This is a genomic window from Pedobacter humicola (assembly GCF_056490705.1).
Genome location: NZ_JBWJIG010000015.1, coordinates 57,672 through 115,342, shown reverse-complemented (window position 1 = coordinate 115,342; position 57,671 = coordinate 57,672). Strand labels below are relative to the sequence as shown.

Here is a 57,671-nt window from a genome sequence, read left to right as displayed (position 1 = left end):
GATCAACCCGATTGCCGTAATTACACCGTTTGATGTTAAAACCCAGAATTACACCATGTCTGGCGTTCATGATGAAGGCAATAAACAAACTGACGATGCCTTACGCGTGTTATCTGCCGATGGATTGGAGGTTATTATCGACCTTTCGGTATTATTCAGGGTAAAAGGAAGTGCAGCACCTAACATTTTAAGGGAGATAGGAACCGATTACCTGGAAAAGATTGTCCGCCCGGTTTCGCGCACAGCCATAAGAGATAATGCAGTAGCTTATGATGCGGTTGCATTATACTCCAGTAAAAGGGATGAATTTCAGGCGAAAATATTTAATACCATAGAAAAAAGTTTTGCCAAAAGAGGCCTAGAGCTGGAGCAGCTTTTAGTACGGAACATCACGCTACCAGCATCGGTAAAAGCCAGTATCGAATCTAAAATAAATGCAGAGCAGGATGCACAAAAAATGACTTTTGTACTCCAAAAGGAACGTCAGGAAGCCGAACGTAAAAGAGTGGAAGCACAAGGTATTGCCGATTACCAGCGCATTCTTTCTACAGGCTTGAGCGATCGCCAGCTCCAATACGAATCGATATTGGCACAAAAGGAAATTGCTAAATCAGCAAATACGAAAGTTATTATCATGGGCAATGGTAAAAGTGCCCCGATTATTTTAGGTGGAAATTAATGATTCAGATACCCGAAGTATGATAACTAAAATCTTAACCATCATATTACTGGGCATGGCCTGCTTATGTAATGCACAAAACACAACGCCAGTTAAAAGAAAGGCGAATGTAGACTTTGATGCTTATGAGAAATTACTTCCAAAGGTAAAAGCCCATCGAAAAAACAGGTTGGCAGACCTGCCCACTTTTTTAAAAATGGCAAAAGAAAAAGGCACTATCATCTTAGACACACGCTCGGATAGCTTATATAAACGGAAACATGTTAAAGGTGCCATACATTTAAATTTCTCTGATTTTACACAACAAAACCTCTTAAAGATTATCCCAAATGCCGATACCAGAATATTAATCTATTGCAATAATAATTTTATAAACGATCAGGCAAATTTTGCAAGCAAAACGGTTATCCCTGGCCTGATCAACAAAAAGATAGCCCCTATTTCATTGGCTTTAAATATCCCTACCTACATTAACCTTTACGGGTATGGGTATAGAAATGTTTACGAACTTTCTGAACTGGTAAGCACATTGGATAAAAGAATAATCTTTGAAGGAACCGATATCGGAGATAATAAGATTAAAGCCCGATAATAATCGGTAAAACAATTAATTCAATGTGGTCTAATCATTAGAAACATGACAATGAAACGTTATAAATAATTAACCGTTAGGATGTAATACCTACAGATTTGCTTCGGACTTTATTCTGATACAATTGTCACAGCTCCGCCCAGGATCCGTCTCAACGCTTATGTTTAAGGGTCCTATACAAACAGTTTGTCTTCGGTTTTTAGCTAAAAAAATTTAAGAACCAGTAATGCTTAATTACAGTCCTTAAAACTATCCTTCAGTACTCTCAACCGTGCAGCTGCAGCTTCCAGTTCTTTTGGGGCCTTACCGTATTCGTAGGTAATTTTATATTGTTTACCATCCGCATTGATCGCGATCCACTCTGCACCGCCATCCGCACAATCAGGGCAGCCGATTACTTCGGGCATGGCCGAAATTTTGTCGATATTCAATTCTTTTTTAATGGCATCGATATCAGCTTCAGAAATTGTTTTGCTACAGGTTTTGGTATCGGTACTTTGCCCGTTTTTAGATTTTGAAAAAGTGAGCTTTAAATCGCTGATGAGGAGGTTACTGGAACAATAACCAACGCACATCCCAAAGGATGAACCATAACCAATACTGTTCAGGTTTTTAATATCACCTTTTTTACATCCCCAAAAGGATAGGCTGATTACAATTGTAAAAATGAGGGGTAAAGTTTTTTTCATAGATTAAGGCTTTAAAAAAGGACTTAGCTGATCCGAAGTTACGAATATCCCCCTATATGCAGGCACGGAAGCTTCCAGCGTCCACAACAATACACCTTTTCTATCGGTAAGTACCACAATATGCCTTTTGGAACTGCAACACAATACATGATCTTTATTGATCATGTAGGCACTCCCCATACGGTCGTTATAGATCTGTGGAGGCAATTGGATATGCAGATCTAAACTTGCACTTTGTGTTTGCTCATTTAGTTTAAATGCATAAGCACCAGACTGATGTTTTTCTATTCCATTATCAAAAAACATTAGATTTCCTTCAGCATTGATGTGTACAGCGTGTGCCTGCGAAAAACCGGTATTGGCTGGCATTTTAATGGTCCCGCCTTTACCAAATTTCCAGATTACTTTACCGGTTTTGGCATCTATTTTCCAAATCTGCCCGTTGTTATAAAAGGAAATGATGTAGTTTCCATCTCTATCGTAGTTTAAACTATTGGCATGCATCCAATCTTTTTTTGTTTTAAGTAAAGCTTTGTCACTGAAAGGATCTAGGCTATCAAACACACTCCATTTCCAGATCTGTTTACCTTTTTTATCCATCACCAGGATACCGTCTCCATTGATCGTATCTTGTTTGCTTCCGCCAATATGGCTCAAATCGGTTATCTTCCGATCAACAAAAAGGGTAACCAGTTCTCCTTTTTGATTTTTTAAAATTTCGTGATGAATGGTCTGTTTAAAATCGCCCTGCCCTTTTTTCAACAGTAAAACAGTATCGCCTTCCAAGTTAAGCTCCAATATCTGGCTACCATAACTTGTTGGCTCATCATTACCGCCCAAAATAGAAAGCAGGGTTTTATCTTTTGTAAAATTGATCACTTTAAAACCCACATTATCTACCATGTGGTACCACCTCAACCTGCCTTTATAATCAACCAGATAGGCCATTCCTGGTGCGTACCTTTTGTTAACCAATATTAATCCGTTTTTTAATTCTTTAGGTATTAGTTTTTCATCGGCACTTTTCGCTTTAAACTGGTCCTTAAGCCATTCCGGCAGCTCATTAGAAACAAAGGTGTAAATTTTGCTTACCTTTTTTGCTCCGTTTTTTATGGTAATAACCTGATACGCATAGCTGGTTTTAGGAATGATATTGCAGAGCACAAATTTATGGATGCTTTTATCTTTCGATAGTGCTGTACTTTCCTTATGTGCATTTGCAATTTTGTTTGGCCAGTATTCTACGTAGGCATCAACAGCGGCATTTGCAGTGACATCAATCTGTATCTTTAGCACATTGTTATTGTGTAAGCCTAGCTTGATCTCTTTGATGCCTTCGCCCCGGTAACAACCGTAAAAAGTAAACACTGCCAGTAAAACAATAAGTTTGAAAAAGTACTTCATAGCATTGAAAATGGTTAACACGTAGGGATGCCCGTTTTTAAATAAAAAAGAATATGCAGTAAAAACTGCATATTCTTTTTAAACATTATAAAATTAAGAAATTATTGTCTGCCAGCGTTATTTAAATTCGGGTTGATGTTCACCTGATTTAAAGGGTATGGGAAAAATTGATCCCGCGGCATTACCACAGTTGGGGTTTGATTGATACGTTTTAAATATCCGTTTACGATGGTATCATACTTACCAAATCTGATTAAATCTGATCGTCTTTTCCCTTCATAAAACAATTCCCAGCCACGTTCTTGCAAAAGGGCGTCTTTTAAGGTTGTCTGGTTATAATTAGCGGCGACTAAAAGTTTAGCGTGCGACCTTCCTTTTACCTGATTGATCAGATCGATACACTCGGCATTTGGTCCACTCAATTCGTTTATCGCTTCGGCCCTGCTCAAAAGCACATCCGCATAACGGAGTATATTTACACTATGTCCATCATAATACGTATTGGCTCCATTCGCATCTGCATATTTCGCAGTGGCCACATCCTGCATATAAAATACTCCTGCAGGTGGCGTTGCGCCCAATGTAGGTGCTTGTTTGTGCACCAGTTTATCAACACCTACATATTCAGGAAAGAAAAGTTTTTTCCGGTCATCGGCATTATCAAAACTGTTGTAAAAATCCCAGGTAACGGCGTAGTATTGCCATCTATCAGTTAAAACCGGATGCTGTTGTGGACCAAAGTGATTTAACAACTCTGTTCCATTCACATTTGCATCACTTAATACCGAGAAAATATTTTCCGAGCACCATTGATTGCTTTCAGCAAAAAGTCCTTCATAACTTGGAAAAAGCGAATAAACCTTTAAATCCATTACCTGCTTGGTTACATCTACTACTTTTTGCCATTGGTGCTGGCGCAGATATAATTTCGCCAATAAGGTAAGCGCGGCACCCTTTGTAGCACGACCCACATCATTGGTAGAATAGATTTTATTATTGGCATAATTAACAGGTAAAACTGAAGCCACACTTTGTAGATCGTTGATTAAAAAAGTTTCTATCTGATCGAGCGGGGTTAATGGTTTATTGGCAAAGTAGTTAGGCGATTTACTGGCTTCTTCCACATCTTTTTCAGTTGCTAAAATCACAGGCCCCCAGGCATCGGTTAAATCCATGTAAGCTACCGCCCTTAAAAATTTCATTTCAGAAAGAAACTGACTTTTCTCTTCAGCCGTGATGGCGGTCATATTGGAAAGGTTAAAGATTGCATTGTTTGCATTTGCAATAAGTTTATATATCTGTCTCCAATCTTCAGCAATTAAGCCATTCTCCGAATTCCACTGAATGTTTGACAGTTGTCCCGGATCTCCTCCATAGCTACAGTGCCCAACATCGGTTGTTAAATCGGTCAGAGCAAAATGTCTTACCGTCCAATAATCAAAATTATCGCCAACCGACGGCCCTTTTAAACGCGCATAAACAGCATTCACAGCAGCAATAGCATCAGATTTCGTTTTAAAAGCATTGCCTAGTGTTAAACTACTATACACCACGGGATCTAAATCTTTTTTACATGAAAACTGCAAAAGTACAACCGCAGTAATCGCAAGAATAATCTTATATTTTTTCATCTTTTTATCTTTATTGATCCTGTAAAGCAGGAAATTATATTGTTAGTTGATGGTTAGCTTTACTCCGGCCGAAAATGTTCTGAACGCCGGGAAGGCATTAAAATCAATCCCTCCTCCAAAGTTACTGGTGGAGTGTGAGTTTACCTCAGGGTCGGTTCCACTGTAATTGGTGATCGTAAATAGGTTTTGTGCTTCAGCATAAACCCTAAAACCTTTAATCACCTTAATGTGGTCTAACCATTTGGTTGGCACACTGTATCCTAAAGAAACAGATTTTAATCGCAGGTAAGATGCATCTTCTACAAAACGGGAATTAACATAACTGCCATAAGTACTTAGAAAATATCCTTCGCGCGGAACGTCTGTGTTTTCATTCACTCCAGCAACAAATCTATTCAATGCATCTGCCCCTGTTGTGGATTCCAATACCAATCTGTTCATGTTATACAATGAATAGCCGAATGAGCTTTGGAAGAAAATATTTAAATCAAATCCTTTGTAATGGAAGTCGTTTCCAAAACCTAAAGTAAAACGAGGGGTCGAATTACCTAAAAAGGTCATGTCATCTGGTGTAATTTTACCATCGCCATTTACATCCTGATATTTTGGATCGCCAGCTTTCGAACCCGGTTGAGGAGCATAGGTTTCTCCTGTTTTAATCACACCTGTATATACATATCCAAAAAGTTCACCAAGTTCGCGCCCTGCAATAACTCTCGAAAACTCGCGGCCTGATACCGTACCACTGGGATTTGCCGTATTAACTGAAATCTGGTTAACCGGACCTAACGATAATACTTTTTGACGGTTTAATGAAATATTAAAATTGGTATTCCAGGTAAAGTTATCATTACGAACATTTACTGTATTTAATAAAAATTCGATTCCTCTGTTTTGGATGGATCCAGCATTTACGGTTATGTTATTAAAACCCCAATATTGTTCTAAAGGAATGTTAACCAATAAATTAGTTGTTTTCTTCGCATAAAGATCGATTGTTGCATTAATACGTCCGTTTAAGAAACCCATGTCGATACCAAAATTGTACTGTGTAGTACTTTCCCACTTTAAATCAGGGTTAGGCAGTGTTTTAGGTTCAGTACCGATTTGCAATGGATCACCCGGTTTAAGTACCGTGCTGTAATTGGTAAAAGTTGCTAAATACAAGTAATTAGGAACACGGTCGTTACCAGTTACCCCATAGCTTGCACGTAATTTTAAATTTGAAAAGGTATTTAAGTTTTTGATAAATTCCTCATCCGTAAATTTGTAGGCAACAGCTCCTGAAGGGAAATATCCATAACTATAGTTAGGACCAAATTTTGAAGAACCATCTCTTCTTAAGGTAAAGGATGTTAATAATTTATCTTTATAATTATAATTTATTCTTCCATACATTGAATTGAAGGTAGATTGTTCTTTAAAGCTATTATAGCCATTACCTAAATCCCTTATGGTAATGCCTGAACCATTTGGGGTTGATCCTGCACCCAGATTATAGAACAAATAGGCATCAGTAGGAAAGCCTTTGCTACCTGCAGCAATGAAGTCGTTTACATCTTTCTGATTAGATACTCCGGCCAAAAATGTAAAATCATGATCACCAGTTTTATATTTATAGGTTAAATAGTTTTCTACTAACCACCTAAATGTGGTAGAACTTTTTTCAGCAGCTAAACCTCCGTTTTTTGCTCCTGCGCTTAACGTCCTGGGAATATATTGCCCTTCGTTCAGGTTGGTATATTCTGCCCCAGCGCCAAGATGATAAGTTAAACCTTTGATAATCTGATAATCCAATGAAACATTTCCATTTACTAATTTATTGGTACTCGTATTGGTCGGTTCCAGTAAACTGGCCAAGGCATTATCTTTACCTTGGTAACGGTAATAACTTCCATCTGCATTATAAACAGGAATGTTTGGCAGTGCTGTTAATAAGCCGAATAATGGAGCGGTAATGTCAGCCGAGTATGATTGTTGCAATACCTTAGCGCTCGATCCGTAAAAATTTGCACCCAACTTTAAACGTTCATTAAGCGTTTTTTCGGCACCAATTCGGGCAGTATATTTTTCCAGTCCGGTACCTTTTAAAACACCAAGCTGATTCATATAGTTACCTGATACATAAATTTTCGAATTTTGGTCTCCGCTGCTAATACTCAGGCTCCTATTGTGCACGGACGCTTTCTGAGTAGCTTCATCCAGCCAATTCGTATTGGCAACAACGAAAGAAGGAGGAAATAAAACAGGCTTCCCATCTTCAACTGCTGTAGCATTCTGAATATCAGTATATTGCTGACCATTTAATAAAGATGGTTTATAGGTTAAATATTGGTTACCATTTGATAAATCTAAATCGATGGCTACCCTACCCGCCTTGCCTTTTTTTGTTGTAATGAGCACAACGCCATTACCACCTCTTGCACCATATATTGCTGCTGACGAAGCATCTTTTAAAATCTGGATATCTTCAATATCGTTCGGGTTTACAGTACTCCCATTATCAGATATGAATCCATCAATAACATAAAGTGGACTATTGGTGGTATTAATGGAATTACCACCTCTCACGGTTATCGACATTCCGGCACCCGGAGCAAAGCTGGTTTGCTGTACCTGTACACCTGCTGCCTTACCCTGAATGGCCTGCCCGATGTTTGAAGTGGTACCACCGAGATTCAGATCTTCACTCTTAATCGAACTAATCGAACCTGTTAAATCTGTTTTACGCTGTGTACCATAGCCCACCACCACAACTTCATTCAATTTGTTTAAATCTTCCTCCAGGTTTACGGTTACTACATTTGAGGCGCCTACAGTAACCTTTTGCGTTTTGTAACCTACCAATGTAAAGGTTAAAACCCTTAGTTTTCCCTGTAAGGTGAGGGTAAACTTACCGTTGCCATCAACTGAGGTTCCATTTTTCACATCGGTTTCGGTTACCGAGGTCCCAACTGCCGGCAATCCTTTTTCATCTTTTACCGTACCGGTTACAACTGTCTGCGCCTGAACTGCGAGTGGAAGCAAAAAGATTAAAGAATAACAAATAATTTTAAAAAGAGCATTTAAAAAAGAGTGTTTTTGTATAGGAACAGTTTTCCTATAATTCTCTGTGTTTTGTTCGTAAATTTTGGTCATAGTGTTTTGGGTGATTGTTGATAGCAGCAAAAAGCGACAACTATATCTGCTTGCTTTTATAATATTAGTGATAAAAGCACCTATTTAAGTGGAAAAACACTGCGCAATCGATTGACTAAGCCTCTCAGATGCCCCTTTAAAAGACATTTCAAAATCAAAACGGGAAATTACGTTGATATCCGCTAAGACAAAAGCGGTCAGGAATTTGGTCTGATCTGTGGAATAATTTCCAGAAATAGCCTATCCATACTTTGAACAGGACTTTCAGAACTGGTTTTGATGATGAGATTGGCATTTAAGGCCGGCTCGAACTTAGCGCTAACTCCGGTAAAATTCGGGATCAGCTTAAGGTCTGCATCTTTATACAAACCTTTCACATCCCTTTCTTTACAGATGGCCAGCGGACAATCTAAAAACACTTCAAAATACCCTTTTCCAATGATTTCGGCGGCAAGCGCCCGATGTTGCTCGAGAGGGGTGATAAAAGAGCAAATGGTGATGATATTATTCAACATCATCAGTTTGGCTATCTCAGCTGCCCGCCGGATATTTTCGGCCCGATCCGATTCGCTAAAGCCTAAATCTTTATTGATTCCCTCCCGAAGTACGTCTCCATCCAAAGTTGTGGCAAAAAAACCTTCATTCTCAAGCTTTTCCTTTAACAAGGTTGAAATGGTTGTTTTCCCGGAACCGGATAATCCAAACAGCCATATCACTATTCCTTTCTGATCAGGAACAATAAAACTCTTTTTGGATGTAGTATGAGGGGGCATAATTTTATTCATTTACTTTACACAAAAAGCCCTCATTCAAGAGCGATACTTTATTATACCGCATTAGCTGGCCAGATAAGGTTTGGATCTGGCAACCACTAAATAGTATAATCGCATGACCGGCAGCTGTGTCCCATTCCATTGTCGGACCTGTTCTTAAATAAATCTGCGCTTTGCCTTCTGCCAGTAAACAAAATTTAAGGGAACTGCCTACAGCAATAAAATCTACAATCGGATAATCTGCAAGAATTGCTTTTTCTTCGCCATCAGCATGCGATCTGCTTACCGCAGCTGTCCAGTTATCATCTTTCTTAATGGCATTGATCCGGAGCGGTTCGTTGCCGGGAGTTTGCTTCCAGCTTCCTGAATCCTCCTTACCATAATACAATAAATTTTGCACAGGGACATAAATTACGCCCAATATTGGTGCATTTTTATAGATTAAAGCAATATTTACGGTAAACTCACCATTGCGTTTGATAAATTCTTTGGTTCCATCCAGTGGATCTACACACCAATACAGCTCCCAGTATTTTCTTTCTTCGTACGGAATACTTTTTCCTTCTTCAGAAAGGATGGGGATGTTGGGATATTGCTTTTTAAGCTCAGAGCAGATAATATCGTTCGCTATTTTATCGGCCTTGGTTAAGGGAGAAGAATCGCTTTTGGCTGATACCTCAAAATCTTCTTCATGATCATAAACAGTTAAAATTGCCCGTCCGGCTTCAACTGCTATTCTTAGTATTACATTTATATCAATGGTATCCATCATTTATTTTAAACTTTTGCCGCTAAGTACTGCGCTTTTATCCTCTTTAATATCTCCAGCTGCGGCCCCCGGTTATCAAGATCAGATTGACGGGCACTTAACAAAATGCTTTTTTTAAGTTGATCATTCTCAAGGTCAAATTCTTTTATTTCTTCTATAGAAATCTGTCTGTCTTTGGTTTCAGGATAATCTAAAACGTAACCCAAATCAGTTAAGGTTTGCTGGTTTATACTTTCGAATATACTGATTTCTTGGATGCTGAGTTCTTTGCGGAATTTACCCGTATTATCTTTAATAATCGGTTTAGCCAGATTTTCCCACATTTCTCCGGCACTTGCTGTTGACTGTGATTCTTTTGAATGATGGAAATCCAGCATATTTTCTGAATAATCAATGGCTAAAAAACGGCACAACCTCTGGATTACATCTGCAGGGCTAGCAATCAGTTCCTCATAATTTAAAGAGAAAAACCAATCTTTTGTGATCTTTTTTGATAGTTCAATACAAGCATATTGATCTTTAAACCACTGTTTAGCCAGGTGATAGATGTGTTTTTCACCTACAATTGCCTTTTTAAATGATAAAGCAACATCTCTCCCATCCCTGTACAGATAAATGTATTTCAGGTTGGGCGAGTGCTCTTCTAAATCAGCTGCATAATGCACATTGGCCATACTTTTACAGCACCAATATTTGGCTTTTTTTGATCTGGCAGCAGTTTCGTATACCAGCTTATTGATTTCGAAAAGACTATAGGTTTTTGAGTTTTCGAAAATCCAGGCTTCGTTCAGTTCAACACCATCCCATGGTACCGGGTTAGCCCTTACATAACTTACAACATCCCTGATTAAGGCCTTATATTTCGCTTCGGTTAAAAACCCATATAAATCTAACAGCGGTACAAAGGTTACCAAAATATGTGGTGGATGGGGCGAAGCAATCTGATCAGACTGATCTAATATTACCCTCAATAAGTTGGAACCGGATCTCTGCGTTCCAATAATCTGAATGCCCTCTGGATTTAAAACACTTTCCATTATATAAAAATTGATACTGTTCCGAGAAAAATGGCGCCAAGTATTAAATATACAGGGCTTAATTTAAATTTAAAGTTCAATACTAAAGAAACGACGCATATTGCCCCCATCAAAAGTGTTCGCGGCTGTAGCAATAATATTTTTAAAGCTGAAGATATAATCAATCCGATAACCACCACCTTGATTCCCGAAATCATGCTTTTAATAAAAGGATGGTCTTTGGTTTTATTAAAGATTTTTGAAACTACAATCATTAAAACCGCAGCAGGAATAAACATACTACAGGTAGCCAGCAATGCCCCCAGAAAACCGGCCAGCTTAAAACCGATAAATGTTGAACTAACGAGGATTGGCCCAGGGGTAACCTGACTAAAGGCAATTACGTCAACCAATTCTTTGGCACTCAGCCATTTCAAATCTTTCACCAATAGTGATTGCATAATCGGGATTACAACATAACCTCCGCCAAACAGCGATATACTAATGCCAGAAAAAACAGTCGCAATCTTAAAAAAGATATTCTGATATGATTTAAATGCACCAGTAATAAATAAGATTTGATTGATCAGCAAGACCGTTACAGCGATAAAAGAAAATGAATTTACCTTCAGTTTAAAATCCGTTTCAAATTTGCCCAAGATTTTGGTGTAATCAACTTTTTTACGGTCGAACATCATTCCGGCAATTGCACCTACCGCAATCAGCACTACTGTTATCAGGTAATTTCCTTTGATCAGATCAAGTGTTGTTGCCAATAGGAAAAGAAAGATTTTAGGATAATTAAGCGCAATTTCCTTCTTAAACAACTGTAAGCCAGTAGATAAAATAATGACACCAACAATGGCGCCCACGTACTGCATCACAAAAGCCCATGCTATACCCTGTCCATTCGACAAATAAACATAGGCCAGACATAACATTAAAATACATGCAGGCAATAAAACGGCGAACATGCTCACAGCCGCACCTAATTTACCTTTTAACAGGTAGCCGATATTTGCAACAACGTTTACGGCCATCGGACCAGGCATAAAGGAGGCCACTGTAACACTGTTCAATACATCTTCATCAGCGATGGTTTTATCCTGTTCAACCATAATGCGCTGAACCAATGAAACCAGCGCCATATGCCCGCCAAAACTTACACAACCAATTTTAAGAAAGGTAAAAAAAAGATATTTCAGTGTTCTCTTTTCCCTTGATACATCGCCCGCTACTGAGAATTCCATTTTTTATGATTAATAATTTAACTCCAATGCTTAAACAATATAACACTAATTCTTATACACAATCATTAATCATTCAGAAAATATTCGCCTGGTTATTTGTTTTGATTAAGAAACCTAATTTAGGTGATTTTGGATGCATTAAAGAGCCCAAATATCACGCAAACGTTTGACTAGCCCGATCATTCATTAAATTTTTACCCTTTAGCGCCAACAGCCATTAGTAAATGCGCAAAAACCTACCTGTTAATCTTAATAAATCATCGATTGCCCATTAAAGAAAATTTTTTATACACCATGATTTTAACCCTATGAAACATCAACAAACGTTTGTGTTAAGATTTTTATTAAACAGGAAACGAAAAAGCCACTAACAATAAATCTAAAGATTAATTCGCAGGGGCTTTATCAGAATATTGAATGGGTGTTCTTCATTACAGTACTGCGGGGATTGCTTCTTCTTTGTTCCCCCCTGCCCTAGTATGACGAATTGATTGTAAACAAAAAAGTCTTTCAGTATTGCCTGAAAGACTTTTTATTTTTTATGCTTTAGCTACTTTTTTGCTGTGCTTTTTATGGTGATGTTTTTTATGGCCTTTTTTGGTCTGTGATTTTTCCATACCTGCTTTTGCCGGAGTTGTGGTTTGCGCACTTACGGTATTCATGGTAAAGGCGGCCACTAATGCGATTATTAAAACTTTAATTGCTTTCATTTTCAACTAGATTAAATGATGAATAAACCTTGTTATTTTGTTTATTAAATCTCGAAAATCAAGATGAAGATTTTATGAATAATCCATTATTGAATGAGAGAAGCAGTGAATGATTGCGTAAAATCAGCTGTTTACGGTAAATCGAATGAGAAGGTATAATTCAGCTTTTTTCCGCGCAAGATATACTCAGAAACTACTTTTCCATCAACCAGGATTTTATATTCACCTTTAGCACTTGCCTTGGCGGTGGCGAATGTTTTGAGCTGAACATGTGTGCCCGATTTTAAAGCAACACGTTCTTCCCAAACACCACCTATTTCTTTTAGTTCGGTTTGTGTGGTATTTTCATTGGTATAGGCTACCTCAGCCTTTAAACCATCACCGAAATTGGCCTGATATACCACTTGATAACTTTCCTTTTGTGGCACATCTATTTTACCCCTCGAATTAGAATAAACGGTAGTAACGTTTGCAAGGAAGCAACTGCTTAACGCAGGCATCAACAAAAAGCAGTAGAAAATATTTTTCATTTGATAAGGTTTAGATGAAGATGACGACCGTTATCAGGTAAAGGTTGCAAGGAGAGCTCATTATTGAATAAGTGAATTAGAGAATGTTGTGTGCAGGATTTGATCGCTGGCATATTCAATCATTCAAAACTCAATCATCAATCACTAGATCTCATTTATGAAAAGTGTCGAGATACAGCTCTTCTACCTTTTTCCGTGCCCAGGGCATTTTCCTTAAAAATTTTAAGCTCGATTTAATCGTTTGATTATTATTGAAACAATCAATCCTGATCAATGATCCCAGTTTTTCCCAACCGTAATGTACCTGAAGATCGGTTACAATTTTCTCCAGGGTGATACCGTGTAAGGGGTTGTTTTTTTGCTGTTCGGCCATGGGGCAAAGTTAAGGCAAAATTATCGGGGTTTATATTGTGCCATCCAAACATTTGCACCACCGCAGTCGGGATCGTTAATTCTATGCATAAGCACCTCAAAACCATTTAATTGGAGCAATTGGTGATATTCTGCGGTATCTAATGAAGCATGAAACAGGTTTTCGCCCCCATTCATTCCCCATACTTCTCCCCTTTCGGTACCAGAAGTGAACAATAAAATACCGTTGGGATTAAGGTGGTGCCTAAAAATACTGAACATATCGGGCTGATCAGCCACAGCAAGATGAAAAAAGCTGTGCCAGGCAATTACCGCATCAAACTTTTCATCCAGATCCAGTTTACGCATATCTTTCAGAATAAACCCGGTATCAGGGAAATTTGCCCTGGCGATTTCGAGCATTTGTTCACTGGCATCGACACCCAAAACCTTTACCTTCTGACTGATCAGGTATTCCAATATCGGTTTACCACTGCCACAGCCCAAATCTAACACACTTGCATTAGGCGGTAGCTTTTCGAGCATATTGTCCAGATAACCCTTCTCTTCCAAAACGGCATAACGGTTTTCAGCAAACCACTGGCCCATTTTATCGTATACTTTATAAACGTTTTTGCGTTCTCCTTTTTCCATGTGGGTAATATGCTTATCCTATTGCCGTAGCATCAATTTCGATTAACATCCCGCTCAGGGCCAATCTTTGTACAGGAATTAATGTATTTACAGGGAATTTTAAATCAGGCCATATTTTAGTTGATTCTTCAATTAAAACCTGATGTTTCTCCTCATCATAATCTACTACTAATGTAGTCAGTTTTGCAATATGAGCCATTGTTAAGTTTTTGCTTTTTAAAGCCAGCGCGATATTTTCAAACACAATGCTTACCTGGGTTCTAAAATCATCATTCAATATGCCATCTGTTCTGCTCCCACCCTGACCAGCAACAAATACCAGCTGACTGTTAGCCGGAACTGAGGCAACATGAGAATAGCCATGTGCACGCGGATCGTATATACCTTGGGGGTTGGTAATCTCTAAAGCATGTTTTTCCATTTATTATATATTTAATACCCGCTAAATTATCCGATAAGAAATAGTAAACCGTCGGTAATTTGCAATAAAAAAGCCTCCTGATCTTTTAAAAATCAGGAGGCTTTATATTATTTATGGAATGATTAGTTACCTGTAGCAGTCCATGTATTGTTATCAGGGTTCGAATCAGGTAATACTTTATTCGGATCTAAAGTAACTGATTCAATTTCCTCGGTTGTTGGGAAACGCACCAGCCAGCTTGTATTTTTCATCCAAACATCAACCGGAACCTTTACGATTTCGGTTTTGCCGCTTTTTGTTTTAACCTGAAGGATAATTGGCATTGGCATTTTTTCGAGGTTTACCACTTTAATGTTATAACCCACCAGTTTATCGTCTTTTTTAACCTGTTCAACCGCAGCGATGCCCTGATCCATTTTCCAGCTGTTTAACCACCAGCTTCTCCAGAACCAGGCTAAATCTTCACCTGCACCGTTTTCCATCGAACGGAAGAAATCAAATGGTGTTGGGTGCTTAAAGGCCCAGTTTTTAATGTATTGGCGGAAAGCATAATCGAAACGGTCTTCTCCTAAGATCTGGTTTCTTAAAATGTCTAATCCCCATCCTGGTTTGCTATATAAGTTCACACCGATATTTCTTTCGGCCATTCCATCAGGCATCTGCATAATGTTTTCGTAAATCGGATTACCGATAACGGCTTTACCGATTCTGTTTAAATCAGCAGGAGGACCAGCATATTCGCCTTTGTTAAAATTGCTTTTAGAAATACCGTTGATAAAAGTATTAAAACCTTCATCCATCCAACCGTATTTACGTTCGTTAGAACCTACAATCATCGGGAACCAGGTATGGCCAAATTCGTGATCGATTACCCCCCAGGCGCCAGCTTTTTTAGCCGTCCAGCCACAAAATACGATACCCGGATATTCCATACCACCAATATTGGTGGCTACGTTAACAGCCATTGGGTACGGATATTCGAACCATTTTGTAGAATAATGCTCGATAGTAGATTTTACATATTCTACACCACGACCATAAGAATCAACACCATTGCTTTCTACGGGTTGCGCCGAAACGGCTAAAGATTTTTTACCACTTGGCAAATTAATTCTTGCAGCGTCTAATACAAAGGATTTTGATGAAGCCCAGGCTGCATCGCGTGCATTTGTGATTTTAAATTTCCAGGTTAATTTATCTTTTGCCGGACGTGATTTTGGATCGGTTACTTCCGCTTCGCTACGGATGTGAACGGTAGCATCGCTCAGTTTGGCGGCGTTCCATCTTTTTAACTGCTCTGGGGTAAAAACTTCGGCAGGGTTTAACAACTCGCCCGAACCCATTACAATATGACTTGCCGGTGCAGTAATGGCAAAATTGATATCACCATATTCGCAATAAAACTCACCACCGCCCCAATAAGGCAAGGTATTCCATCCAATTACATCATCGTACACACACATGCGTGGAAACCACTGCGCAATGGCAAAAATCTCACCATTTTTTGTCGTTAAATGTCCGGTTCTATCCGATCCTTCTTTGGGCACTATATACGAATAGTCCATTTTAACGGTTATCATATCACCGTTAGCGGCCAAAGGCTGATCTAAACGGATCTGCATACGTGTATCTTCAACCAAAGAAGTAAATTTTACAGCGCCTGCTTTTTGCGATACACTGATGTTCTGGATTTTGTATCCGCCATCAAATTTTTCGCCCTGTGCACCATAGCGACTACGTGACGGGGTAATGGCATAGCCACGTGAAGTTTCTTTAAACGTGTTCTGATCTAACTGCAACCATAAGTAAGGCAATTTATCAGGACTGTTATTTTTGTAGGTGATGGTAACCGTTCCTGTAACCATACTCTTGGTTTCATCAAGGTTAGCGGTAATATTATAATCTACACGGTTTTGCCAATATTTTGGCCCTGGTGCGCCTATTGCCGAGCGGAATTCGTTCCCATTTTGCGTGTAAAAAAGTGGTCCGAATGCTTCAGCAGGATTATAATTCGTTGCCGGAGCGGGTGTTGTAGCTTGTTGGGCTGATGCTGAAAAGGCAAAAACACAACAAACCAAACAAAAATTAATCAGTTTAGTCAATTTCATGATAATAATAAGGTTGTAATAAATGGTAAATATAAAAAATAACCACATATAGATGTATATGTGGTTATAATGTTACCTATAATGGATACAATATGATAGTTAAGCAATTAAAAGAGGTTAATTCCCTTTTAATTTCGGCAAATCCTGTAGTTTTCTTTCTTGCGGGGATAGTTTTTTCCACGCAACAAAGGCACGTGATATATAATAGGGATAGCGATAAGGTCTTTCTCCTTTTACCGCTTCAATAGAAGGCCTGTAGATAATCATAAAGTTCTTAAGGTCTTCCCCTTCCAGCTTGGTGAGATCGGTAATGGCTTTTGGGGTAAAGTTTTCGTCGATTTCTTGTTGGTACATTTCTTTTTCATCGAGATCGGCTTCTTTACGCTGCTGCCTCTTATACTTACCATAACCCAGGTTTAGGTTTAAGCCACCAACTTTATCCGTCATTCTTTTACGGTTTAAATTCCCACCAGTGGCCAGCAGTGTATATTTTTCTGCCAAAGGATCCTTTGCGTCCGTAACCTGACTGTTCATGCGCACGGCGGTAACATCTACATCATTTAAATTGTTTGATTTTACCGGCAGGTAAATGGTTCTGTTTAATAAATTGGTTAAATATAAAGTATCGGTATGATAACCGATAGCGGAAAATTCGATCAGGTCGCCAATGTTAGCACCAATGGTATACTTGCCTTCCTTATTGGTGCTGGTTGTTTTTTTGCTGTTCAGATTTCTGATGTTAACACCAGGCAGTGAAAGTGTTTTTTTCGAATAATCGAAAACCGTACCCGTAGTTACCGTTTGTGCAAAAACACCAAAGGGTAGGGCAAGCAATAGAAAAATGATCAGTTTGTTCATACTCAAAAGTAATTTAGTTCGACATTTAAAATCTGCATTTAACAAACTTTAACATTAGAACAAATGAATTAGGCTAGTGTTTTTAAATAATTGTCATCGTCAAATCCGATTAATATGGCTTTATTATTTTGCTCAATGATCGGGCGTTTGATGGCACTGGTATTTTCTTTTAAATAAGCAATGGCCAAATCCTGGTTATCGATTTTCGCCTGCTCTTCTTTACTGAGTTTTTTCCAGGTCAAACCCTTTCGGTTTAATACCGTTTCCCAACCGAAGGTATTGCACCATTCGTTTAACTTTTCTTCTGTAATGCCTTTTTTCTTAAAATCATGAAATTCAAAATCAACCTGATGTGATTTTAACCAATCGAGCGATTTTTTAACTGTATTGCAATTTGGGATTCCGTAAACGGTCATGTTGAATAATGTGAGTGGTAAATGTAAAATGGATGATGGAAACCCATCCAGCAATCCGGTTCAAAGATAGTAAAATTGTTTATCGGTGGTGGATATTACATTCGTGGTGTGAGGTATTTTTAACGTTTTTGGTGTTGGATATTACTATCCGACACTCGCATTAATATCAACTACCTTGCCTAAAATTAGTCAGATGTTACCATCTGACTACACATCAAGAGTTGTCAACTTTCCAGCGAGCCGGCGATGAAAGTTGACAACGCTAAAAAACCTGACCTTAAAATCATAAAAGGTGGAAGATGTAAAAACGGCTGATGAAATTATCCGTCTGATCCTAAAATCACACAATCCTAAAAATCCTATTCGTTCGTCACATTTTTTAGCGCATCCATCACATTTTAAATATTGATGTGGATTCTCTTCGTAAAATTGTAGCATAAACTAAATCAAATGGAAATTCTATCCGGCAAACCATCTACGATAAAATCCAAAAACATCAACCAGCTTGAGTTTTGGATTTCTACAACACTATATATCCTGGCTTTGATCAGTATCTGTTCATCCACAGTTTATAGCAGGGGCAATTCTTACCGTTTTGAAGAAAGCCAGATTGATTATAGTGTAATGGCAAATTTCTTTATTCCCGAACTGTTTAAGATCAGCATTCTGTATATCAGTTTTTTATTGTTCAATTTTTGCTTTATGCCGCAACTGGCGAATAGGAAAAATATTACACTTAATCTTATTCTTACCGTTTTAGTCACCTCGTTTTCTGTTGTTGCCTGGATGATTTTTAATACCTACTCCCAGGCTTACCGGTTGTTGGAATACGACAACATCGATAACGCTTACGGGATCTTTTTTGGTGAGGCCTTTACTTATATTTTCTTTCTCTACCTACTCTTCAATGCCTATGCCTATTTTAATGAGCGGGGCCTGGAGCTGTTAAGTAAAATTCAGTTTTTTAAAAGCGATAACAAAAATGTAATTCCGGAACTTTTTACTGCGACCAGAATCTGGCTGATTACGCTGATGATTGCCGCTTCTATATTTTCGGTAAGAATAGATTACGAAATATTGATCGTTTGGTTAATCGTACCTCCGGTAAACATCTTTCTTACTTTTTGTTCTATTTATTATGTTATTCCAAACCTCAGAAAAGATTTTAAAGGTTTTGGCCGCTATTTTTGGGGAAATGTGGGTTTAACCATTATCATTTCACTCCTTTTATTAATTATCCTTATCCCTTTTATGCGCAATGGCGCAGTGGTACCTATTACCTTAATTTTAAACGCCATCTGTTTGATCTGTATCAGTACCCCTTCAGCCTGGTATATTTATAAACATAAATTCGAAAAACTGAGCGAAATACAGATGCTGAAAACAGAGTTGGGCAAATCGGATGCAAACTTAAATTTTCTAAAATCGCAGATTAACCCACACTTTTTATTTAATGCGTTAAATACCCTATTTGGAACAGCCCTCCAGGAAAATGCGGAAAGAACTGGCGAAGGCATACAGAAACTAGGCGATATGATGCGTTTTATGCTCCACGAAAATACCCTGGACAAAATTTCGTTAACCCGGGAAGTAGAATATCTGAACAATTACATCGATCTTCAAAAGCTGCGCACCTCGCGCTCTGGCGACATCCGAATAGATACGCATATCGAAGAACAGCTCAATAATTTACAGATTACCCCAATGTTGCTGATCCCATTTATCGAAAATGCATTTAAACATGGGATCAGCCTGCAACAGCCATCGTACATTAAAATCACCTTACAAACAAAAGAAAGTACCTTGTATTTTGATATCAGCAATAGCATTTACATCAAGGCTGATAACGACCCGGAGAAACTGAAAAGTGGCATCGGACTGGAAAATGTGAAGCAACGTTTATCATTACTTTATTTTGGAAAACATGAACTGATTATCCGCGAAAGTGCAAACGAATTTTTTGTTCATTTGACCTTGCAGTTGGATTAAAATCTCTTCGACCAAATTGTCACGCTGAGCGAAGTCGAAGCGTAATTCTCAAAACCACCATCGAGAGATCCTTCGACTCCGCTCAGCTTGACATTATAGATAGAAGACATTGCGAGATAAAAAACCAAGCGATTTGTCAGGCTGAGCAGAGTCAAAACATATGAGATATGTTAAGGTTTTTATACTAATTTGATATATTTATTTTCCAAACCATATAAAATGACAGACAGAATTTAACTACAAAACCAAAATGAAAACCTATACCGTCTATATTTTTAAAGTGTTCTGATCACTCTTATTATACCGGAGTTACCAATGATATAGACAGAAGGCTATATAAACACGAAAATGCAATAAACCCCAACTGTTATACTGCTAAAAAAAGACCAGTAATCTTAGTATTTTGCGAACATTTTGAGGACATTAATGATGCTATTGGATTTGAAAAACAAGTTAAAGGCTGGACCAGGAAAAAGAAAGAAGCTATTATGAGTGAAAACTGGGATAAACTTAAAGAACTATCTGTTTGTAAAAACATTACCAGTTATACTAATTTCAATAAACTATAGGCTTCGAATTTATTCAACCTAACAGATACACATAAAAACATGATTGCTATTGCTATAGATGATGAACCGATTGCACTTGATATTATAAAATCTCATGCCTCAAAAGTTCCGTTTATAGAATTGCAACAAACTTTTACTGATGCTTTTGCCGCCATTAGTTATTTACAGCACAACAAGGTTGACCTCCTTTTTCTGGATATCAAAATGCCCGATATCAGTGGTATTGATTTTTTGAAAAGTTTGAGCAAACCGCCAATGGTGATTTTTACCACCGCTTATACCGAACATGCCGTGCAGAGTTTTGAACTCGATGCTGTTGATTATTTGTTAAAACCTTTTTCACTTTCACGCTTTTTAAAGGCCTGTAATAAAGCACAGGAACTCTTTAACCTGCGAAATCAAAAACAGGAAGCTAAAACAGCGTATATTTTTATAAAAGATGGTTATGAACAAATTAAGGTAGAATTAGAAGAGATCCTCTATGTGGAAGCTTCGGGAAATTACACCCAAATCCAGCTTAAAGACAAACTGCTAAGTTCGCGTATTACCATTAACGACCTGGCCGAACTGTTACCAAAGACAGATTTTATCCGCTGCCACCGGGCTTTTATTGTAGCCAAAAACAAGGTATCCAAATTTGACCGCAGCCAAATCTGGATTGGAGAAAAAATGATTCCCATTGGCGCAACTTATGGCGGCATTAAACTCACTTAATGCAATTTAAAACTTTCAGGGTGCCGAAATTTGCGGGGTCTGGAACATTGATATGAAATGCATGGCCATGATTAAATAAACCTGATAGTAGCGTAAAACCCGAAGGTGAGGCACGAACCAAGGCTTTGAAGCGGATAGCAGGGCTTTGATAACCCAAGTGCACCGAACCCTGCTTTTCAAAAAATATTGATTACCTAAGTTTAAACCTCTCAGGTTTTTAGAACCTGCGAGGTTTGTAATACATTTATTTTACCGTAACCCTTATTCCAGCAGAATGTGTCGTAAACTCTGGCGCATACATACTTTGCAAAGAGGTGATTCCATTAGAGAAATTCCCCGTATGGGTAACCCGTAGCGGATATTCAAATACATAGGTCCCTTTTGGCATATAGCTGATAAAGAAATTAGTTGAGGCATCTTTAGTGCTTTCATAATAGCCCAGGCCATCCTGATATTTGTAACGAGAGATCACATTTACAGGTTCAAACCCCGACGACCGCATATCTTTCAGATGAAGGTATTCCATATCGCGGTCACAGTAAATTTCGATGCGCACCTTCAATAAATCTCCAGGCGCCAAAACATTGCTTGCGGCAAGTGGCGTTAATACATCGCCTCTTTCGCCGGCTTTCTGGATAAATAACTGTTTTTTGATCTTCACTCCGGTATTGGCCGAGGTTATTTTATCCAGTTGCTCGAAATACTGCCAGTATACTGCACCCCAGGCAATGGTTTTGTTGTTATTTCTCAGCTGTACTTTACCCATTTCCGGTTTTACATTTGGACCTGAAATGGTTAATTTCTGATAACCTGTTCCAACCTCTTTTGCCGCATCAGGCTGTTGTAAATCTGCTATTTTTTGACTTCCAATAGTGATATCCGGATCATTGTTTTCGGTTAGTAAATCAGTCCCTTTCATTAACAAGGCATAACAGGCGGCGGTGGTGGCCTTGGTTGTTTTCCAATCGTTGGTCTGTTTGTTTTTGAGCAACCAGATTTTCATCTCTTCTACTGCCTTGGTCTCTTTCGCTACTTCATCGAAAGCCTCAATCAATAAAGATTGAGTTTCTATCGGACTTTGGTACCACCACCAGCCGGCTTTATTGGTCGCCCAGTACATGCCTAGCTCATCGCTTTGCTGAGCAGTTTGGCCGAGCAGCGTAATGATTTTTTTTGCTTCTACATTATTGCCATTTCTATTTAAAACCAGCGCAGTTTGTGCCAACTGATAGGTGTCGAATGTTTTCCAATTGGCTGTTAATTTTTTCAGGTAAAAATCTTTTGCCTTTACAAAATCGGGGCTGGTATTTTTCTGGTTGGTATAACTTCTGGCAAACAGGTAATGCAATGGTAAATAGGAAAAACGTTTCCCCTTAACTTCATCTTTATAATCCTTAACCAATGCGGCATCTAAATACGCAATGGCTTTGTTTAGCATATTATTAAATTTCGGATTAGCCTTTTCGTCAATCAGTTTTAGTTTTTTTAACTGCCCCATGCCTAAAACAATATGCTGGGTAATGTAACGGTCTTCTCGCATCCCGCTAAACCAAGGAAATGCACCATTATTAAACTGCATTTTCTCCAGTTTTTCGAAATTGTTTTTCAACTCGTAAGTCATCCTGTTTAAATCGAAAAGCAAAGCCAAACGTTTTTTACGTTCGGTTTCATTATCCGCGTTGCGCACCCAGGGTGTTTCTTCCAATAAAATAGATTTGAGCTCCTGGTTTTTTTCCAGGCTGGATAAAAGTGCCTCGCCGTTATTGGTATTTTTCCATTGCTCAAAAACAGTTTTAATTTTTGGCGACGAATTGAGGATTCCAGTTGCAAAACTATTGGCATAAAACCTGCTAAAAGTTTGTTCGGCACATTCATAAGGATATTCCATTAGATATGGCAAAGCCTGCACGGCATACCAAACCGGGTTAGAGGTAAATTCAAAGGTTAAACTCTGGCTGCGCAAGGTTTTTGAATTAGCGGATTTTTCCAGTTTCTCGAAATCGAATGTTTTGGTGGTATTGCCACGCACATTTATCGGCATGCTTTCGGTTACCAGCATCGCATTGGCCAAAACCGGAATGGTGTTTTCTTCACCATCACTAAATTGACCACTTTGGGCCAAAATTTTATAGGTAATGGCGCTAATGCCCGAAGGGATAATTGCTGACCATTTTAGAACCGTATTGCCTTCATCGTCGATTTCAAAAGTTTTCTCAGTTTTTTCATTTGCTGCAAAAATCTGGATCGGTTTAGCCGTTAGGGCATCTGCAAGTGTTAAACTGGCCTTGCCTGTAAGTTTTTTTCCCGCCAGGTTATTGAGCTTGGCGCTCAACAAAATCGTATCCCCTTCACGCAAAAAACGCGGCGCATTGATTGCTATGGCCAGTTGTTTTTGTGTAACCAGCTCATTGGTAACGGACGCTGTTTTTAAATCTTTGGTGTGGGCAAAACCCATCATTTTATAACGTGTTAAACTCTGGGGGATGGTAAACTCAATCTTGATTTCACCCTTGGCATCGGTTAAGAGCTGGGGATAAAAAAATGCAAGTTCGTTGAAGTTGGTGCGTGGGGTGATAGTTGTTTTTTTATTCTTAAGAGCCTCCACTTCCTGACGCAGTGTCGGGTCCTTATCGTCATATAATGTTGTGCCTGGAGCAGCACTTTTTAATTTTTCGACTGTAGGTGCCGCTACACTTAATTCTGTTGCTTTCCCCTGCAGAGTAGAAGTACCTCTAATCTGTACTACTGAACCTGTTACACTTTCCTTTCTTTGTGCTCCATAGCCTACAACCACAACTTCGTTCAATGCCTGCCCATCTTCTTTTAAGGTTATATCGATCCGTTTTTTTGCCGCTACCTTTATTGCTAGATTTTTGTACCCTAGAAAGCCGAAATTCAGGGTCTCACCCACTTTCGCATCGATAGTATAGATACCAAAAACATTGGTGGTGGTTACCAATTTACCACACCTGATCTGCACTCCCGATAGTATTTCGCCCCGATTATCCATTACCACACCGTAAACCAGTTTGCCTTTTTCCAGTTCGACAAGTTTAGCAATAGCCTCAGGCGATAAACCTTTTTTTCTGGCCTTTTGGATCGTACTCATGTAATTTCGGTAGCCATAATTATAGCCACCGTAATAACTGTACCCAAACAGATTTAGGCTTTCGTAACCACGTTTAAGCACATTATAATTTTGTTTAGACTTTAAAAACCATAGGTAATCTGGATTGGCGATGTCGTTTACATTGAAATTCCAGTTATAAAAATAATAGTTGAAATTGCTTTGAAAATTCGTCGTCCAATTCATTCTCCTCAGGTCATCCAAACTCGCATCATACAGTGTGGCCACCATCTCTGCCATCTGTTTTTCACCATTGTTATTGCTGATCTGCAGTTTCCAGCTTTCCTTTTCGCCTGGCTGTAATTTATCTCTAAAGGTTAAAAAGCGGATTTTCAGTTCTTTTTGCGGATCTGTTATCTTTACCTGTTGCAGGGAGTTGTATACCGTACCCTGATATACCATGGTAAACTGCACGGAAAAACCATCTTCATACCCTGCTTTGGGCTTAATCTTAATCAGGCTCTGCTTAGGAGATAGGTTGACCCAAACTTTTTCGGCTATGCTATCGCGATAATAAACCTCATAATATGCCCTGCTATTTTCTACCAGTCCGGCCAAACGGAAAACCGCACTTTCGGTTGGTTTGATCACAGTTACCTCTGGAGTAATCCATTCGATATTGGATTGGATTACCGCAGGTTCCTCATGGTAAACCACCAGGTATTTATCTACTTTAACGGTATCGTTCTGTTCGTTAACAGCCAATAACCTGATTTTATAATAGCCTGCTTTTAGGTTTTTCTGATTAAAAGTTAAATTGCCACGTCCGTTTTTAGCATTAATGTGCTGTTGGTATGCTAACGATTTTACCGGCCATGTAGTCACTTCGAGTTCGTTGTTATACTCATCATCAGGAAAGTTTTTAATAAATTCTTCCCTGCCCATGGTATAATTTTCGGCGTCAAACGGGCTTTTGTTCATCAGCCTTGATGGCGACTGCAACAGATTCCATTCTGCTTTAATATTGGCCCTGATCGGCTCGTTATTTAAGTTGGTAACCGTAAAAGAAATGCTATCGGTTTTGTTGTTAAGATAAAGCACTTGCTCTGTACTGATATTAAGTGCAATGTCGCTTTTCCCAATATTGATATCGGTACTTTTCGAACGTGTTTCGCCGTTCAAATCTGTTATATCTGCTACAACCTCATAAGTATAATTATTCCGCTTATCTCTGGCTTTTGCAAAAAAAGTGATCTCGAATTTACCACCTGCTCTGGTAACCGTTTTGCCGATGGCAACCTGCTTCCTTTCAGAAAAGATATTACCCCCATAAATGGCACTACGCTCGGCAAAAGTTAAGCGTTCTTCATTCATCGCGCGCCTGTAAACGTGATAACTTATTTTGGCATTGCTTACCGCATATCCTGAAAAAGAAGTGGCCTTGCCCTGCACCTTGATGCTATCGTTCAGTTTATAGTGCTTATCAGGCTTATCAAAAACCACCTCAAATGTAGGCCGTTTATATTCTTCAACCTGTACAGAAACGCTCCCATAATCGGTTTCTATTTCCATCTGGCCATTTAACAGGCCCATTGGAATGCTAAATGTGCCATGAAAGGTACCATAATCATTACTGATTACTTTAGTAGTGGTGATTTCTTTACCATTGGCATCATTAAAAGAAACTTCAAGTCCTTTATTTACCTCAATTTTATTCTTACCATTTACGAGTTTTAAACACAAACCCTTGTAATAAACAGTTTGCCCCGGGCGGTAAATCGGTCTGTCGGTAAACAGGATTACCCGTTCTTTATCTTCATCGCCGTTATTCCGATAGCTGTAATAACTATTAATATTTAGCCGCAATTCATCCTTGCCCATTTTTACCAATGCACTACTCATACCACTCCGGGTTTCAGCGGTACTGGCATAACCGCTCACGTTTGTGCTTACCAGTTCACCATCGATGTATCTACCTGTGTTATAATCGTATCTCTGTTGTTGGATTTTTACGTTTTTTAGCGGCGCGCCATTTCGCAGGTCCCTTACAAAATATTCATGATAATCATGGTTGTGCCTGTTAACTACCGCCATTGAGGTCACCTTAAAATTAATGCTACTATATGTGGTATCGTTTTGTTCAGGGTTGATGGTTTGGGCGATCAAAGTGTAATTTCCAAAGCTTAAGCCCTCTATTTTATCTATTAAACTGTGGTTTTGATAATCCTTTGTTTTTGGAACAGTTACTGCCCACTGTTTGAGGATCTTATTTTTTCTTAAAAAATTTAAAAAATCTTTTTTATCCTCAAAATGCTCATTGTCATTTTTAATTTCCGGCGTATTAAACAATTTTAGTTGCACGATATCGGTATTTTTATAGGATAAGTACAACTGGATAGGTTTTTCAGGCTGTACATAACCCTTTATTTTAACTGATAAATCGCTGCTTTTAATCTGTTCAATCAGATTCGCCGCATTCTCTGCCCCAATACTTTTAGGGAAAGCGCTTATAGCCTTTTCGGCTAAGGCAATCGCCGAGATGAGGTTCTGCTTATTGGTATCAACCGGCAGAGATGCATTTTTATGCATTTGGGCCTGTTCATATAAAATATCGGCATAAACTTCACTTTTAGTGCTTTGTTCGGCCAACTGGGTTAGCGCATGATAATATAAATCATCGCCATCACCGGTAAAATACTGATGTACGAACTTTAACCGTTTTAGATCAACATCAGCCAGCGCAGAAAAATTCTTATTTGTTTCATGAAATCTGATCAGGTTTTTAAACAATTGTAACACCTGCGGTTTAAATGATGTGCTATCTGCTGGTACCGCAATACTTAAAAACTCTGCCCTGTTTCCAAACCATTTAACATTGCCCATATCGATCAGCTCATCCTCATATTGGGTAAGGTTGATCTGCGTGTTGCTTAAAATATCGATGGCACGGTGCGCGAGCAGATCGTATAGCGTAGGTCTGAAACTCCTGTACTTTTTATCTCCTGCTAAAACGGCATCAAGTGTATCTACTTTAACCTGCTGTAAAATCTGTATCTCTTTTAAAGATAAGAGATAGTTTTTTACCGTCTCTTCATTCAGTTTTTTAATGCTCCAGGTTTTAATATCACTGCTAATGTCGCCCTGCGCCTGTGTACGCTGACTGATCTGCCAACTATTCTGTTGCAAATAATTCCAATAGGTTTCGGCCAAAAGCGACTGCAAAATACTTTTTTCCGGCTGTTTGGCCCTGCCGATATCACTTTGCAGATCGCTTAAAATTTTATCAAAGGCATTTTCTTCCAGATAGCTTTGGAACATCATCCGGTAAATAACCGACTTAATCAGCAAGGGTGTATTCCCTGTTTGATGTGCCTGAACATTTATTTTTTCAATCAATGCCAATGCATCTTTTGGTTTGGCCAGATTGGCAATAGAATCGACCCTGTAAAAATCATCGAGTGTATATTTCCGTTGCGCAGAAACATTGAACGGGAGTGAAAAGATGAAAAGAAATAAAGCAGAAATACGTAATAATATGTTCATAGGGTGAATTGCGTTTTAATCAAGATGGGCAGAACGTAAAAATTCCATAAGCGGTTAAAATTTATCTGATGATGATACTAATCTAACCATTCCCGAACAAAATGTTACAACCAGTAAACATTAAGGTTTTTAACATTCGGAGCATAACATTATCTTTGCGCCATGTCGACACAATTAAAAAACCTATCAGATTTCTCTCACACCACGGTTCCCAGCGGTGCAAACTATAAATTTGGGATCATTGTAGCCGAGTGGAATGCCGAAATTACCGGTGCCTTATACAATGGTGCGTTAAAAACTTTGTTGGCCAATGGGGTTGCAGCAGAAAACATCGTCTCTTTACCTGTTCCGGGAAGTTTCGAACTAACGGGTGGCGCGGAAATTCTTTTAAGCAAAAGAAGCGACATCGATGCGGTAATCTGTTTAGGCTGTGTAATTCAGGGTGATACCAAACACTTCGATTTTATTTGTGATGCTGTAGCACATGGCGTAACCAATGTAGGCATTAAATACAGTAAACCTGTGATTTTTGGCGTTTTAACCACCAATAACCTGGAACAAGCGCAAGACCGTGCGGGTGGCAAACATGGCAACAAAGGCGATGAGGCAGCGATTACAGCAATTAAAATGGCTGATTTTTCTGCTCAAATTTAAACTTGCATTTTAATAATTATTTGTACCTTAGGAGTTTAAAAATTATCAAATCCGGCGACGCCTTCGTGAATAAATCACAACTGTTTGATCGCCATTGAAATAACAAATACATACGGATGAAAAAAGTAGCCATCTTATTATTGGCGGTGTTTTGCACCATTACCATTTTAGAATCTTGTTCTTCTAAACTTTGTCCTGCTTATGGATCGTATCCAGAAGGCAAGCGCAGAAGAAACTAAGCTAGCTATATCTGTAATCTCATATTCAGGTCATTTGCAGAACTTTATTCAACTGCAATTGTTGTCCTGTAAACAATAATATTAATATCATGACTTGGGTTAACTTAACTTCAATAGAACAGCTTGACGAAATCAAAGACGCAAGCGGTTTTAGCCTTATTTTTAAGCACAGTACACGTTGCTCTATCAGTTTGATGGCTAAAAAGAATTTTGAATTTGATTGGGATATCATTCCGGCAGATACTAAACTTTATTTTTTAGATTTAATCAGTTACCGCGACATTTCCAATAAAATTGCAGAAGTATTCCAGGTAGCACATCAATCGCCACAGATTTTATTAATCAAAGACGGCGATTGCGTACTGGAAGCATCGCACAGCGATATTTCTGCCGATGAAGTTGCAGAAGTGATTGCCGCTTAAACATAAAGACTTTTTTTCACTAAAGAGGGTATTCAAGCAATTGGATACCCTTTTTGGTGTATTAGAATTGTATTCCTTTTTTTTTTAGAAAAGCAAGGTTCGGTGAGTGATCGGTTACAGTAGTCCTGCTGTACACTGTAGCCCTGATTAGAAAAAAATCGGGGGCTGCCGTTTCCATCAGGTTTATTAACGGAGGGCCTGTGAAGAGAAACAGCAAACATTCCTACGGAACAAGAAAGGTCCCGATTTACATCGGAACCTCTTAAAAAATTTATTGCTGTTATTAATTAAGCAGTTACAGTATTTTCTATTTTCAAAACCTTTGAGGTTCTGCTTCTGGTTTCTTTGCAAAGATCGGCATCTTTCGCAAGTGATTTGCCATACGTTGGGATCATTTCTTTAATTTTGGCCTGCCATTCGTCAGTTGCCAAATCTTCAGCAAAACAACGGTTTAACAGATCAAGCATAATTGAAACCGCTGTTGAAGCACCAGGAGAAGCGCCCAACAAAGCTGCAATAGAACCATCGGCGGCGCTTACCACTTCTGTACCGAACTCTAAAATACCACCTTGTTTCTCATCCTTTTTAATTACCTGAACACGTTGTCCGGCATATTCCAGCTCCCAGTCTTTAAGTTCGGCAGTTGGTAAATATTCTTTCAGGGCTTCTAATCTATCTTCCGGTGATTGTCTTACCTGTTCGATCAAATACTTTGTTAAATCGAGATTATGCAACCCGGCTGAGATCATCGGGCGGATATTATTAAATTTTATCGATTTTGGTAAATCTAAGAAAGATCCGTTTTTAAGGAACTTCGTAGAGAATCCCGCGTAAGGACCAAATAACAAGGCCTGTTTGCCATTAATCATCCTGGTATCCAGGTGAGGTACCGACATTGGAGGTGCACCAACTGCAGCCTTGCCATATACCTTGGCATGGTGTTTTTTAATAATTTCCTCGTTGGTACATTTTAACCATTGCCCGCTAACCGGGAAACCGCCAAAACCTTTTCCCTCAGGGATATCAGATTTTTCTAGTAATGGCAGAGAACCACCACCCGCACCGATAAATACAAATTTGGCTACACGTTTACGTTTATCACCGCTTTCTAGATCTTTAACTTTTACGATCCAGTTACCGTCTTTATTCTTTTTCAGATCGCGGATTTCGTGATTGAAATGCAGCGTAACGTTACTTTGCTCCTTTAAGTTGTTAAACATGTCGCGGGTTAACGTGCCGAAGTTGACATCGGTTCCCAGATCCATCTTTGTTGCGGCAACTTTTTCGCTTTTTTTCCGGCCATCCATAATTAGCGGTGCCCAGTTTTTTACCTGCTCTGTTTCTTCGGTATATTGCATATCGCTAAACAGATCGCATTGCGTTAATGCATCATAGCGTTTTTTAAGATATTCTACATTTTTCTTTCCCCAAACAAAACTCATGTGGGGAATATTGCGGATAAAATTGCAGGGATCTGAAACCAATCCTTTGTTCACTAAGTAAGACCAAAACTGCTTGGAAACCTCAAAATGTTCAGCAATCTGAACAGCTTTTTTAATTTCAACCGTACCGTCCTTCTTCTCGGGCGTATAGTTTAATTCACAAAAAGCGGAGTGCCCTGTTCCGGCATTATTCCAGGCATCAGAACTTTCTGCCGCCGCAATATCCAAACGTTCGTAAATTTCGATACTTAAATTGGGCTCTAATTGTTTTAATAAAACACCAAGGGTTGCACTCATGATGCCGGCCCCTATTAAAATTACATCAGCGTCAGTTTTACCAACTGTCTTTTTCTTTTTTGTCATCTTACTTTAAAGGAGTTACAAATTTAGAATGATTTTAAACATCTCACGAATTTTAGGGCACTAAATCTTAAAAAAATTGCCTTAAAATTAGAAACAACGTCACTTTTTTAACGGGTTCTAATCAAATTTTAATCCAAACTATACCGCACTCAACGGACAAACCAAAAAAGACATTAAATTAACACATGGCCACAGTTATGAAATCGTTAAAAGCCCTGGTTGATTCTTTAAAATATTTATCATTTTGCCTCTAAACAACCATGATATTTAAGAAATCAACAACAATTAACAGGATTATGGCAAAAAAAACCATACTAAAAGACATCATCTGCATTTTCTTAGCCTAAAACATTAGTTTTACAGATCTATTTATTGAACCATACCTCATGAAAAAATTAATCCTGCTCTTTATTATAATATTTTTCACAGCATGCTCACGTGAAAAAACCGATCAGCTTTTGCTCGAACTGGATCAAAAGAAACTGGCCGAAAACATTAATTATGATAAAATCACCTTTTACAAATTCGCGAAGATAGCGGTCCGCTCAGCTGCAGTTCAGGATACTACCCTACCTGAGTATCAAAAATTCAGCAAGCAGGCACAAAGTGTTGTCAGAACGTTAAATACAATAAACGGACATCACAACGAAAGCATTTCTGTGATCGATGCCCTAAGGGTATATAAAGAATATCGGGCTGTGAAACAATTTGTAAAAGAAACGGACGAAGATGTTTTCCCATTGCTTAGTGCTGGTTTTATCGCCATGAAAACGGATTCCAAAACGGCGCAGCCTTTCTTTAAAGATTCGAACAAAGCCTACAATCAAAATATAGAACATGCCATTTTAAGTATGGCGGTGTTAGCAACCAGAGATCTGGGACAACCTTTTGCATTGTATGAATGTTCCAAAACCCAACCTGAGCTGTTGAATGACTCGGAAGTTAAAACACTTTTGGAGTTTGTCCGCGGTTTTCTGTTTTTTAGCAACAGCCTGTTTTACCTGTCGGAAGATGGCCTTTCCCGGAACATCAAATGGCTCGACAAAAACGAAAAAATCCCGTTCCCCTATACCAAATCCTTTTTTGGCTGGGGCCGTTTAAATGATGAACAGACACATTTGGCCTTCCACAGTATGAACTACCTGTTTAGAGGTTTCGACCGTATGCGGATGGAGCGTAAAATTGACGAAGAAAGATCACTTGAAGATTTTGAGTCCTTTTTAACCGATATGAATAAACTGGGTATTCAAAACGAACTGGTTTGGGGAATAACTGCTTATTTGAATCTAAAAAAAGAACAACCAGAAAAATCGCTGCCGGCACTGGAAAAGCTGAGTCAAAGCCCCTTATTCTCTAACAGTGAACGAGAGGCATTACAAAAAAGCATTGTTTATGTAAAAGACCGTAAAAGCGATAAGGCACTAACCAGTGTGTACGACAAAGCATTTATGGGCAAAATCGCCACCAAATACATGTTCGCTATGCTTTCAAAAATAGATTGGGAAAAACTGATGAAACAACAAGGTGTTCCTTACACCGAAACAATCTTTGCCGGTATCGGCAAGTTTAAAGCGTTATCTAATTCGGTAAGTGAATACACACAGCCATCAACCATCGAAAAAGGCAAGAAAGAAATCGGCAAAAAAGGTAATGAACTACTTGAGAAAGCTAAAGGCCTGTGGAATTAGAAAGAAGTTTAACCAAGGATGAAGAAGATGCATACATATAAACAATAAATATTTACCTGTAGGTTGTTTGTAAACCTAATGGCTAAACCTTTAAATATGGCTTAAGATATTAACCAGTTTACCAAAGGGATCTCTGGTGTAAAATCTTCTTACACCCCAGGGTTCATTTACCGGACCATATTCGACCGGAAATCCAGCTGTTTTCACTTTATCCAATACTTCATCTATATTTTCTACTTCGATAGATAAGTCTGGGGTCTGCGTCCCAGAACCTCCTTCTGAGGCAAAACTCAACTGTACATCCATTTTTTGCCCTTCCACACCATAAGTGGCTATCCAACCATGATCCATCATTAAATCAAGGCCCAGTATATCCCGGTAGAAACTGGCCGCATCAGCGATTTTTCGGGTATCGATATTCAGTACAATTCTTTTTACCATAGCTAAATTATTAAACAACAAAAAGCCCTGCAATGTTTATTACAGGGCTCTTCAACCTCACTTATTAGTCTTTAAGCTTTGCTTTAAATACTTTTTCCAATTTTTCTATTTTTGGCTGGATCACTAACCTGCAATAGGGTTCGCTTCCATTTTTATTGAAATAGTTCTGGTGATAATTTTCGGCGATATAAAATGGTTTGGCCGCTTCGATCGCCGTTACTACTTTTTTACCATATGCATTGGTTTTATTCAACTCTGCTTTATATTTCTCTGCTAAAGCCTTTTGCTCAGCAGTATGGTAAAAAACAACAGAACGGTATTGTGTACCGCTATCAGCACCTTGTCGGTTTAAGGTTGTTGGATCATGGCTTTTCCAAAAAACTTCCAATAAATCATCATAAGAAATCACCATCGGATTGTAGGTGATCTCCAAAACCTCAGCATGTCCGGTGGCACCAGTGCACACTTCTTCATAAGTTGGATTGGTTAAGGTACCGCCTTCGTAACCAGATTTAACAGAAACTACACCTTTTAACCGTTGAAAGATGGCTTCCGTACACCAAAAACAGCCCATCCCGAATGTGGCCTTTTCTGTCTTTTTCCCTTGGGCATTCGCCTGGTTTAAGGCCAATACCGTTAATAACATTAAAATTATTTTCTTCATTGTGTGTGTTTTTTAATCAAGCGCAGAGCTTATAGCTTCTTGCTTTTGCTTACCTATATTACGAAATAAAATGAACGATAGTTTCTTTCGAATCAATAATGGATTTAACATGACAATCGCAACAATTTGTGAATTCCAGTGTTAATGTTAACAACTTAAAATATTGATTCATAAATTTTTAAACTGCAAATCCATAGACCAACCGCACTTATTAACAATTCTTTTTTAAATTCGTATAACATTAAAATTTAAAATTATGTCTACACCGTATATTCCTTGCTTAGATTTAGGCTCTTACATCAATGGTTCAGCAGAAGACCGTAAAAAGTTTTCTGACGAATTGGGCAGGGCTTTTAACGATTCGGGTTTTGTTACCATCACCAACCATGGTTTAAGTCAGGAAATGATTGATAAGCTTTATGAAAATATTAAAGCGGCCTTTTCGCTCCCCGTTGAAACAAAGAGAAAATACGAAAAACCAGAACTGGCTGGTCAACGTGGTTATACCAGTGCGGGCAAAGAAACGGCTAAAGGTGCTAAAACACCAGATTTAAAAGAATTCTGGCAGATTGGCCAGGAAGTAACCGATGGCGATCCGGTTAAAAATGAATATCCTGACAATGAAGTTTTAGAGGAATTACCTGAGTTTAACAAGGTAACGGGCGACATCTATAAGAAACTGGAAGAAAACGGAACACATTTATTACGCGCTATTGCTACTTACCTGGAATTGCCGATCAATTATTTCGACAAACACGTACATAACGGAAATTCTATTTTGAGAGGCATCCATTACTTCCCGATTGAAAACCCGGAAACCATTCCTGATGATGCAGTACGTGCAGGTGCACATGAAGACATTAACCTGATTACCTTACTAATTGGTGCAAGTGCTGATGGCTTGGAGGTGTTAACCCGCAGCAATGAGTGGCTGCCGATTAAAGCACATCATACCGATATCGTAGTAAATGTTGGCGACATGTTACAACGTTTAACCAACAATAAATTAAAATCGACTACACATAGAGTGGTAAACCCGCCGCGCGAATTGATGAAAACCTCACGTTTTTCAGTTCCTTTTTTCCTACACCCACGCAGTGATATGGATTTAACCAGTTTACCCTCCACCATTGATGCGGAACATCCTAAAGCCTATAGCGACATGACTGCCGGAGAATACTTAGATGAAAGATTAAGAGAAATTGGATTGAAAAAATAGTTGGGAGTTGTCAGTTTGGAGTTCTGACAAATCGCAACAGAAAATTTAAAAGCATCGGTTAAAAAACCGATGCTTTTTTGTTATTTAGATAATATGTATTCAGCACATTTAGACGTTTTCGCCGAAATTGAAGGAATTGGCTCTGCCTCAGGGTTATTCGCAAGTGGAGATTTGCTTTACATTATAGGCGATAACAGTGCTTATTTAAATGCATACCACATTAAAACCAGACAGCTTCGCAAGATTCAGGTATTATTTAACACAGGACTAAAGCAGCTGGAAAACATCCCCAAATCCATAAAACCCGATTTCGAAATTCTTTGTCACAACAACAATAAGCTCTACATTTTAGGTTCGGGCTCTACCCCTAAAAGAAACCTGATGATCGAATTCGATCTCACAACACAAAAGGTTGTTCAAAAAGACCTCACCAAAACGTATAACCTACTTAAATCAATCGCCAAAATAGACAACCAGAATTTTAACCTTGAAGGTGCAATTTTTACCGGCACCGAATGGTTACTTTTTAACCGTGGCAATGGAATCGATGCAAAGAATGGCATATTTAAAATCCACGGAGCAGATTTAGCCGACACTCACCAAATTAAATTTAATAGTTTTAAACTCCCCAACATTGATCATGTAGAATCTTCTTTTACGGACGCTGTACTGGTGAAAAATGAAATATTTTTTACGGCCACGGCAGAAGATGCCAAATCAACTTATGCTGACGGGGAAATTTTAGGCAGTTTTATTGGCAGTATTGACCTGCAGACTTTAAAACTGACCTTCAGCAATAAAATTCCTGGCAAACATAAGTTTGAAGGTATTACTTTATTGAATCAGAATGAACGCGGCACAACATTTTTATTGTGTGAAGACCGCGATACAGAAGAACTTAAAACGGTAGTTTATAAGTTAGAAATCAATCTTTAGCTAAAAAAGTTGTCAACTTTCTGGCATATGGCCGGTAAAGCTGACAACTCTGAATACAGATAAACCAGATTTTATTTCTTCGATTCATCAATGGCCTTGTTCACCACATCCTGAATTCTTCCCCTGATTTTTAAATTGGATAGTTTATCGGTAACCGTAGGATTAACACGGTTGGACAAAAACACATATACCAAACCACGCGATGGATCTACCCAAACACAGGTACCGGTATAACCCGTATGACCATAGGTTTGTGGCGAAGCCAACTCTGAAGGATAATGTTTGCTACTGTCCGGATCCCAGCGGTCAAAACCCAAGCCCCTGCGGCTCACATTCGATTGTTTTGACGTAAACATATCTACCGTTGCATTTTTGAAATATTCTGTTCCACCATAGATACCACGGTTTAACAGCATCTGGTAAATAATCGCCAGATCGTTGGCGCTTGCAAATAAACCTGCATGACCAGAAACACCTCCTGCCAAAGCCGCTCCCTGATCGTGAACATAACCCACTAATAACGTCTTCCTGAAGTAAGTATCCATTTCAGTCGGGATAATCTGCTCTGGTTTAAAACGGTTGCGGGGTAAAAAGCCTGCGGTCTGCATGCCTAATGGTTTGTAAAAATTTTCGTAGGCATACTGATTTAAAGGCTCTTCGCTGATATGCTCTACAATATCTTTCATTACGTACATACTGATATCGCTGTACACATATTTGCCCCGGGTTTTAATGGGCGAGTTGAGCATTTTAGGCCACATGAAATCCTTAAAAAAGCCTTTTTTAATGTAGTAGTTATCAGCTACTTTGGTGGGATAAGCTGCAGATGAATCTCTGCTGTAATCGCCAGTTTTCACATAATCGTGAAAAGGGATATAAGGGATAAAACCTGCCTGGTGCAACATTACTTCACGAACCTGGATATTGTTCATCGGTGTGGTACGTGCTTTTGGGATATAGGCCCCGATATTTGTATCTAATTTTAGCTTTCCTTCTTCGAACAAACGCATTACCGCAGGCGTTGTGGCGGTTACCTTGGTTACCGAAGCCAGATCGAAAATATCGGTTACTTTATCGGGCACATTGGTATCGTAAGTGTGTGTACCGTAGGCTTTGTTAAAGATTACCTTACCGTCTTTAGCGACTAAAACCACCAATCCCGGGGTTGCCTTCTGACTGATTGCTTCGGCGGCAATGGCATCAATTTCTTTTAAGTTATTCGAATTTAAGCCAGCATCTTCGGGTACGGTATACTTTAAACGGGTAGCTATGGTGGTAAAGCCCGACCCCATGGTGTAACGGGCAGAAAAGGCAGTAGTTAACTTATTTGTTGCTGCAATACCGCCAAAAATATATTGGGGAACAATTGCGGCAGCATCTGCATTGTTTTGGCCCGTCCATACAATTGGTGATTTTAGCAGATCGAATGATTTTAAACCCGGCCCATTGCCGAAGAAAGAAATAATGACCTGTTTATTTTTACTGATGCTATTAATGAAATTAATATATTTCGCCTTAGTTACATTTTGATCGTCGATACTGATTAAAACGGTATTGAAATATTTAAGATCATCTTCTAAATCATTCAGGTTCACACTGTCCTTATAGGCATCGGCAGAAAACGAAGTGATTTTATCGTACTTATTGGCCAGGCTATCGAATACCGTGCTGTAGGCAAAACTCAGACTAACCGATGCAATATTCATTTTATCGAGCGATTTTAAAGGAATAACCGCATCCTGATTGTTCAACAATACCGTTGTGCCGGAAATGGCATTGGCAATGGAGAGTTTTTTTTCATTTGCTGTATGCTCCTGTGCGCAAGCCATTAAACATAAAACATTACAGCAGGTTGCCACAGCCAGGATATACAATCTATTTCGCTTCATATACTTTTTCTCCGTTCAGGTAGGTTTTTAAAACTTTGGTTTTTAATATGTTTTGTGGTGTTGATTTCAAAATATCGTGATCGAGCATAACAAAATCGGCCAGTTTCCCTTTTTCCAAACTGCCTTTTTCCTGTTCTTCGAAATTGGCTTTTGCAGCCCAAATGGTCATTCCACGTAATGCTTCCTCGGGTGTTAAGGCATTTTCCATCTGGAAACCTCCATTAGGAAAACCTTTTGCATCTTCTCTCACCGTTGCAGCATAAAACGTTAATAATGGATTAATGTTTTCGACCGGAAAATCGGTACCTAAAGGAATCCAACCGTTCTGCTTCAACAATTGTTTGTAAGCATAGGCACTTTTCAACCTTTCGGCACCTAAACGCTGTCCGGCCCAATACATATCGGAAGTGGCGTGCGTTGGTTGCACCGAGGGTATAATATTTGCTTTTCCAAAAAGATCAAAGTCGTTTTTATTAACCACCTGTGCATGCTCAATACGCCAGCGCTGATCGTTTTTGCCCTTTAAAATTTTATTGTAGATATTCAGAATTACGCGGTTGGCCGAATCGCCAATGGCATGGGTACACATCTGGAAATGATTGGCGGCTATTTTCTGGGCTACATCTTCAAAATGTTTCTGATCGCTCAACAGAAAACCTGTTTTACCGGGCATATCGCTATATGCATGTAGCAAACACGCACCACGCGAACCTAAAGCACCGTCGGCATATACTTTAAATGCCCGAACATTTAGCCTGTCGGTTTTAATCGGCCCGCGGCTAAAAAGGTAATTGTAATTATCCGGCTCATCCGAAAGCATAACGTAAAGCCTCATTTTAAGCTTTTTTTCCTTCTGGAGTTTTTCGATAAATTCTACCGCCAAATAACTCAGGCCACAATCATCAATTGTGGTTAAGCCTGCTGCGAAACAGTTTTTTTGTGCATCTATAAATATTTTTTCGGCAAGTTTGGCATCCGGTGATGGGATTTTATGCTCCACTAAAGTCACCGCATTATCGATTAAAACGCCGGTTAATTTTCCATTTTGTGTAAGCATATCGCCACCAACCAGTTTCTGCCTGTCTTTAATTCCTGCCGCATCCAATGCTTTTTGGTTGGCAATGGCGGCGTGACCATCTACACGGTTTAAAAATACAGGCCGGCCGGGGAAAAGGGCCGTTAGTTTTTCGTTTGTAGGAAAAGCTTTGTTTTCCCAATCGTTTTGGTCCCAGCCATTACCGATTAACCAGCCATCCGGGTGTGTTTTGGCAAAATCGGTTAAACGGTTAAGCACCTCGTCCCATGATTTTGTTTCCCTTAAATCGGCAGTTTGTAAATTTTGTCCATAACCATAAAAATGGGCATGGGCATCGATAAAACCGGGATAAACTGCCTTACCATTAGCGTTAATCTCTTCCTTACCAGCATACTTTGACTTGATATCGTCACTTTTACCTAATGCCAGGATTTTACCGCCTTTCACAGCGAAGGCCTCAACGGTATCGAACTTACTGTTTACCGTATAAACTTTGGCATTGTATACAATTACATCAACTTCTTCTTTTTTGGTACAAGAAGTAAACAGTAGGGCCAGAAAGACGGTATATAAAATGGATTTCATATCGATAAAGATAGAAAATGAAATCGTTTGGTTTTGTAAATTCGGTTTTACAGAGATCGTGAATGGTTTGCCACGCCTGCCCTGCCATTCAGGCGGGGAAACACTGAAGGCACGGAATATCACCTCACCCATGATTAATTTCGAGCCTGAGAAGTTAAAGCAATATTTTTGTCACCACAGACATCCAGGAATAACACAGATTTTTATTCGTGCATACATCGATGGTCTGCGTCCCGCTACAGACCACTTAAGTTTTAGTCTTAAAAAAACGGAATTGCCGGCTTGTAGATTACTACTTTATTCTTTCTACTTCTAAAAGCATTCATCACTATAATTATAAAATTTAAGGTGTAAAAGCCACCAATCAAAACCATAAAAGTATATATCCTAAAGATCCCTCCAAAATGCATCATCTTAGCCAGAATGGTTAGGACATACAAGAGGACAATGGCCAAAGTCCAGGTGGCCTGAAAATTGATCAGCTTTTTACCCGCTTCATCCAGGCGTGGATCACCATTGCGTTTAAAATACCATAAAATTAAGGGCACGATAAAGCCCAAAACCGGATAAACAATAAAACTCAGCGCCGAGAGGTTTAAGAGCGGAATCAGTTGCGCCTGTTCTTTTTCCACCTGACCGGTTAAATCGATGGGTTTTAAATCAAAAGCCTGCGCCAACCGGATCAGGGTATCGCCCCTGGCTTCGGTTTCATTCTGTTCGATACGCTGGATGGTGCGCAAACTCAATTGTGTCTGTTTTGCCAATTCTTCCTGACTAAACCCAAATTGGCTTCTCAGTTCTTTTACCTTGTCTGATAACTTCATATTTTAGTTGATTGCGTAAAACAAATGTAAAGGATCAGATTTACATTTAGCCACGACGTGTTTACGTCATTTTAATGCCAAACTACTGCTAAGCATATCATTTTACACAGTTTATTGAACAGATTTACGTCTTTCTACCTCCGAGCCTATCTTTCTATCCTCAAACATATTCTTCCTCCTTCCAGACTACCTTTTTCTACTTCGGAATACCAAAATTGCTGTTCTGAAGTACTTTTTAATCCCAACGGTTGATTCTTACAGGCAAATTGGTCACTGCGTTTAGGACAAGAAGCCTTTGTAAATAAACCTGATGGCAGCAATATCCTTTTGTCGGTCGCCCTGGGCGGAGCCGAAGGTAGCCAAAAGATATCGCGAACAGCAGGACTACCCGAACCGATCGACACCAAAACCTGCTTTTCAAAAAGGAAATAAGAAACTGAAGCAGAAGCAATTCATTCTTCTTCATAAGGATTCTTTAAACGTTCAGGATGACAACCAAAGAAAAACAGAGCTATCGGGCAATTAATTCTATTTACCTACAGTCATTTACATGTTGAGTTTTAAACAAATCGGGTTCATTAAGCTTATTTTGCATAATTTAGCGAATTCACTTTGCCTTAATACATGACTGATATTATTCACTTATTGCCTGATGCTGTTGCCAATCAAATTGCTGCCGGAGAAGTTGTTCAACGACCTGCCTCTGCGGTAAAAGAATTGCTCGAAAATTCTATAGATGCTGGTGCAGATAAAATTCAACTGGTAGTAAAAGATGCCGGAAAGGCACTGATTCAGATTATTGATAATGGCTGTGGAATGAGCGTTACCGACGCGAGGATGTGTTTCGAACGCCACGCTACTTCTAAGGTAAAAAAAGCTGAAGATTTATTCGCCATCCGTACCATGGGTTTCAGGGGGGAAGCCATGGCTTCTATTGCGGCAATATCGCAGGTAGAAATGAAAACCCGGAGGCATGAGGATGAAATTGGCACCTGTATCTCGATCGAAGGGGCTCAGGTAACCAACCAGGAGCCCGTTGCTACCTCACCAGGAACACAGATTTCGATCAAAAACTTATTTTTCAATACCCCTGCCCGAAGGAATTTTCTGAAAAGCAATCCGGTAGAAATGCGCCACATTTTAGACGAATTTCAGAGGGTTGCATTGGCGCACCCTGCTGTTTTTTTTAGTCTGCACCATGATGGTGTTGAAATATTCAACCTGCCAAAGGGCAATTTAAAACAGCGTATTGTTCATCTTTTTGGCAACAACTATAACGAACGTTTGGTGCCTGTTGAAGAAGAAACCACCATTATAAATCTGAAGGGATACATTGGAAAACCTGCTTTTGCAAAGAAAACACGGGGCGAACAGTTCTTTTTTGTGAATAACCGCTTTATCAAGGATCCCTATTTAAACCACGCCGTAAGTTCGGCTTTCGAGGATTTATTACCAGACGACAGTTATCCGCTGTATGTACTGTTTATCGAGATCGATCCTTCAAAAATTGATGTAAACGTACATCCTACCAAAACCGAGATCAAGTACCTGGATGAAAAATCCATCTATGCGATCATGAAATCAGCGGTAAAACGTTCGATTGGCCGTTACAACATTTCGCCCACTCTGGATTTTGATCAGGAAACGGGTTTCAGTAACATGATTACCCATAAAGCGGTTGAAGATATTGTACCCCCAAGCATTAATTTTAATCCTGATTTTAATCCCTTTGCCAGCGACAGTAGCTCTACTTCCGGTTATGCTACTTCACCAAGAAATTACGAAGCCAAACCAAGTGCAAAAAACTGGGGCTCACTTTATGAAATAACCGATCAGCCTGTTGTAGAGCAAACCTCTATTTATGCTGATGAAACGGTTTTAGAAACCAAGCAAAAGCAGTATATGCAATTGCACAACCGCTATATCGTTTCGCAGATTAAATCGGGATTAATGGTAATTGACCAACAAATGGCACATGAGCGGATCCTTTACGAACGTTTTCTCGTACATCTGGATGACCGCAAAGGTGCATCCCAACAGAGCTTGTTTCCACAAACCATTACACTTAATGCCAACGATTTCGAACTGGCCAAAAGTTTACTGGACGATATAAAAAGTTTGGGCTTTGATGTACGCGAATTTGGAAAAAATACGTTGGTAGTAGAGGGCGTTCCGGTTGATCTGGGGAGTAGTAACATTAACGAAACGCAGTTGTTTGAACAATTGATCGAGGGTTTTAAAAATTCGCAGCAGGAACTGAAACTAAGCAAGCGCGATAGTCTGGCAAGAAGTTTAGCTAAAAACAGTGCGATTAAAGCGGGAACAAGCCTTGGTCAGGAAGAAATGAATACGCTGATTGATGAACTTTTTGCCTGTAAAACCCCTAACTTTAGCGTGAGCGGCAAACCGGTTATCCAAACCATTACTTTAGCGGAACTGGATAAGAAGTTTGAGAAGGGTTAGGCAGTTTTGAGTTGGGAGCTTGGAGTTCGGAGTCTAGCTTCTAAGCCCTGCCCGGTCTTCTTTTGAAGGAGGCAGGGGGATGAAAAAAAAATTAACCGATTAAGCAATTTTAAAAATTAAATGAATAACATATATATCCCGCCAGTAGTCAAAAACCTGCTGATTATTAACGTTTTGTTTTTCGCGGCTGCGAGTTTGCTGCCAAATCTTAAGCTAGATAATTTACTAGCCGTATTTTATTTCAATTCGCCAAATTTCAGATTCTGGCAACCCATTACCTATATGTTTATGCATGGGGGTATTGCGCACATCTTTTTCAATATGTTTGCGCTTTATTCTTTTGGTAGCCTGCTCGAATCGAGATGGGGAGCGAAAAAGTTTTTAGCCTTTTATTTCATTACGGGTTTAGGTGCATTATTTTTGCAATGGGCCGTACAGGCTTTTGAAGTGCAACAGATTATTGGCCAAATTACCTTATTTGAAGGTTGGCAGAAACACATTACCAGTCAGGCACAGATGGATACTTTAGGTGGAATTTATTATGGTGGCATGGTGGGTGCATCTGGTGCCATTTTCGGACTTTTGGTTGCCTTTGGCATGCTTTATCCAAATGCCGAATTATTGATTATGTTTATTCCTGTTCCTGTAAAAGCAAAATACATTATACCAGTTTATATTTTAGTGGAGTTATCTTTAGGCATCGCATCAATACAAGGCGATTCTATTGCGCATTATGCCCACCTGGGTGGTGCTTTAATCGGCTTTATACTCGTTAAAATATGGAAAGATAAAAACGATACATTTTATACACTCTATGAATAATACTTTCAAAGATTTAAAATTCAAGGTTTTTCAATCAGGCAACCCATTGTTCTTTTACATCGGAATTAATGTGATGCTTTTTTTAATTATCGCCGTGGTTGGGGTATTTAGCAAGCTGAGTGGTCATGGTGATATAATTGATGTGTTTGTAAGCGATTATCTAGGTTTACCGGCCAGCATTACCAAACTGCCCGAGCGCTTTTACACCATCTTTACCTACATGTTTATTCATGACGGGATTCTTCATATCCTATTCAATATGCTGGGATTATTCTGGTTCGGCAACATATTTATGAATTTCTTAAAAAGCCGTCAGTTCCACTTTGTATATCTCGCTGGCGGTTTATTTGGGGGTTTATTTGCCGTTGCTGCTTTAAACATCTTTCCACTGTATGCCAGCGGATTAGCAGGTGTAACCATTGTAGGCGCATCGGCCGCGGTAATGGCCGTCATTTTTGCTGCTGCAACACTGGTACCCAATTATACCATCATGCTGCTTTTCTTTGGCGAGGTTAAAATTAAATGGATTGCCATTGTATATTTTGTCCTCGATTTTATTGCCATCGGTTCGGTAAATGCAGGTGGAAGTTTAGCACACATTGGTGGTGCACTTTTAGGTTTTGCCTTTATTAAAAGCCTCCAAAACGGAAGAGACTGGAGCAAATTATTCCAGCGCAAACCAAAATTAAAAGTAGTACGCAATGAAAAACCGGTTAAAAAACCTGAATTTAAAGGCGGTGTTTCTCAACAGGAGATAGATGCCATTTTAGACAAGATATCTACTTCAGGGTACGATAAATTAACAGCGGTAGAAAAAGAAAAATTATTTAAGGCAAGCAAAGATTAATGGCCACAAAAAAAAAGAAATATGGTTTCCTGGATAAACTGCTCTTGCCCATTGCCGTAGTATTGGCTATTGCCCTGCTATTGGGCGTACTGGCCGGAAATATGGATCCGCGAAAACATGCCATCATTGCCTTTTTTGGCCTGGCCTATCCTTTTGTACTATTCATCAATATTATCTTTTTGGTTTGGTGGTTTTTAAGCAAAAAATGGATTTTCGCCATTGCTACCATTCTGGTTATTGCCCTTGGTGCTAAAACCTTAAAAGCAACTTTTGCCATTGGAGGTGATGAAGGCCTTGCAGAAAAAGCAGAAAACAGCATCAGAATGATGACCTACAATGTGCACAGCTTTAAACTGTATGGCGAAGACAATACCGAATCGGTAAAGGAAAAAATGCTACAGGTTGTAAAAGATCAAAATCCCGATATCATTTGTTTTCAGGAGTTTTTTACCCGTTATAAGGGTGCGTTTGATACGGTTGATAGCCTAAAAGCATTATTGAACACAAAATACTATTACTTCGTACCCACCAATAAAAACAGTTACGAGGCCGTTGGCCTGGCCATTTTCTCCAAATTCCCGATTAAAGATTCTGGTAAAATTCCTTTCGTTGAAGGTTTCCCTGGTAACATGAGCATTTACACGGATTTAAATATTAAAGGGAGAACCTTAAGGATTTACAATGTACATTTTCAGTCGATATCTTTCGAAAAACAGGATTACGATTACCTGGATAAGGTGAAGGAAATGAATACCGAACTGCAACCCTCTAAACGGATTTTAAGGATGCTCAAGAGTGCCTTTCTGAAGCGCAGTGGCCAGGTAGATATCATGAAAAAGGAAATGGCCACCTGTAAAACGCCATACCTGATTGCTGGCGATTTTAACGATACACCGGCTTCTTACGTGGTTACCCAAATTACGGATGGGCTAAACAACAGCTTCATTAAAAAGGGCAATGGTTTCGGGAAAACCTATAACGGTAAATTCCCAAACTTCCAGATCGATTACATTGCCACTTCAAAGGATTTAGAAGTATTAAACTATAAAATTACCCAGGCTAAATTATCAGATCATTTTCCGGTACGCAGCGATTTGAGGTTTGTACCTTAATTTTCCGTTTAAAAGAAATTTTCGACTAATGCTTATGTATTTTTGATTTGGAGCGCAGGGTGTGATATTGCAGCGTGCAGCCCTCTTGTCCCTAAACCCGATAAAGCGGAATAGCCCGGAGCGCAGCGAGGACTATAAGCGAAAGCGGGACTGAAAACCGCCAGCAACCACAGGCCGGTCATTTCCTAATTCAATAAATAGTAATATGCTTTATTTCGGGAAGTAAGACGAAAGACAAGATATTCTTATGGTCCGTGGAGACACGAACCATAGCAATGAACAAGCATGGAAATGATGACCTATTTACTGGTTATTTTTTTTCTTACCATACATCAACAATAGCTGTATCGCTAATCCCCATATTTGCCTAATAAAATTTAATAAAACCATTAAAAGATATGAGTTTAATAGATGCCCTAAACTGGCGTTATGCCGTTAAGAAAATGAACGGCCAACCGGTTGAACAAGAAAAGGTTGATAAAATTATTGCCGCTGCACACCTGGCACCAACATCATCAGGTTTACAGCCTTTTAAAGTGATTGTGGTAACCAATCAGGAATTAAAAGAGAAAATTGCACCGATTGCCTATAACCAATCGCAAATAATCGATTCGTCCCACTTATTAATTTTCGCGGCAAATGAAAACTATACCGAAGAAGGTATTGATGCCGTTTTTAGCCGAATGAACAGTGAGCGTGGCTTACCAGAAAGTGGAACGGATGCCTACAAAGCACAATTAAAAGGCATGATCTTGTCTAGAACGGCTGAAGAAAACTTTAACCATGCTGCGCGTCAGGCCTATATCGGTTTTGGTATTGCCATTGCAGAGGCCGCTTTGTTAAAAGTTGATGCTACACCGATGGAAGGTTTTAACGGCCCGGCTTTAGACGAACTTTTAGGCCTGGATAAAAAAGGTTTAAAGAGCGTAACCCTATTGCCATTAGGAAACAGAGACGAAGCTGGCGATTGGTTGGTAAACCTTAAAAAAGTGCGTGCACCTAAAGAGGAATTCTTAATCGAGTTTAAATAATTGGCAAACACATCATCATAATTTAAAACGGGCCGCCATTTTAGCGGCCTGTTTTGTTTTAGGGGGAATGCGGATGGCGCTTGGAGTTTGGCGTTTAGCGGCAATCAACCAATCTGATAGTCCGAAGTCCTTAGTCGGCAGTCTATAGTCGCCCAGGCTATGAACGATCGAACCATTGACACGATACACAAGTTTGGCGTTTGTACCAGTTAACCGATTTAAACAATTAACCAGCTCACCCAATAACCAGTTTTCAACAGGCAATTTGCAGTTACCAATGAACCAATTATTTGTAAAAAAATGTTAAACATCACCACATTTTATGTGCTCTATGTATAATTGGATATATTTACCATCTTAGTATTTAATATCCAGTTCATGAAGATTTTTAGATTATCGTTTATAATCCTGTCACTTTTATCCGCACTGAGTTTTTCTTCGTCGGCACAAACCGATACCATAGGCATAAATACCCTGATCAGCAAAACCAATAAGGTTTTAAGTGATTATCCTGCTGAAAAAATTTACCTTCACTTTGATAAGCCTTATTATGCTGTTGCTGATACCGTTTGGTTTAAGGCTTATGTTACCGAAAACCAGAATTTCTTATCGGGCATCAGTAAAATCATTTATGTGGATGTGATCAATCAAAAAGATTCCCTTATTCAAACCTTAAAACTACCTATTGCAGGTGGTTTCGCATATGGCAGTTTCCCTCTGGACCAGGTGAACTACAAACAGGGTAACTACCACATCAGGGCCTATACTTTATGGATGCTGAACAGTGAGGACCCCGCCTACTTTAACAAAACATTTTACGTTGGTGAAGCCATTGACAAGGAAGTTAAGACACATATCACCTATAAAAACACCTCTACTGATAAACTGGAAAAAATTGATGCAAGGGTACAGTTTAAAGATGCCAACAATAAACCCTATGCCAACAAAAACGTAAGCTGGCAGGTGGTGACCAGTTTTACGGTGATTGCAAAGGGCCGCGGTACAACAGATGCAAACGGTTATTTAACCATCGCCATGAGTAACGCACAAAAGGCAGAGTACCAATTGCAAAAAGGCGAGTTGATTACCAGTATCAATACTACGGATAAAGATTTAGCCAGCAATACCTTTCAGCTCAAAAATGCCATCGTGAGCAAAGATTTTCAATTTTTCCCCGAAGGAGGGAGTTTAATTGCCGGCTTAACCAACAAAGTAGCGTTTAAAGCCATTAAGAGCGATGGTTTAGGCATTGGCTCAAAAGGTACCGTTACCGATAACGATGGAAAAACCGTAACTACTTTTACGGCACAGCATTTAGGCATGGGCAGTTTCAGCTTACTTGCAGAAGCTGGCAAAACTTACAAAGCCGCAGTAACCTATGCTGATGGTACTACTCAAAATTACAACTTACCTGCAGTTGCGGCAGATGGTGTTGCGATAAACATCGACAACAGCAGTGCAGATAATATCGCCATAAAAATAGCAGCCAATGATGCCTTTTTTCAGCAGAACCAGGGTAAAAAGCTCTATTTAATTGCGCAGAGCAAAGGGGTAATCTGTTATGGTGCCCAAACAGCATTATCAAACAAAGAATACAATACCACTGTTCTGAAATCTAAATTCCCTAACGGAATTGCCCAGTTTACTTTATTTAACGAATTTGGCAAACCACTAAGCGAAAGGTTGGTATTTGTACAGCACAAAAATACCATGGCCGTAACGTTAAGCAGCGCTGCCACTACCTATGGCATTAAGAAAAAAGTGAAGATCAACGTAGCCGCCAAGAAAGATGGTGCCCCTGTTGAAGGCAGTTTTTCGGTAGCTGTTGTGGATGAAACCAAAGTTCCATCAAGCGAAGATGCCACCAGTACCATATTAACGGGCCTGTTATTAAGCAGCGATGTTAAGGGTTATATCGAAAAAGCAAATTATTATTTTAATGCCCCTGACGCAAAGAAAAACGCCGATTTAGATGTACTGTTATTAACACAGGGATACCGTAGCTTTAAGTACTCTGATATTGTTGCCAATAAATTGCCCAAAATTGATTTTTTACCGGAACAGGGAATCGAAATCTCCGGTATTTTACGTCAGAACAATGGTATTCCGGTAAGAAAAGGTGCCTTATTGTTAACCATACCCGACAAACGTTTTAATCTGGAAAGCACCACCGATCCTGTTGGAAACTTTAAGTTTCAAAACTTAATGTTTAACGACTCTTCTAAAGTGACCATTACCGCTAAATATAATGTTAACTATAAAAACATGACCTTAAGCTTAAATGGCGCGCCTGTACCTACGCTGACCCGAAACTTTAGCGCAGCCGAGGAAGTTTTAAATATCGATAGTGCTTTAACCAGTTATTTAGACAACAGCAAAAGACAATATGCTTATTTACATACTTTAAAAGATGTAAACATTAAAGCTGCAGTTGTTCCGAAGGTAAGCCATAAAGATTATCCTGCGCTGAGCGGACTAAGCCAGATGGCTGATCATGAAATTTCGGGCGACCGTTTAAAAGGCTGTGGTTTATTGATCAATTGTTTACAAGGGATGCTTGCGGGTGTAACCTTTGCTGATAACAATTTCTACGTAAGCAGAGATTACAACCAGGGGAAAAAAGTGCCAATGGGTATTTTCATCAACGGTATGAATGTGGATGTAAACCAGATCAACACGCTGGATGCCAACCAGATCGAATCGGTTGAGATTTTCCTGAGAGATGATTTAGGTTTGGTTAACCGTGCCAACAATGTAAACGGCGTAATTGTATTTAACCAGAAGAAAGCGCCTAAGGGAACTAAAATTTCAAAAGCTCAGCTATTGGATATGCTCCCTAAATATTACGAACTCACCTTTTCGCCACAGGGTTACAACAAAGAGAAACAGTTTTACTCCCCAAAATACGATGTTCCGGCAAGTATGAACCGCAACGATTTAAGGACCACGATTTATTGGAACCCAAAAGTAATCACTGATGCTACGGGTAATGCTTCATTCGAATATTACAACGCGGATGGTAAAGGCCAGTACAAAGTGATTATCGAAGGGATCGATGCAAACGGGAACTTAGGAAGATCGGTATTTAAATACACCGTAAAATAGAATGGAGAATGTAAGATGGATGATGGAATTTCAGTTTAAGAATGCCCCCTCATCCATCTCACATCTCACATCTCACATCTAATGTCCCACCTCATAAGGTAGCTTCTCTCCTTTTAATCCCGCCAGTACATTCTTAACAATAATCTGCGCCATGGCGGCCCTGGTTTCTTCGGTGGCGGAACCAATATGCGGTAAAACAGCAACACTCTCCATCGATAATAAAGGATTATCTTTATCCATTGGCTCCGGATTGGTGACATCCAAACCTGCTCCCCAAATCAGCTTTTCTTCTAGAGCCCTGATCAAATCTTTTTCATTGTGAATACCGCCCCTTGCCGTATTAATAAAAATTGAACCGGGTTTCATCTGTCTAAAAACATCAAGCGTAAACTTATCCCTGGTTTCTGGTGTTAAGGCCGTGTGGATAGAGAGTACATCGCTTTGCGCCAACAGTTCTTCGAAGGAAACATATTTGGCACCAATTTCTTTTTCAGCTTCTTCATTGCGCGACCGGTTATGGTAAATTATCGGCATTCGATAGGCACCGATGCATTTTTTAGCCATCTCCAACCCTATCTTGCCTAAACCAAAAATACCCAGGGTTTTGCCATTTAGCTCAATCCCCAGTTCAGGTGTTGGCTCATAGTTTTTCCATTCACCTTTAATAATTTTTTTATGCGAATAAAAGGCTTTGCGCGATACGGCAAGCATCAGCAAAAAAGCAGTATCAGCAGTTGCTCCGCTCAAAACACCAGGGGTATTTCCGATCGGGATATTTAAGCTTTTAGCTGCGGCTACATCAACCTGATCGTAACCTACAGAATGTAAAGCAATAACTTTTAAGTGACTACAGGCCTTCAGGAATGCCGCATTTATTTTATTCGGACCAACGCTGATCAAAGCATCCTGATCCTGGCAGGCAGCAATCAGTTCTTCAGCCGTAATCTGCCGGTTTTCTTTCCACTGGCTAATTGAGATGTTATTTTCTTCCAGTTCCTTTATTCCAACCGGGGCAATGTTGCCACTTATAAATACTTTCATATTTTATTTAACTTAAACGCTATAAGGTGTTCTGGGTAATATGAATTAACCTCGCGTACTATTTTACAGTTGCTGAGAGTGCCTGATAGGTATTGGCGCTAAAATAACCCAGTGCCTCATTAGAAATATTGGAAGTGGGGTTAGCTGGCGTAGTGCCTTGATTTGGTCCGCGGTTAGATTGCTGACTTAAAGCATACCAATAATCGAAAATATTCGAGTCAATACACTCCATTTCTATTTTAATCTTATCGTTGGAATTCAGCTCATCGCTGTCGTGATCGTTCGTTGGCGGTTTAAAAAACAACTGGATCCTAAGTTCATTCCCATTTGTTAAACGATCGTTATTCACATAGAAACGTTCGGATAAAATGTCGTTCACATACAGGTTAAAGTGATAAAAATTGGTTTCGTTGATCGGATCTTTTAAAAATACAGCTGCGGTTTTGCGTTCCCGGCCAAAGAAAAAGTTTTTGATCACGCCGATCGAATCCATTTTAACCACATTTGGCATCCTCGAACTGGCGGTATACGTCTTCCCCTCGGCGTTAACATTTAAATTGTAGGTAACACCCGGCTGGCCCTTCATCCTGTTGATGTAAATACCTGGTGTGCTACCCTCTTTAAAAATAAATGTATTTCCCCTGCTGTCCGTTACGGTAACGCTTGCGCCCGAAATTTTCGGAAAAACATTCGCTTCAGTATAACCTATGGTTTTGCTGATCTTAATCTGCTGATCAATCAGTTGATCATTAATTCCCCCTTCGATTACGATTTGAGGTGCAGCATTTTCAGTATCGATAGAAATAATTTTTTTGCAGGAAGCCAAACATAAAGTGAGTAGCGAAAAATATATCAACAGTTTCTTCATCGATTTAAAATTTAAAGTTCCAGGTAATTGACGGAATAAGCCCAAACAGCGAAGTTTGCTGTGCAGCAGTTTTAGTGGGATCGTTCGGATCAGTAATAAATTCAATAGAATAAGGATTTTTTCTGGCCAATACGTTATAGATTCCAAAATTCCAGCTCGATTGGTATTTCTTCCCGGGTTTCCCCTCTAAAGTTGCACTTATATCCCAACGCATGTTATAGGGCATCCGGCCTGCATTTCTCTGGGTGTAATAGTATGCCATTTGTCCGCCAATGCTGTATTTCCCTGCCGGATAAGTTACCGCGTTACCTGTGCTGTAAATAAAACTCGAAGAGAAAGTCCAGCGTTTGGTCATGCTGTAAATACCTACCAGCGAAATATCATGTGTGCGGTCCTGTCTTGCCGGGAAATAGTTACCATTGTTGAGTTCGGTAAACTTACGTTCCGTACGCGATAAGGTATAACCTACCCAGCCGTTCAGCTTCCCAAATTTCTTCTTAAAAAACAGCTCCAAGCCATAAGCCCTGCCTGCTCCGTATAAAAGTTCAGATTCTACATTCGAATTGGCTAATAATTCTGCCGCATTTTTGTAATCGATCTGGTTTTGCATCCATTTATAATAGATCTCACCCGAAAGTTCATAATTGTTATCCTGGATATTTTTGAAATAACCCAGGGCTACCTGATCGGCAATTTCGGGTTTAATATTGGTGCTGCTCAACACATACTGATCGGTTGGTGAACTGGATGTGGCATTGGTTAAAATATGGACGTTCTGCGTGTTCCGGTTATAGGAAGCCTTGATCGAATTTTCTTCGTTAAACAGATAGCTCACCGAAAAACGTGGCTCCAGGTTAAAGTAGTTTTTATGAAACTTTCCCTTGGCTACATTTTCGGTCGATAGGGTATTCCCATCACTATCATAAGTACTAAAATTACCCGGGCCCATTAAAGAAAAAGCAGCCAGGCGTACACCGTATAAAAAGTTTAAATGCTCGTTTACCGCCCATTCGTCAGAAATATAGGCGGCCGACTCTATGCCATAGCGCCTTTCCTGTGTAAGTGAATTAACCTGCGATGCCTCATCACTATCAATATCAATCGGCGAAATACGGTGCTGTGTGGCATTTATCCCGAACCTTAATGTATGCTTATTGCTGAAATACTGAAAATCTTCCTTAAAGTTAAAATCCCGAACCAACGAGGTGGCTTTAAAGTTGGTAGCATCATTTAATAAACGAACGGTATAATTGTAATTGTTGTAAATTAAGGAAGTATTCGAGAACAAGCGGTCGCTAAAAATATGGTTTAACCGGATGGTGGTGGTTACATTGCCCCAATTGTTTTCGAACAGGTCTTTAACCCCGATATTGTCCTTTCCAAAATAGCCGGAAATGTAAATCGTGTTTTTATCATTGATCTTATAATTTGCCTTTGCATTAATATCGTAAAAATTTAAGGTACTGCCATTAACCGTCGAATCTGGCGATGATCTTAAAAACAGGTCGATATAGGTTCTGCGGAAACTCACCATAAACGAGCCTCTGTCTTTAACAATCGGTCCTTCTGCTTTTATACGTGAGGCAATCAATCCGATCCCACCCTGAAACTTAAATTCCTTATTATTACCATCGTCCATTTTAACATCCAAAACAGATGATAAACGGCCACCGTATTGCGCAGGCATGCCGCCTTTATACAGGCTAACATCTTTAATTGCATCGGCATTAAAAGTAGAGAAAAAGCCCAGCAAGTGGGAGGAGTTGTATACCACGGCCTCATCTAAAATGATTAAATTCTGATCGGCAGCGCCACCCCGTACATAGAAACCGGTATTGCCCTCACCGCCAGATTTTACCCCTGGCAATAACTGGATGGTTTTTAAAATATCCTTTTCACCCAATAACACCGGAATAGAATTAAGCGATTTCATATCGATCCGTTCCAGTCCCATCTGAGCGCTTTTAACATTCTCATTTTTACGGTTATTCGCGTTTACCGTTACCTCAGCCAGATCGATTGCACTCTTTAATTCCTCGTTTAATTTGGTATCCTTTGTTAAATTGATGGTTTTAACAACAGCCGCATAACCCGTATAACTCACCGAAACGGTATAGCTTCCCTCTGGTTGGGTTAGAGCAAAATAGCCATAGTTATTGGTTAAAGTTGCTGCGGTAGATGCGCCGGTAATCCTTACCGTTGCACCGATCAGCGTTTCGCCCGAACTGGCATCGCGGATGGTACCGCTAAGGGTAAATTTATTTTGAGCAAAGGTAACTGTGGTGATAAAGAAAAGGAAGAATAAAGCTAAGTAGTATTTTATGAGCATATTGGCTACTATCTAATTTTTTTAAGGTCGAAACCAAATGTACGAATTCCAAGCCCTTTTAACGGATAAGAGCGAATTTCTTCATACAATTGGTTTATTTTACTTAATAACGGGATAAATGGCAATATGGTGTGAACGCAACATATAAGGGCTCAAATGATCTTTGCCCGCCTGCTGAAAAGTGATCAGTTTTGAAGATTCTTTGGGCATATGGCAATCGATACAATTGGTGGAAATTGATCCCTTTGCCAAAGTAGCCTGGCTATGCTTCGTTGTTTTATGACAGCTCATGCAACGCTGCGAATAAATCGTCAGATTGCCTTTAATATTTTCGTGCGTATTGTGGCACGATTGACAGGTCATGGTTTCGCTCTTCCGGTAACAATTACTGCCCTTTAACATGGCACTTTGGTTACCATGTACATCAATATTACCACCGCCAAAACCGACAAAATCCTGTGCATAATAAGCATCAAGATCATCGCCAGGCTGAAAACCGAATACCGATCGTTGTGCCACCAAAGTATTGCCCGAATGACAAACGGCGCAGACGTCCATTTTTTGTTTACGGGAAAGTGTTTTGTAAATGGTGATAAACTTCGCTGGCTTTTCTTCAGGATTTTCCATATGAAATACCACGTGTTGTTTGCCCGGGCCATGGCAACGTTCGCAATCTATCCCATAGACAATAGAACCTCTCTCCATTTCTTCATCCTTTGAAAAAGCAGATTGTTGTGTGACTTTAATATCAACATAAGAGGCGTGACACTCCAAACAACGGCTTGTTATTGCCCGATCATAATAAAAAGTGTTTTTTGTAAAACCTGGGCTAATGGCCCAATTTTGTATGGCAGAGAAATAAGATAATGGCAGTTCGTATAACTTTTTCCCTTGCCAATAAGCATAAGTATAGGCCTTTTCGCCCGAGCCAAATTGCATATCAAACTTTTGGGCACGTACAGCTTTGCCATCCTGATAAGCCACCTGGAATATACCACTATCCCTTTTCTCAATCATTACCTTTTGATGGGCATCGTATAAAAAGTGATTGGAATCGGCTTGAAAAACTTTTAACAAATCCGTATCTGCCACAGGTTTTGAAGTTAAACCATGTGCATTATGGGCGTAAGATTGCGATAAATCTTTGTGGCATTTTATACAGGTTGCTGCTCCGGTATAGGTCTCCCCCCTGATATCAGCTGGCAATTTATCGGCTGCATTCATACATCTCGAAAGAATAACAATCACAACAGCAATTGCCCCTAAAATAAGCAGGATACGTTTTGCGCCTTTCAAGATGTATGTTTTGTTTTATTTTACGAATTGAATATAACTAAAATTATAACCTCCCGCATCTGCCAATACTTTAATTTTTTGTTTGCCTGCCTTTAAAGCAATGTTCCTGATCTCAAAAGTTGCAAACTTCTTGTTATCTCCGGTATTGGGAACGACAATAGCCTTAGCCACCACTTTACCATCAATAGCTATAGTTAACCTACCTTCAGCATGATCGGCCGCAGCATTTATTTTTAAGGTGTAGTTTCCTTTTTGCGCAACATTTACCGTATACTGTAACCATTCTCCTTTTTCGATATGACTTACATTATACTTTTCATACTGAACTGAATCTTTTATGATATCCACGCCGTCGTTTCTGTAAATCCGCCCCCGGTTTCCAGCGGTCCGTTTTCCTGTTGAGGTATGATAATCGGCAGTATCGGTATCGAAATAGGCAAAGCCATTTTTACCAAGATCATAATCTACCGCATAAACAATACTTTTATTTTTAATTAAATTGGCCTTAAAAGCTTTGGTTTCGTTATTAAATGGCTGACGGATCATCGCATCAATCACATCATGGTGAATGATGGTATTTTCCAATTTCGAATAAATGGCCAGCTCCATTAGTCCACTGTACACATTGCTATCTTTGGGTTTGTTGCCCCCATTGTTCAGGTATTTTACCAAAGCATCGTAATTGGGGTTCGATTTAATTTCCATCGGGTTATTGCCCCCTATCTTTTTCAATGGCCACCAGGACCAGCCAATATTATTTTTTTCCAAAAGATGGATAGCATCGGTGAACCAAACATTCGAATTTTCTCCTGTTTCGCCCAGCCAAACCGGAACGTTCTGCTCATCCCTTGCCTTGATGATGTGCGCTATTGAAGCCTGATCGTTATAATTCCAGTATTTATGGTAGCTCAACACCATGTTTTTATCCCAAAGCGGAAAAATACCATTGTAATTATTGCCCCAGCCATTCCCTTCTATGATAATGATGTGTTTTTGATCCACCTCACGAATGGTTCTAGTAATTTCGACCATTAGTTTTCTTAAGGGTGCATTCACTTTTTCCTTCGTTCCGTTTTTATCTTCTGTTGGGTTTTCGAAGCCATAGTTTGGTTCATTAAGGATATCATATGCGCCAATGTAAGGTTCATCTTTATAACGTTCGGCCAGTTTTCTCCAGAGTGCAATGGTTTTCACCTGGTTGGCTTCGCTATCCCATAAATAAGGTTTAGAAGGATCGCGGTCGGCAATGTTTAAATCATTCCCTTGCCCGCCAGGTGCGGCATGCAGATCTAATATCAGGTACATTTTATTGGCCTTACACCAGGATAACAAACTATCGGTTAAAGCAAAACCTTTCTCCAGCCAGGTATTTTTGCCAGCAACTGGTTCTTTATCTGCCGGCAAAGTATATAAATTGTAATGCATGGGCAAGCGGATGGAATTAAAACCCCAGCGTTTCATCGAATCGACATCAATTTTACGCATGTGGTTGGCCAGCCAGGCATCATAAAACTCCTGGGTCTGTTTTGGTCCCATCAGTTCTTCTATCCGCTCGCGGATGCGGTATTGCTGCGCTTCTTTATTGATTTTGAGCATATAACCCTCTTGCAGCATCCAGCCACCCAAACCAAAACCACGGAGCAAAACATTCTCGCCCTTTTCATTGACTATTTTTTTGCCATCGGCCTTTAAAAACCCCTGACTAAAACCCGTAAACGAAATGATGCTGAACAGAAAAATATATACTATTGATTTTGTGAAAGACATAAAAATAAGGTTAGGTTTTAGATAATTACCAGACATAAGTGGCCACGGATCCTTTATCAAGCGCTGCAATAAGCTTTTTGCCATTAAAGCTAATATTAAACGTAGCGGCATTTTTGCCGCTATTGGCTACAATTAAAACGTATTTTCCATCGGGTGTTTTAAAGGCTACATTTGGCAGATCGCTTAAATCGTTTGTGGCAATGCGCACAGAGCCGGGACGCACAAATTTAGAAGCATGGGCAATGGAATAATAAGCCAGGTTTCTGCTGTAGGTATCCTTATTGATCGTTACCGCACCCTGGCACATCGAACAGCCACCTCTATCGGTATACGGTTTATTTTCAGGATCAGCAGCCAGGTTCCATTCCAGTACATTTTTGCTCCAGTTACGGGTAGCGCCAATAATTAAACGCCTAACGGGGTTTACAATTTTGATATCCGCAGCGTCTGGCTGTTCGACCACCATCTGCTCAGAAAAGTAAATATTTTTATCAGGATGGGCATTGTGCACATCGGTTAAGGCTTCAATCTTTCCTCCATACAGGTGAAAGGCAGAACCATCGATATACTTCCTGGCTTCAGGATCATCTAAAATCGTAATCGGATAATCTGGCCGGTCGGCATTATGATCGTATACCAGGATTTTGGTTTTAATCCTGGCCTTAGCAAATGCAGGACCTAGAAATTTCTTTACAAATAGCGCCTGATCTGGTGCAA

The 57,671-nt window shown here is 39.4% G+C and carries 47 protein-coding genes (2 of these 47 cut by a window edge); 18 read left to right on the top strand and 29 right to left on the bottom strand.

Annotated elements, in window-relative coordinates:
* Together AC04Q1_RS20830 and AC04Q1_RS20825 are read left to right on the top strand one after the other, a co-directional pair.
* Positions 1–679: the 3' portion of a prohibitin family protein gene (locus AC04Q1_RS20830; RefSeq protein WP_478366492.1), read on the top strand. The gene continues 227 nt to the left of window position 1, outside the view; only the last 679 of its 906 coding nucleotides appear in the window; its start codon lies beyond the left edge, outside the window; the stop codon is at positions 677–679.
* A gap of 19 nt (positions 680–698) precedes the next feature.
* On the top strand, positions 699–1,271 hold the full coding sequence (locus AC04Q1_RS20825) for a rhodanese-like domain-containing protein (protein ID WP_478366491.1): 573 nt from the start codon (positions 699–701) through the stop codon (positions 1,269–1,271).
* Positions 1,272–1,501: 230 nt separating this feature from the next.
* Here AC04Q1_RS20825 and AC04Q1_RS20820 read toward each other — a convergent pair whose 3' ends face one another.
* The 16 genes from AC04Q1_RS20820 to AC04Q1_RS20745 all read right to left on the bottom strand — a co-directional run bounded on the left by AC04Q1_RS20820 (position 1,502) and on the right by AC04Q1_RS20745 (position 17,989).
* Complete coding sequence (locus AC04Q1_RS20820) at positions 1,502–1,960, bottom strand: hypothetical protein (protein WP_478366490.1); 459 nt, start codon at positions 1,958–1,960, stop codon at positions 1,502–1,504.
* Between the two features lie 3 nt (positions 1,961–1,963).
* A complete protein-coding gene (locus tag AC04Q1_RS20815; RefSeq protein ID WP_478366489.1) occupies positions 1,964–3,364 on the bottom strand; it encodes an aryl-sulfate sulfotransferase in 1,401 nt (466 codons plus the stop codon).
* Between the two features lie 101 nt (positions 3,365–3,465).
* Positions 3,466–4,995, bottom strand: a complete 1,530-nt coding sequence (locus tag AC04Q1_RS20810; protein ID WP_478366488.1) for a RagB/SusD family nutrient uptake outer membrane protein — start codon at positions 4,993–4,995, stop codon at positions 3,466–3,468.
* 42 nt (positions 4,996–5,037) lie between these two features.
* Positions 5,038–8,022, bottom strand: a complete 2,985-nt coding sequence (locus tag AC04Q1_RS20805; RefSeq protein WP_478366487.1) for a SusC/RagA family TonB-linked outer membrane protein — start codon at positions 8,020–8,022, stop codon at positions 5,038–5,040.
* 308 nt (positions 8,023–8,330) lie between these two features.
* Positions 8,331–8,906, bottom strand: a complete 576-nt coding sequence (gene cysC, locus AC04Q1_RS20800; protein ID WP_478366486.1) for an adenylyl-sulfate kinase — start codon at positions 8,904–8,906, stop codon at positions 8,331–8,333.
* Between the two features lie 4 nt (positions 8,907–8,910).
* Complete coding sequence (gene cysQ, locus AC04Q1_RS20795) at positions 8,911–9,678, bottom strand: 3'(2'),5'-bisphosphate nucleotidase CysQ (protein WP_478366485.1); 768 nt, start codon at positions 9,676–9,678, stop codon at positions 8,911–8,913.
* A gap of 5 nt (positions 9,679–9,683) precedes the next feature.
* Positions 9,684–10,712 carry a sulfotransferase family protein gene (locus tag AC04Q1_RS20790; RefSeq protein WP_478366484.1) on the bottom strand — a complete coding sequence of 343 codons (1,029 nt, stop codon included), beginning with the start codon at positions 10,710–10,712 and terminating at the stop codon, positions 9,684–9,686.
* Complete coding sequence (gene chrA, locus AC04Q1_RS20785; RefSeq protein WP_478366483.1) at positions 10,712–11,941, bottom strand: chromate efflux transporter; 1,230 nt, start codon at positions 11,939–11,941, stop codon at positions 10,712–10,714. The genes AC04Q1_RS20790 and chrA overlap by 1 nt, the downstream gene beginning before the upstream one ends.
* 539 nt (positions 11,942–12,480) lie before the next feature.
* Positions 12,481–12,651 (bottom strand): hypothetical protein, encoded by a 171-nt coding sequence (locus AC04Q1_RS20780; protein WP_478366482.1) that lies wholly within the window; start codon positions 12,649–12,651, stop codon positions 12,481–12,483.
* Between the two features lie 131 nt (positions 12,652–12,782).
* Positions 12,783–13,181 (bottom strand): hypothetical protein, encoded by a 399-nt coding sequence (locus tag AC04Q1_RS20775; protein WP_478366481.1) that lies wholly within the window; start codon positions 13,179–13,181, stop codon positions 12,783–12,785.
* A 151-nt stretch (positions 13,182–13,332) separates the two neighbouring features.
* Positions 13,333–13,554 carry a VF530 family protein gene (locus tag AC04Q1_RS20770; protein WP_478366480.1) on the bottom strand — a complete coding sequence of 74 codons (222 nt, stop codon included), beginning with the start codon at positions 13,552–13,554 and terminating at the stop codon, positions 13,333–13,335.
* 20 nt (positions 13,555–13,574) lie between these two features.
* Complete coding sequence (locus AC04Q1_RS20765; RefSeq protein ID WP_478366479.1) at positions 13,575–14,186, bottom strand: class I SAM-dependent methyltransferase; 612 nt, start codon at positions 14,184–14,186, stop codon at positions 13,575–13,577.
* Positions 14,187–14,199: 13 nt separating this feature from the next.
* Entirely contained in the window at positions 14,200–14,607 is a 408-nt protein-coding gene (locus tag AC04Q1_RS20760) for a RidA family protein (RefSeq protein ID WP_478366478.1), read from the bottom strand.
* A gap of 122 nt (positions 14,608–14,729) precedes the next feature.
* The gene (locus AC04Q1_RS20755) at positions 14,730–16,715 is read right to left on the bottom strand and encodes a M1 family metallopeptidase (RefSeq protein WP_478366477.1); all 1,986 of its coding nucleotides are present in this window, start codon (positions 16,713–16,715) and stop codon (positions 14,730–14,732) included.
* A gap of 117 nt (positions 16,716–16,832) precedes the next feature.
* A complete protein-coding gene (locus tag AC04Q1_RS20750) occupies positions 16,833–17,573 on the bottom strand; it encodes a carboxypeptidase-like regulatory domain-containing protein (protein ID WP_478366476.1) in 741 nt (246 codons plus the stop codon).
* Between the two features lie 68 nt (positions 17,574–17,641).
* Positions 17,642–17,989, bottom strand: a complete 348-nt coding sequence (locus AC04Q1_RS20745) for a Spx/MgsR family RNA polymerase-binding regulatory protein (protein ID WP_478366475.1) — start codon at positions 17,987–17,989, stop codon at positions 17,642–17,644.
* Between the two features lie 450 nt (positions 17,990–18,439).
* Between AC04Q1_RS20745 and AC04Q1_RS20740 the strand changes: the two genes are divergently transcribed.
* The 3 genes from AC04Q1_RS20740 to AC04Q1_RS20730 all read left to right on the top strand — a co-directional run bounded on the left by AC04Q1_RS20740 (position 18,440) and on the right by AC04Q1_RS20730 (position 21,261).
* A complete protein-coding gene (locus AC04Q1_RS20740; protein ID WP_478366474.1) occupies positions 18,440–19,978 on the top strand; it encodes a sensor histidine kinase in 1,539 nt (512 codons plus the stop codon).
* A gap of 260 nt (positions 19,979–20,238) precedes the next feature.
* Positions 20,239–20,547 carry a GIY-YIG nuclease family protein gene (locus tag AC04Q1_RS20735; RefSeq protein ID WP_478366516.1) on the top strand — a complete coding sequence of 103 codons (309 nt, stop codon included), beginning with the start codon at positions 20,239–20,241 and terminating at the stop codon, positions 20,545–20,547.
* Positions 20,548–20,586: 39 nt separating this feature from the next.
* Positions 20,587–21,261, top strand: coding sequence for a LytR/AlgR family response regulator transcription factor (locus AC04Q1_RS20730; RefSeq protein ID WP_478366473.1), 675 nt, complete (start codon positions 20,587–20,589; stop codon positions 21,259–21,261).
* 244 nt (positions 21,262–21,505) lie between these two features.
* Here AC04Q1_RS20730 and AC04Q1_RS20725 read toward each other — a convergent pair whose 3' ends face one another.
* Entirely contained in the window at positions 21,506–27,871 is a 6,366-nt protein-coding gene (locus AC04Q1_RS20725; protein WP_478366472.1) for an alpha-2-macroglobulin family protein, read from the bottom strand.
* A 162-nt stretch (positions 27,872–28,033) separates the two neighbouring features.
* On the opposite strand from AC04Q1_RS20725, the gene ribH reads away from it, so the two are divergent.
* The 3 genes from ribH (at position 28,034) to ytxJ (ending at position 29,186) form a co-directional block, all read left to right on the top strand.
* Positions 28,034–28,525: a 6,7-dimethyl-8-ribityllumazine synthase gene (gene ribH, locus AC04Q1_RS20720; protein ID WP_478366471.1), complete on the top strand. Its 492-nt coding sequence runs from the start codon at positions 28,034–28,036 to the stop codon at positions 28,523–28,525.
* Between the two features lie 116 nt (positions 28,526–28,641).
* Positions 28,642–28,764: a hypothetical protein gene (locus AC04Q1_RS20715; RefSeq protein WP_255420130.1), complete on the top strand. Its 123-nt coding sequence runs from the start codon at positions 28,642–28,644 to the stop codon at positions 28,762–28,764.
* Between the two features lie 89 nt (positions 28,765–28,853).
* Positions 28,854–29,186 carry a bacillithiol system redox-active protein YtxJ gene (gene ytxJ / locus AC04Q1_RS20710; protein ID WP_478366470.1) on the top strand — a complete coding sequence of 111 codons (333 nt, stop codon included), beginning with the start codon at positions 28,854–28,856 and terminating at the stop codon, positions 29,184–29,186.
* Between the two features lie 287 nt (positions 29,187–29,473).
* Here ytxJ and AC04Q1_RS20705 read toward each other — a convergent pair whose 3' ends face one another.
* Positions 29,474–30,991 (bottom strand): malate:quinone oxidoreductase, encoded by a 1,518-nt coding sequence (locus tag AC04Q1_RS20705; RefSeq protein WP_478366469.1) that lies wholly within the window; start codon positions 30,989–30,991, stop codon positions 29,474–29,476.
* 386 nt (positions 30,992–31,377) lie between these two features.
* On the opposite strand from AC04Q1_RS20705, the gene AC04Q1_RS20700 reads away from it, so the two are divergent.
* Positions 31,378–32,679, top strand: a complete 1,302-nt coding sequence (locus AC04Q1_RS20700) for a hypothetical protein (protein WP_478366468.1) — start codon at positions 31,378–31,380, stop codon at positions 32,677–32,679.
* 90 nt (positions 32,680–32,769) lie between these two features.
* Here the strand turns inward: AC04Q1_RS20700 and AC04Q1_RS20695 are convergent, their stop codons facing one another.
* Together AC04Q1_RS20695 and msrA are read right to left on the bottom strand one after the other, a co-directional pair.
* A complete protein-coding gene (locus AC04Q1_RS20695) occupies positions 32,770–33,120 on the bottom strand; it encodes a VOC family protein (protein WP_478366467.1) in 351 nt (116 codons plus the stop codon).
* A 64-nt stretch (positions 33,121–33,184) separates the two neighbouring features.
* Complete coding sequence (gene msrA / locus AC04Q1_RS20690) at positions 33,185–33,784, bottom strand: peptide-methionine (S)-S-oxide reductase MsrA (protein WP_478366466.1); 600 nt, start codon at positions 33,782–33,784, stop codon at positions 33,185–33,187.
* Positions 33,785–34,040: 256 nt separating this feature from the next.
* Here msrA and AC04Q1_RS20685 point away from each other — a divergent pair, with 256 nt between their 5' ends.
* Complete coding sequence (locus AC04Q1_RS20685; protein ID WP_478366465.1) at positions 34,041–35,003, top strand: isopenicillin N synthase family dioxygenase; 963 nt, start codon at positions 34,041–34,043, stop codon at positions 35,001–35,003.
* A gap of 93 nt (positions 35,004–35,096) precedes the next feature.
* A complete protein-coding gene (locus AC04Q1_RS20680; protein WP_478366464.1) occupies positions 35,097–35,939 on the top strand; it encodes a DUF6929 family protein in 843 nt (280 codons plus the stop codon).
* Positions 35,940–36,010: 71 nt separating this feature from the next.
* On the opposite strand, the gene AC04Q1_RS20675 is transcribed toward AC04Q1_RS20680, so the two are convergent.
* From AC04Q1_RS20675 to AC04Q1_RS20665, 3 genes are all read right to left on the bottom strand, one after another.
* On the bottom strand, positions 36,011–37,828 hold the full coding sequence (locus tag AC04Q1_RS20675) for a serine hydrolase domain-containing protein (protein WP_478366463.1): 1,818 nt from the start codon (positions 37,826–37,828) through the stop codon (positions 36,011–36,013).
* Positions 37,815–39,449 (bottom strand): amidohydrolase, encoded by a 1,635-nt coding sequence (locus AC04Q1_RS20670; protein WP_478366462.1) that lies wholly within the window; start codon positions 39,447–39,449, stop codon positions 37,815–37,817. The genes AC04Q1_RS20675 and AC04Q1_RS20670 overlap by 14 nt, the downstream gene beginning before the upstream one ends.
* Before the next feature lie 260 nt (positions 39,450–39,709).
* The gene (locus tag AC04Q1_RS20665) at positions 39,710–40,273 is read right to left on the bottom strand and encodes a magnetosome magnetite crystal formation protein family (RefSeq protein WP_478366461.1); all 564 of its coding nucleotides are present in this window, start codon (positions 40,271–40,273) and stop codon (positions 39,710–39,712) included.
* A gap of 310 nt (positions 40,274–40,583) precedes the next feature.
* On the opposite strand from AC04Q1_RS20665, the gene AC04Q1_RS20660 reads away from it, so the two are divergent.
* The 7 genes from AC04Q1_RS20660 to AC04Q1_RS20630 all read left to right on the top strand — a co-directional run bounded on the left by AC04Q1_RS20660 (position 40,584) and on the right by AC04Q1_RS20630 (position 49,653).
* Positions 40,584–40,799, top strand: coding sequence for a hypothetical protein (locus AC04Q1_RS20660; RefSeq protein ID WP_478366460.1), 216 nt, complete (start codon positions 40,584–40,586; stop codon positions 40,797–40,799).
* A gap of 98 nt (positions 40,800–40,897) precedes the next feature.
* Entirely contained in the window at positions 40,898–42,736 is a 1,839-nt protein-coding gene (mutL, locus tag AC04Q1_RS20655; RefSeq protein WP_478366459.1) for a DNA mismatch repair endonuclease MutL, read from the top strand.
* 120 nt (positions 42,737–42,856) lie between these two features.
* The gene (locus AC04Q1_RS20650; protein WP_478366458.1) at positions 42,857–43,558 is read left to right on the top strand and encodes a rhomboid family intramembrane serine protease; all 702 of its coding nucleotides are present in this window, start codon (positions 42,857–42,859) and stop codon (positions 43,556–43,558) included.
* Positions 43,551–44,405: a rhomboid family intramembrane serine protease gene (locus AC04Q1_RS20645; RefSeq protein ID WP_478366457.1), complete on the top strand. Its 855-nt coding sequence runs from the start codon at positions 43,551–43,553 to the stop codon at positions 44,403–44,405. Before AC04Q1_RS20650 ends, AC04Q1_RS20645 begins: the two co-directional genes overlap by 8 nt.
* Positions 44,405–45,517: an endonuclease/exonuclease/phosphatase family protein gene (locus tag AC04Q1_RS20640; RefSeq protein WP_478366456.1), complete on the top strand. Its 1,113-nt coding sequence runs from the start codon at positions 44,405–44,407 to the stop codon at positions 45,515–45,517. The genes AC04Q1_RS20645 and AC04Q1_RS20640 overlap by 1 nt, the downstream gene beginning before the upstream one ends.
* Positions 45,518–45,915: 398 nt before the next feature.
* Entirely contained in the window at positions 45,916–46,548 is a 633-nt protein-coding gene (locus AC04Q1_RS20635; RefSeq protein ID WP_478366455.1) for a nitroreductase family protein, read from the top strand.
* Positions 46,549–46,926: 378 nt separating this feature from the next.
* Positions 46,927–49,653: a carboxypeptidase regulatory-like domain-containing protein gene (locus AC04Q1_RS20630; protein ID WP_478366454.1), complete on the top strand. Its 2,727-nt coding sequence runs from the start codon at positions 46,927–46,929 to the stop codon at positions 49,651–49,653.
* Positions 49,654–49,731: 78 nt separating this feature from the next.
* Here the strand turns inward: AC04Q1_RS20630 and AC04Q1_RS20625 are convergent, their stop codons facing one another.
* The 6 genes from AC04Q1_RS20625 to AC04Q1_RS20600 form a co-directional block, all read right to left on the bottom strand.
* On the bottom strand, positions 49,732–50,694 hold the full coding sequence (locus tag AC04Q1_RS20625; RefSeq protein WP_478366453.1) for a 2-hydroxyacid dehydrogenase: 963 nt from the start codon (positions 50,692–50,694) through the stop codon (positions 49,732–49,734).
* A gap of 58 nt (positions 50,695–50,752) precedes the next feature.
* Complete coding sequence (locus AC04Q1_RS20620; RefSeq protein ID WP_478366452.1) at positions 50,753–51,562, bottom strand: DUF4249 domain-containing protein; 810 nt, start codon at positions 51,560–51,562, stop codon at positions 50,753–50,755.
* A 4-nt stretch (positions 51,563–51,566) separates the two neighbouring features.
* On the bottom strand, positions 51,567–53,891 hold the full coding sequence (locus tag AC04Q1_RS20615; protein ID WP_478366451.1) for a TonB-dependent receptor: 2,325 nt from the start codon (positions 53,889–53,891) through the stop codon (positions 51,567–51,569).
* Positions 53,892–53,990: 99 nt separating this feature from the next.
* A complete protein-coding gene (locus tag AC04Q1_RS20610; RefSeq protein ID WP_478366450.1) occupies positions 53,991–55,187 on the bottom strand; it encodes a cytochrome c3 family protein in 1,197 nt (398 codons plus the stop codon).
* A gap of 15 nt (positions 55,188–55,202) precedes the next feature.
* The gene (locus tag AC04Q1_RS20605; protein WP_478366449.1) at positions 55,203–56,954 is read right to left on the bottom strand and encodes a cellulase family glycosylhydrolase; all 1,752 of its coding nucleotides are present in this window, start codon (positions 56,952–56,954) and stop codon (positions 55,203–55,205) included.
* A 25-nt stretch (positions 56,955–56,979) separates the two neighbouring features.
* Positions 56,980–57,671 carry the 3' end of a glycoside hydrolase family 30 protein gene (locus AC04Q1_RS20600; protein ID WP_478366448.1) on the bottom strand. It continues 715 nt past the right edge of the window, so the window shows 692 of its 1,407 coding nt (coding positions 716–1,407); the start codon falls outside the window, past its right edge — the gene reads right to left on this strand; the stop codon is at positions 56,980–56,982.

Bases quoted from the DNA above. Each gene is read 5' to 3' on its own strand.
- AC04Q1_RS20700 (WP_478366468.1), top strand. From the start codon at position 31,378: ATGAAAAAATTAATCCTGCTCTTTATTATAATATTTTTCACAGCATGC.
- AC04Q1_RS20745 (WP_478366475.1), bottom strand. From the start codon at position 17,989: ATGACCGTTTACGGAATCCCAAATTGCAATACAGTTAAAAAATCGCTC.
- AC04Q1_RS20620 (WP_478366452.1), bottom strand. From the start codon at position 51,562: ATGAAGAAACTGTTGATATATTTTTCGCTACTCACTTTATGTTTGGCT.
- ribH (WP_478366471.1), top strand. From the start codon at position 28,034: ATGTCGACACAATTAAAAAACCTATCAGATTTCTCTCACACCACGGTT.
- AC04Q1_RS20775 (WP_478366481.1), bottom strand. From the start codon at position 13,181: ATGAAAAATATTTTCTACTGCTTTTTGTTGATGCCTGCGTTAAGCAGT.
- AC04Q1_RS20815 (WP_478366489.1), bottom strand. From the start codon at position 3,364: ATGAAGTACTTTTTCAAACTTATTGTTTTACTGGCAGTGTTTACTTTT.
- AC04Q1_RS20705 (WP_478366469.1), bottom strand. From the start codon at position 30,991: ATGACAAAAAAGAAAAAGACAGTTGGTAAAACTGACGCTGATGTAATT.
- mutL (WP_478366459.1), top strand. From the start codon at position 40,898: ATGACTGATATTATTCACTTATTGCCTGATGCTGTTGCCAATCAAATT.
- AC04Q1_RS20645 (WP_478366457.1), top strand. From the start codon at position 43,551: ATGAATAATACTTTCAAAGATTTAAAATTCAAGGTTTTTCAATCAGGC.
- AC04Q1_RS20665 (WP_478366461.1), bottom strand. From the start codon at position 40,273: ATGAAGTTATCAGACAAGGTAAAAGAACTGAGAAGCCAATTTGGGTTT.
- AC04Q1_RS20670 (WP_478366462.1), bottom strand. From the start codon at position 39,449: ATGAAATCCATTTTATATACCGTCTTTCTGGCCCTACTGTTTACTTCT.
- AC04Q1_RS20675 (WP_478366463.1), bottom strand. From the start codon at position 37,828: ATGAAGCGAAATAGATTGTATATCCTGGCTGTGGCAACCTGCTGTAAT.
- AC04Q1_RS20730 (WP_478366473.1), top strand. From the start codon at position 20,587: ATGATTGCTATTGCTATAGATGATGAACCGATTGCACTTGATATTATA.
- AC04Q1_RS20725 (WP_478366472.1), bottom strand. From the start codon at position 27,871: ATGAACATATTATTACGTATTTCTGCTTTATTTCTTTTCATCTTTTCA.
- AC04Q1_RS20820 (WP_478366490.1), bottom strand. From the start codon at position 1,960: ATGAAAAAAACTTTACCCCTCATTTTTACAATTGTAATCAGCCTATCC.
- AC04Q1_RS20625 (WP_478366453.1), bottom strand. From the start codon at position 50,694: ATGAAAGTATTTATAAGTGGCAACATTGCCCCGGTTGGAATAAAGGAA.
- AC04Q1_RS20640 (WP_478366456.1), top strand. From the start codon at position 44,405: ATGGCCACAAAAAAAAAGAAATATGGTTTCCTGGATAAACTGCTCTTG.
- AC04Q1_RS20695 (WP_478366467.1), bottom strand. From the start codon at position 33,120: ATGGTAAAAAGAATTGTACTGAATATCGATACCCGAAAAATCGCTGAT.
- AC04Q1_RS20685 (WP_478366465.1), top strand. From the start codon at position 34,041: ATGTCTACACCGTATATTCCTTGCTTAGATTTAGGCTCTTACATCAAT.
- AC04Q1_RS20750 (WP_478366476.1), bottom strand. From the start codon at position 17,573: ATGAACAAACTGATCATTTTTCTATTGCTTGCCCTACCCTTTGGTGTT.
- AC04Q1_RS20740 (WP_478366474.1), top strand. From the start codon at position 18,440: ATGGAAATTCTATCCGGCAAACCATCTACGATAAAATCCAAAAACATC.
- AC04Q1_RS20765 (WP_478366479.1), bottom strand. From the start codon at position 14,186: ATGGAAAAAGGAGAACGCAAAAACGTTTATAAAGTATACGATAAAATG.
- msrA (WP_478366466.1), bottom strand. From the start codon at position 33,784: ATGAAGAAAATAATTTTAATGTTATTAACGGTATTGGCCTTAAACCAG.
- AC04Q1_RS20780 (WP_478366482.1), bottom strand. From the start codon at position 12,651: ATGAAAGCAATTAAAGTTTTAATAATCGCATTAGTGGCCGCCTTTACC.
- AC04Q1_RS20810 (WP_478366488.1), bottom strand. From the start codon at position 4,995: ATGAAAAAATATAAGATTATTCTTGCGATTACTGCGGTTGTACTTTTG.
- AC04Q1_RS20630 (WP_478366454.1), top strand. From the start codon at position 46,927: ATGAAGATTTTTAGATTATCGTTTATAATCCTGTCACTTTTATCCGCA.
- AC04Q1_RS20790 (WP_478366484.1), bottom strand. From the start codon at position 10,712: ATGGAAAGTGTTTTAAATCCAGAGGGCATTCAGATTATTGGAACGCAG.
- AC04Q1_RS20605 (WP_478366449.1), bottom strand. From the start codon at position 56,954: ATGTCTTTCACAAAATCAATAGTATATATTTTTCTGTTCAGCATCATT.
- cysC (WP_478366486.1), bottom strand. From the start codon at position 8,906: ATGCCCCCTCATACTACATCCAAAAAGAGTTTTATTGTTCCTGATCAG.
- AC04Q1_RS20715 (WP_255420130.1), top strand. From the start codon at position 28,642: ATGAAAAAAGTAGCCATCTTATTATTGGCGGTGTTTTGCACCATTACC.
- AC04Q1_RS20660 (WP_478366460.1), top strand. From the start codon at position 40,584: ATGGCAGCAATATCCTTTTGTCGGTCGCCCTGGGCGGAGCCGAAGGTA.
- AC04Q1_RS20755 (WP_478366477.1), bottom strand. From the start codon at position 16,715: ATGAAATTGACTAAACTGATTAATTTTTGTTTGGTTTGTTGTGTTTTT.
- AC04Q1_RS20615 (WP_478366451.1), bottom strand. From the start codon at position 53,891: ATGCTCATAAAATACTACTTAGCTTTATTCTTCCTTTTCTTTATCACC.
- chrA (WP_478366483.1), bottom strand. From the start codon at position 11,941: ATGGAATTCTCAGTAGCGGGCGATGTATCAAGGGAAAAGAGAACACTG.
- AC04Q1_RS20680 (WP_478366464.1), top strand. From the start codon at position 35,097: ATGTATTCAGCACATTTAGACGTTTTCGCCGAAATTGAAGGAATTGGC.
- cysQ (WP_478366485.1), bottom strand. From the start codon at position 9,678: ATGATGGATACCATTGATATAAATGTAATACTAAGAATAGCAGTTGAA.
- AC04Q1_RS20770 (WP_478366480.1), bottom strand. From the start codon at position 13,554: ATGGCCGAACAGCAAAAAAACAACCCCTTACACGGTATCACCCTGGAG.
- AC04Q1_RS20825 (WP_478366491.1), top strand. From the start codon at position 699: ATGATAACTAAAATCTTAACCATCATATTACTGGGCATGGCCTGCTTA.
- AC04Q1_RS20760 (WP_478366478.1), bottom strand. From the start codon at position 14,607: ATGGAAAAACATGCTTTAGAGATTACCAACCCCCAAGGTATATACGAT.
- ytxJ (WP_478366470.1), top strand. From the start codon at position 28,854: ATGACTTGGGTTAACTTAACTTCAATAGAACAGCTTGACGAAATCAAA.
- AC04Q1_RS20635 (WP_478366455.1), top strand. From the start codon at position 45,916: ATGAGTTTAATAGATGCCCTAAACTGGCGTTATGCCGTTAAGAAAATG.
- AC04Q1_RS20650 (WP_478366458.1), top strand. From the start codon at position 42,857: ATGAATAACATATATATCCCGCCAGTAGTCAAAAACCTGCTGATTATT.